Source organism: Agrobacterium sp. FDAARGOS_525 (genome assembly GCF_003938925.1).
GTDB classification, from domain to species: Bacteria; Pseudomonadota; Alphaproteobacteria; order Rhizobiales; family Rhizobiaceae; genus Agrobacterium; species Agrobacterium pusense.
On sequence record NZ_RKIU01000007.1, the window covers coordinates 1 to 53,945 of the forward strand.

Here is a 53,945-nt window from a genome sequence, read left to right on the forward strand (position 1 = left end):
AACTTTCGGGCTTAACCGTATGTTGACCATAGGCATGGAATTTGCCGCTCCGAAAGTTGCGGAGCGAGCCCATGATTCTGAATGCTATTGCCGAGAAGCTGAAGCGCCAATCAAAGGATGACTTCAAAGGCAGGCATTTCGAGGCCTGGTTGATTGTACAGGCGGTTGCCTGGTACTTGCGCTACCCGCTCAGCTATCGTGACTTGGAAGAGATGTTTCGCGAGCGGGGCTTTGAGGTCGATCATAGCACGATCAACCGCTGGGTATTGGCCTATGCGCCGATGATCGAAAAACGGCTTCGGCAGTTTAGGCGCCCCCATTGCGGCTCGGTCAGAATCGATGAGACGTACGTCAAGATCCGCGGCAAATGGCGCTATCTGTACCGAGCCATCGACAAGCATGGCAATCCGGTAGATTTCCTGTTGACCGCTAAGCGCGATCTCGCCGCCGCCAAGCGGTTTTTCCGCAAGATGCTCAAAGACGAACCCTTGTTGTCGCCGACCAGGATCGGGACCGACGGGGCCAACACCTTCCCGTCAACGATCAAAATGTCGGTTGATGATGGGCTCCTCCATCCCGATCCCGTCCACTATGTCACCAAGCACCTCCAGCAAGGCATCGAAAGTGACCATTTCCGGGTAAAGAAGAACATGCCAAAGATCGGTGGCTTCCAATCCTTCAACACGGCGCGGCGAACCATCGCGGGTTTCGAGGCAATGCTGTGGTTGAGGAAAGGCTTCAGCTTTTCCGGCGGTTGGACTGTCAACGATCAGAACGATTTTCTTGCGCGCCTCTTCGGACTGCAAAAGATTAACAAAGCATGAAAATGAGGACGCTCAGGGGATAATCGCGCGCTCCGAAAATGTTTGCGACAGGCCCAAGCAGCCAGTGCCTCAAAAGGTGCAGGCCTTTCCATTCTGATGGGCGCGCCCAATATTGTGCGCGGTGGCTCGCATTCCGGCAATATTGCTGCACGCGATCTCGTCGATAATGGCAGCCTCGACATTCTGTCCTCGGATTACATTCCGTTCAGCCTCATTCAGTCGGCTTTCGGCCTTGCTTCGGGGGAGCGTCCGATTGCGCTGCCACAGGCTGTCCGCCTCGTAACCAAGAACCCGGCTGATGCCATGGCGATGGATGATCGCGGCGAAATCGCTATCGGAAAGCGTGCCGATCTGGTTCGCGTGCGGCCGAAAGGTGCAATTCCGGTTGTGCGCACTGTCTGGCGCGAAGGCGAACGGGTGCTTTGATGCAGATGCAATCCGATACGCCGAAAGGCTGTTTCGTTGCCGTTGTCGGCCCCAGCGGGGCCGGCAAAGACACGATTATGGATGCAGCGCGTGTGGCTCTTGCGGGCGACACGCGGTTTCATTTTGTGCGCCGGATCATCACGCGTCCGCAAATGCCGGGCACGGAAGATCACGACAGTCTGGATGAAGCAGCATTTACTAAAGCCGCAGGCGAGGGTGCTTTCGCGCTGCACTGGCAGGCGCATAGCCTGAGCTATGGATTGCCGAAATCGCTTGATGATGAAATCGCCGACGGTATCGTGGTGATTGCGAATGTCTCGCGGCGTGTACTTGGCGATATCCGCAGGCTTTATTCGGAACGGTCCGTGGTCGTCATTTCGGCTAGGCCGGAAGTACTTGCAGAGCGGCTTGCATCGCGTGGACGTGAAAGTCGAGAAGAAATCGCTTTGCGACTTAAGCGCGAAGTGAGCTTCGATGACGGTGCAGACGATGTCGTCATAATAGACAATTCAGGGGAAGTCGCTGCTTCCACAGATGCCTTCCTGCGTCATCTGCAGGAAATTAGCATTAAAACAATTGCCTAAATTAAAATCTTAAAGCGGAATGTAAGTTTACACAAACGTCATGGTCCGTTCATTGCAGTGTCATTGAACGGATCATGAGCGGGCATGACTGAAGACGAACTCATGCTTCAACTAAAAAATTGACCCGCCGCTATAATGATAAGGTGGCGGTTTGGCCTGCCGCCGGTTTCATGGACATCGAGGTAAGATATTCCTCCTGAAACCGGAGAGCATGAATGCAAAGACGAATATTCAGCCGCGAGTATAAGCTTGAGGCTGTGAAGCTTGTCAGGGAACGTGGGGTCACTGTTGAGCAGGCTGCTCGTGATCTTGATGTCCACGAGAATGTGTTGTGCAAATGGGTTCGTGAATACGGCGACGATCCCAGCCAGTCGTTTCCTGGAAAAGGCCAGATGAAGCCGGAGCAGCTTGAGATCGAGAGGCTTCGGAAAGAGGTCGCCAAGCTGAAGGCGGAGCGCGCCCCGAGGGCGTTCTTTTGAAGGGGGGCAATCAAAACTTTCTCACTAACAATTATTGCCCCATACTTGATTACGATTGGCTATTGCCATTTTCGTTGGCATTTTTGCCCCACCAACGATCACAAAATGCGTTGATGTTCTCTGACTGGAAGTCTGGAAGACGTTCGATAATTGTTGCAAAGGGCCAATCCCACCAGGCAATATCGGTAAGCTTCGAAACGATTACAGGTTCAAAGCGTTTCCGTATGAGCTTGGCCGGCACACCGCCGACCACGGTGTAAGGCGCAACATCCTTGCTGACGACCGCGCCAGCCGCCAGAACCGCGCCATTACCTATTTTCACACCGGGCAGTACGATGACCCCGTGCCCGATCCAGACATCATGTCCGATAGTCACACAATCAGCGGCGCGTCTTGTGAAAAAAGTCAGATCGCGGTCAGCGTCATGCGAATAATATTCTGGACAATAGGTAAACCGGTGCATGGAGGGGCGGTTCATCGGGTGATTGGGCGCTCCGATCCTGACCTCGGCAGCGACAGCGCAGAACCTTCCAATCACCGCATTTTCGACGATGCAACGTTGGCCGAGATATGAAAAGTCGCCCAGCTCCACGGTGTGGAGTGAAGTATCGTCCAGTATTTCGCAGCAGGTTCCTATTCTGGCGTCCCTCAGTTGTACCGAGGGATGAATAACCGTCTCGGCAATTTTCGGACGGGGAACTGGATATGTGTCTGTCATTTCTGCTCTCCAAGGGTTGAAAACCCCTTTTGTTAGAGGGGTTTCCCCGTGGCCCGTGATCTCGTAGCCAGCAATCTCACGACTTCGATGATAGATGGAGAGGATTGCTCCAGGCACGTTTGCTGTTCTCATCGCAGATTACCAGTCTTGCCCATCCGCCTCTGAATTTTTCCAGAGGAAGCCTTGCATGACGAATGCCTGCTCCCATTACACTTTGCGAGCGGGCAGCCTCGCCGATGAGCCATACCGTGTTTACCGGGCTCATTTCAAGGGCCTGTCGCAAACATTTTCGGAGCGCGCGATTATCCCCTGAGCGTCCTCATTTTCATGCTTTGTTAATCTTTTGCAGTCCGAAGAGGCGCGCAAGAAAATCGTTCTGATCGTTGACAGTCCAACCGCCGGAAAAGCTGAAGCCTTTCCTCAACCACAGCATTGCCTCGAAACCCGCGATGGTTCGCCGCGCCGTGTTGAAGGATTGGAAGCCACCGATCTTTGGCATGTTCTTCTTTACCCGGAAATGGTCACTTTCGATGCCTTGCTGGAGGTGCTTGGTGACATAGTGGACGGGATCGGGATGGAGGAGCCCATCATCAACCGACATTTTGATCGTTGACGGGAAGGTGTTGGCCCCGTCGGTCCCGATCCTGGTCGGCGACAACAAGGGTTCGTCTTTGAGCATCTTGCGGAAAAACCGCTTGGCGGCGGCGAGATCGCGCTTAGCGGTCAACAGGAAATCTACCGGATTGCCATGCTTGTCGATGGCTCGGTACAGATAGCGCCATTTGCCGCGGATCTTGACGTACGTCTCATCGATTCTGACCGAGCCGCAATGGGGGCGCCTAAACTGCCGAAGCCGTTTTTCGATCATCGGCGCATAGGCCAATACCCAGCGGTTGATCGTGCTATGATCGACCTCAAAGCCCCGCTCGCGAAACATCTCTTCCAAGTCACGATAGCTGAGCGGGTAGCGCAAGTACCAGGCAACCGCCTGTACAATCAACCAGGCCTCGAAATGCCTGCCTTTGAAGTCATCCTTTGATTGGCGCTTCAGCTTCTCGGCAATAGCATTCAGAATCATGGGCTCGCTCCGCAACTTTCGGAGCGGCAAATTCCATGCCTATGGTCAACATACGGTTAAGCCCGAAAGTTTGCGACAAGCCCCTTGCGCGCCGTCAGGTGCCCCTCGTTCTGCAACTGCTGCAGGGCCTGGCGCAGCGTGATGCGGGTGACGCCGAGGCTTGCTGCGAGATGCGTTTCTCCGGGCAACTGGCTGCCTGGCCTCAAGGTTCCGCCTTCGATCAGGCCAAGGATATGGTCGCGGATCTGCTGCCAGATCGGCATGTCGCTACGCGGGCCGAAGACCAGTCCGTCGAAGGCGGCGAGAGGGATTTCAGGCGTGTCGAGCATGATGGTTTCCGGTTCAGGCGGCAGCCGAGGCTATCGCGCGTTCGGTCTCTATCAGAGTCTGTGCCGAATAGACGAGCCGACCGCCGACGAAGGTTGCCATTACCTTCGGGTGGCGCATGTCCTTGGCATCCACGAGGATGAGGTCGGCGCGTTTTCCCTCTTCAAGCCGTCCCCGGTCTGACAGGCCGGCGGCGGCGGCGGCATTGGCCGACACGAGGTGCCAGACCTTGGCGAAGCCAGCATCGTCAGGGGATGCCAGCCGGAAGGCTGCATGCAGTGGGGACGGATAGTGGTAGTCGGAGGCGAGCACGCTGCAGAGCCCGTCGCGAACCGCTGTCGTTGCGTCGAGTGCGCCATTGTGGCTGCCACCGCGCACGACGTTGGGGGCGCCAAGAATGACATGTTCGCCGGCGGCGCGGGCTTCGGCAGCCGTCTCCAGCGTTAGCGGAAACTCCGAAGACACGGCCCCCAGTGCCCGGAAATGTCGGCGCTCTTCGGGAGACGCCTCGTCATGGGCGAGGAGTACGTTGCCGTTGTCGCGTGCTGCTGCCGCGAGCTTTTCGATGGCACCGGCCACATCTTTGCGCCGTGCCCAGACGTCGTCGAGTAGCGCCATGTAATCATTACGCGACAAGCCGGAGCGCTCGGCCATCTGGCCGATCTTGCGGGCGATCGCCCCCTTCAGCACCGAACCCGTCGTATGGTCGTTCAGGGCCACGAGCGGCTTCGGATCGAGCAACAGCCATTCGATCACCTGCGACAGCGCATCGAGCGCGAAGGTCTCCCAGCGCAGGTGCAGGCGGGTATCGCAGGCCAGATGCGGGCGTGCAGCGGCAAGTGCGGTGACGAAGTCGCCAGCGGCCTGCAGCGAACGAAGGCCGGGCTCCCAGGACACCGTTACGCCGTGAAAGGCTGTGGTGATGCCGTTGGTCACCAGTTGTCGGTCAGTGTCGCGCAGTGCCAAGCCGACGTCGAAGCGCACGCCCGGTCGCGGCATGATCTGCCGCTCGAAGCCGTCACCATGGATATCGACAATCCCCGGCAGGACGAGCAGGCCTGCGGCGTCGATCTCGCGCCCACCATTGCCCCTGTCCGACAGCATGCCGCCCTCGACGAAGAGGTCAGTGTGTTTGAGTCTCTCGGTGCCCAGAACGGTGCCGTTGCGGATGGTCCAGTTCATCGCGTCTCTCCGTTTTGTTTTTCGCCCTGGGGCCGGAAAACTGTCACGTGCCCGTCACGTCTGGTCGCTAGGGATAGTCGCAGAAGATGCTCCTGTCTATACAGCAAAGGAAGATATCATGATCCGCTCCCTTCTCGCAGCCTGTGCAATCTCTCTGGTCTCCCTCGCGCCGGCCGCGGCCGAGAGTGTCAAATTCGCCGTCACCGACATCGAGGGCATGGAAGCCCTGCAGCAGAAATTCGGCGGCTTTCAAAAAGCGCTTGAGCAGGCCTCCGGTCTGGAAATCGAGCTCTTTCCGGTCAGTTCGCGCACCTCTGCCGTCGAAGCTCTGAATTCCGGACAGGTCGACCTCGTCCTCACCGGCCCGGCCGAATACGTCGTCATGAAGGAACTTGCACAGCCGCAGATCGTCGTCGCCTGGCAGCGTCCGGACTACTTCGCCCAGATCGCCGTCTTGGCCAATGGTCCAATCCGCTCGATCGAGGATCTCAAGGGCAAGAAGGTATCCTTCGGCTCGGTCGGATCCACCTCCACGCATCTCGGTCCGGCCCAGGCACTGTCTGATTTCGGCCTCAAATACAATGAAGACTACGAGCCTGTGATCCTCGCCCGCAACGTTGCCGCCGAAGCGCTGATCCGTGGCGACATCGCCGCCATCAGCCTAAATTTCGGCCACCTTGCCTCCGTCCGCGAAGCCTTCCCGGATGTCGCTTTTGCCGTGGTTGCCCGTGGCCGTGACCTGCCGAACGACATCCTAGTTGCCCGTAAGGACCTGGCCGAGGAAACCGTCGCAAAGATCCGTACGGCCTTCGTCGAAAAGGGCACAGACATCATGGCCGCCGTTCTCCAGGGCGAAGACAACCAGAAATTCAAGGGTGGCTTCTTCCTGACCGACGTCAAGGACAGCGACTACGACTACGTCCGCTCGATGTATCGGACGATTGGCGTCGATACGTTCAACGACTTCGTCAACTGAGCGGGCCCAACCCGATCCTGCCATCGGGCCGGCGCCACCAGCGCCGGCTCCACGCCATATCCGCAGAAAGAATACCACGATGGACGTTATCAGCACGCAGGGCCTGAAGAAGGGTTATGCCAACGGAAAGCCGGTGTTTTCCGGTGTCGACATCCGCATCCGAAGCGGGGAGCGCGTGGCGCTGGTCGGCGCCAACGGTGTGGGCAAGTCGACACTGCTCAAGTGCCTGATCGGCCACACGCCGTTCTGCGATGGTGAGATCTCGACACTCGGCGAAGCCTTCCGCAGTGCGCCGAGCGGTCCGCAGCTCAAGCGCATGCGCCAGCAGATCGGCTTCGTCTTCCAGCACCACGGCCTCGTGCGTCGGCAGTCGGTGCTGACCAATGTCGTTCACGGCAAGCTTGGCCTTCCCGGCACCTGGCGCGCCTGGCACCAGGCGATCGCCGAACGCGAATGCCGGGAAGAGGCGATGGACGCGCTTGATCAGGTGAAGCTCTCCCACAAGGCGACCGCACGCGCCGACGAACTCTCCGGCGGTCAGGCGCAGCGCGTCGCGATCGCCCGCGCCTTGGTGCGCAAGCCCAGGCTGATGATCGCCGACGAGCCGGCTGCCAGCCTCGATCCGACGGCGGGTCGCGACGTGATGGCGCTGTTTTCTGATCTCGTCCGGGAACGGGGCATAACGCTGGTCCATACGACCCACGACATGGAGCATGCGCTGAGCTTTGCCGACCGGATCGTGGCGTTGAAGGCCGGCCACGTGCATTTCGACCTTCCGGTGGCCGAAGTCGACCGCAAACGCCTGGAGGGCGTGTTTCATGCGTGAGGTCGCACCCGCCCGTTTTTTCCGCGCCTCGCCGTTTGTTTTTGCCATCCTCGTCGCTCTTGGTGCGCTGCTCGTCGTCTCGGCCACGCAGGTGGCGCCAACGCCGAGCCAGCTTCTGAACGGTGCGCCACGGATGGCGAACCTGATTGAGCGCATGCTGCGGCCGAGCTTTGAACCCGGTTTTCTGATGCGCGTCACCTGGCGCACGATTGAGACGCTGCAGATCGCCTTCGTCGGCACCGTCATCGGCGTGCTGCTCAGTCTGCCGATCGCCTGGCTCGCTTCGCGCACGCTGTCGCCGATCGGGCCCTTCCGACACGTCTTCAAGGTAATGATCTCGCTCTTCCGCACCGTGCCGGACATGGTCTGGGCGCTGCTCTTCGTCGCCTCCATCGGGCTTGGCGCGGTGGCCGGCACCATGACCATCATCATCGACACGATCGGCTTCTGCGGTCGCTTCTTCGCCGAAGCGATCGAGGATGCTGACAAGGAGCCGCAGGAGGCTCTGTTCTCCGCCGGTGCGGGACGTTTTTCTGTGCTCTCCGGCGCCGTCGTGCCCGATATCATGCCGTCCTTGATCAACACTTCGCAGTTCGCGCTTGAAAAGGCGGTCCGCTCGTCGGTGGTGCTCGGCCTCGTAGGTGCCGGCGGCATCGGCCAGGAACTGAAAGTCGCCTTCGACCTTTTCCAGTACCGCAACGCCTCGACCATCATCCTCGTGATCTTCGTGATCGTTCTGGTGATGGAGCTTGCGACCGACCGGCTGCGGCAGAAGGCGCAATGAGGCGGCCGGCATGCACCTCATAAAGTGCCTTCAGATAATCTCACCAGTCCTTGAAGCATAACGCGAACGCTTTCGTTGGCAGAGTCGATGGGAGCGGACAGTCTTGTGTCGGCCCCGATCCGGTCACCACTAGGCTTGGAGCCAATGTCCGCTTGGTGCACAGGCGACGTGACGCCGCCACTGAGCATATGGTTCCGCTGCCTGAGGCGGCGAAGTCAGAAAAGCCGGCGAATGAGCTGGACGGAATTCGAGCCCTTGACCGCACGCTTCGAACTGCCAGTCCCACGTATAGCTCGAACTTGGGAGAAGGCCAGGAGGTGACGCGGTTTACTCTCGGGAAGAGCCGGGTGCGGGAAATCCGCCCGCTCGGATCTGTGAGGGAGAAGCTGAATGGCATAGCTACTCGACCATGAACAAGGCCTCGGCTTCCGTGGTTTGGGTCGATATGGTTGGCGCGAATGTGTCCCGGCGATATCTGTCGATGAAGGCATTGATCGAGAGTGTGCGGATGTCAGGAAGGCGGCCGCGCAGCGTGTCGTGGTGCCAGTCCCACCAAGCGATATCGAGCAGTGCTGCGGCCTGCTCCTCGTTGAAGCGTCGCTTGATTGCCCTTGCGGGAACACCACCGACGATTGTGTAAGGTTCGACATCCTTCGAGACGACCGCACCGGCGCCGATCACCGCGCCGGTGCCGATCGTCACGCCGGCAAGTACCGTGACGCCGTGGCCGATCCACACGTCGTGGCCGATGGTCACCCAGTGATCCTTGCGCCATTGGAAGAACTCGGTGTCGTCTTCGCCCAGCCCGTATTGTGCTGCACGGTAGGTGAAATGGTGCTGGCTCGCGCGCCAGGTGGCGTGGTTGCCCGGGTTAATGCGCGCACCTTCGGCAATCGAGCAGAACTTGCCGATGGTCGACCATACGACGTTGCCGCCCTTGACGATGTAGGAATAGTCACCGAACTGACTTTCCCGCATGCTGACATGGGCCTGGATCTCGGTCCATTTGCCGAGTTCGCAGCCGACGACCGTCGCCGTTTCATGGATGGTCGGAGCTTCCGACAGCATTTTCATTTCGCGTGTTCCCATTTGCCGATGAACCGCTCGCGGATTGCGCCGGAGAGGGCGTCGATGACATAGACCATGGCGATGATCAGGAAGATGATCGACCAAGCCTCGTCCCATCGATAGGCGCCGATGCGGTCGGAGAGGATGAAGCCGATGCCGCCGGCGCCGACAATGCCGAGAATGGTACCTGAGCGGACATTGGATTCGAAGTTGTAGAGGGTGATTGAAAGAAGCACCGGCCAGACCTGCGGCAGCATCCCGAAGCGGATGGCCTGGGAGCGAGACCCTCCGGAGGCAACAACGCCCTCGACGGGCTTCTTGGAGATGTTCTCGATCGCCTCGGCGTAGAGCTTGGCAAGAACACCGATTTCGCCCACCGCGATCGCGAGCACTCCGGGAAGCGGGCCGAGGCCGAAGGCGCGGATGAAGACGAGCGCCAGGATCAGCGTCTCGAAGGCGCGTATGATGTCAAAGCCTCGCCGAACGCCGAAGCGGAAGAAGGCGAACCGGTTGATGTTTTTGGCGCCGAGAAAGGAGAGCGGAAAGGCAACCACGGCGCCAAGCAGCGTCCCGAGAAAGGCCATGGCGAGCGTTTCGCCGAGGCCCGTCAGGATATCGCTTACCTGATCCCATTCCGTCCAGATATGGGGTGGGAACATGAAGGAGAGAACGCGCCCGAGGCGGCTAAGACCGTTGATGATGCGTTCTGGCGTGAAGCCGAAATCATAGAGGCACCAGGCAAACAGCGCGGTAAAGCCGAGCATCAAACCCCAGCGCTTCAGCCGCATCTCCATGGACGGACGGAAGGCGAGCGGCATGGACTGGCGCAGCGCCAAGATTTCCGCGCGGGTAACGGTTGTCATCAGTGGATCCTTTCCATGCCGATGATCCGGTGGCGCAGCTTTTCCGAGCCCCAGTCGATCACAAAGACTGTGACGAAGACGATGATGAAGAGCGCCGACAAATCGGTGTATTCCTGCAACGATACGGCAGTGCGAAGCTCCTGACCCAGGCCGCCGGCGCCGACATAGCCGATGATCGAGGACGAACGCACATTGATCTCGAAACGCAGCAGCGTGTAGCTGATGATGTTCGGCAGGATCTGCGGCACCGCGCCATAGCGTATCTGGTCAGCCCTGCTGCCGCCCGCCGATTTGACGCCCTCCAGCGGGCGCATGTCGATGTTCTCGTTCACTTCCGAATAGAGCTTGCCGAGCGCCCCGCAGGTATGGAGCGCGATCGCCAACACGCCCGCCATCGGGCCGACCCCGAAACAGAAGACGAAGATCAGCGCGAATACCAGTTCCGGCACCGTACGGGCAATTTCGAGATAGCGGCGCGACAGCCAGAGCATCCACCTGCTGGGTGAGAGGTTGCGCGCCGCCGGGAAGGACATGACGAAGCCGCCGGCCACCCCAAGGGCGGTCGCCATAAAGGCAATGAGCACGGTTTCGAGGAGGAGCCAGCCCCAGACCTTCCACCGCCAGAACCACGCGGCGAGGTCTGCACCAAGCGTTTCCGACGACAGCTGAGGAACGGTCTTGGCAAGGTATTCGCCGAGCCGTGGCAAGCCTGCGAGCAGGATCCAGCGTTCGGCTCTGCTGCCGTCAGACAGCGTGATCTGGCTGACTTTGAGGAGATTGGAGAAATCGGCTGTCACAACAAAGGCGATCAGCAGAGCCGCCGTCACGACGAGGAAGGTCAGCCGCCCGCGGGCGCGGTGGCGGGCATAGGCGCGTTCGAAATCCAGCACCGCCTGGGAAGGGGCTGCGGCAGGGGCGAAGGTCATGACGTTTCCCTGTAAAAAAGGGGCGATCCCTGTCGAGATCGCCCCGTCTGCGTTTCGCTCGGGATCAGCTCTTGCGCTGGGCCTTCAGCCAGGCGCGCATGTCGACGATCCACTGGTAGCGGTCATGGTCAACTTCGACGTAGCCCTTGGCCGTCGAGTTTTCGGCGCCGGTCATTTCCTTGAAGGCTGCCGGATCGGCTGTCGGCACGTTCTTCACGGCATCCTTCATGGCGCTGACCATTTCTGCCGGCAGGTTCCTGCGGGCGGTGAAGGGGCCGGACGTGATCTCGGGCGACTCCCAGATCCAGCAGACTTCGCCGGCCTTGATCATGCCCTTGGAGACCATGCGCTGGGGAATGCCGCTCTTCTCGTTGTTGATATAGGTGGCGGCTGCATCAAACTGGCCGTTGACGACGCCTTGAACGCCGGCCTCGTGGCTGCCGGAGAATGGCGTTGCCGAGAAATAGGTCGAGGGCTCGAAGCCCTGCTGCACGAGGTTGTAGTTCGGAACGGCATAGCCGCTGGTGGAATCCGGATCGGCAAAGGCCAACACCTTGCCCTTAAGGTCCTCGATCTTCTTATAGGGGCTGTCGCAGCGCACCGTAATGACCGAGAAATAGCCGGTAGAATCGTCTTCCTGAACCGCGGTCAGCAGTGGAACGACGCCGCCGTCGGTCTCGGTATAGGCGGCTGCATAGGCCGAGGAGCCGAGGAAGGCGAATTCGATCTGGTCAGCGGCGAGTGCCTGGACGACGCCGTCGTAGTTGCCAGCGGTGAAGAGCTCGACGTCGATGCCGAGGGTCTTTTCAAGATAGGCCTCAAAAGGCTTGTAACGAGCAACACGATCCTTCTCGTTCTCGCCGGACAAAACGCCGAAGCGAACGACCTTGTAGTCGGACTTCCAGTCGGCAGCGATGGTCGGCAGGGCAAAAAGCGTGAGGAGGGCTGTGGCGGCGATGAGACGCATTGGTATTCTCCCAGAGGTTGATCAGGCCGGAACCGCCGACCGGATGGAGGTCGAGGTGATGGATTCGTTGAACTCGGTGAGGCCGGAACTGCCGTAGATGTCGCGAACGACCTCGTCGGTGAGGTTGCGGGCGCTGCCGTCAAACATGACGAGGCCGGAGCGCATGGCGACGATGCGGTCACAATAGGCGCGCGCCGTGTCGAGCGTGTGCAGGTTGACGATAACGGTGATGCCGTCCTCGATGTTGATGGTGCGCAGCGCCTCCATGACGCGCATGGCGTTGCCGGGGTCGAGGCTGGCGATCGGTTCGTCGGCAAGCAGGATACGCGGCTCCTGCAGGAGTGCGCGGGCGATGGCAACGCGCTGTTGCTGACCGCCTGAAAGCGTGCCGGCGCGCTGCAGGGCCTGCGGGGCGAGATCGAGCCGGTCGAGCGCACGGATCGCCAATGCACGTTCGGCGTCGGAAAAGCGCATCGCCATGGAGCTCGCGAAACCATGCGAGGAGATGCGGCCGACCAGCACGTTGGTCAGCACGTCGAGCCGCTCGATCAGATTGAATTGCTGAAATATCATCGCGCATTCGCGACGCCACTGGCGCAGCGCTCGTCCGTTGAGCGACGTGATCTGGCGCTCGCCGAAATGGACGCTGCCGTCCGTCGGGTCGATCAGCCGGTTGATTAGGCGCAGAAGCGTGGACTTGCCGGCACCCGAGCGGCCAATGACGCCTACAAACTCTCCGGCGGCGATGTCGAGACTGACACCGTCGACGGCTCTGGTCGGGCCGAAGCTGCGGCCGAGATTGCGAAGGGAGAGCGTGTTCTTTTCCATGAAGCGATCATGGAGCGCCTCTGTGAGGGGTCTGAGTAGCAACGGAACAGAAAACCTACATAAGGATTTCACGGCTCGTCATCGGGGTCGGCGGTTTTCGGATCGCGTAGAGGCCTGAGTTCGCCTCGGGCCACGAAATCGGGGAGCGTGAAGGCGTATCGACCAAGCATGTTGACGTGACGGAAGCCGAGCGGCGAGAGACGCGTGACATCCTCCGGCTTGACGTCGTAGCCTTCAGTCAAGAGCTGGTTGACGGCTGCATCCGTGTAGATCGTGTTCCAGAGCACGACGAGATTGACGACCAGGCCGAGTGCTCCGAGCTGATCTTCCTGTCCCTCATGATAGCGCTGCCGCAGTTCACCACGTTTTCCATGAAAAATGACGCGGGCGAGCTGGTGGCGACCCTCACCTCGATTGAGCTGGACGAGAATACGGCGCCTGTAGCTTTCATCATCAATGAAGCGCAGGAGGTAGAGCGTCTTGATAAGGCGGCCGAGTTCCTGCAGGGCGCGAGCGAGACGGGTTGGCCGGTCATTGGTCTGGAGGGTTCGGGTGAGGCCAGCGGCCTGGACGACGCCGAGTTTGAGGGAGCCGGCAAGCCGCAACAGATCGTCCCAATGCTCGATGATCAGCTTCATGTTGATCCTGTTCGCCGCGAGATCGTCGAGGATGCCGTAGTTGGCTTTTGCATCGGCGCGCCAGAATCTTGCCCCGCCGACATCTGCGATGCGAGGGCTGAACTGGTATCCGAGCAGATAAAAGATGCCGAAGACGGTGTCGGTATATCCGGCCGTGTCGGTCATGATCTCGGTGGGCTGAAGCTCGGTCTCCTGTTCCAGCACGACGGCGAGGAGGTTGAGGCTGTCGCGCAGGGTGCCTGGAACGGTCATGGCGTTGAGGCCGGTAAACTGATCTGAAGCGAGATTGTACCAGGTGATACCGCGCTCCTGCCCAAAATATCGCGGATTGGGGCCGGAATGAATGGTGCGGACCGGCACGACGAACCGCAATCCATCGGCGGACGCCACTTCACCGCCGCCCCATTTTCTCGCCAGGGGGATGGCGTTTTGCGCCGCGACCAGAGCGGCGTTTGCGGCGGTCAGCGTCTCGGCGCGCAGGAAGTTCTGCTTGACCCAGCTGAGCCGGGAGCGTCGAAGTGCCGGGGTATCGATGCGAACCAGCGGCTCGAATCCGGTATTGGTCGCTTCGGCGACAAGAACGGCGCAGATGCTGGTTGCGATGTTTTCCGCGCGTGAGCCGCCCTCGCTGGCGTGGGTGAAGAGATCGGCAAAGCCGGTTTTCGCATGCATTTCCATGATCAGTTCGGGCAGATCGAGCCGAGGCAGACGCGCATCGATCGCGGCGCGCAGCGCGATGAGGCTAGGCGGTTCCTCGATCTTTTCCAGGCGATCGAGGGACAGGTCCGAGCCTTCCGAGGTATTGATGATGGTGACGGCCGGGTTCAGCGGGACACGATCGGCGGTTTCCCTATAGGCTCGGTCTAGCCGGCTCGACAAACGCCCGAGTTCTTCGTCAGCAACGGTGGACACTCCGACGGTGCGGCAGACCGTCGGACGTGCAGCTTCCCATGCTGGACCTGATAGCAGCCCCTTGCGCGGATCGGCATACCGCAGTGAGTGAACCGGAAAGATGTCGCGCCGGCGAATGGCGCGGCGCAGTTCGTCCAGGATGCAGAGCCGATATCCTGTCAGATCGACAGCGCCATCGGCAGTCTTGAGTTGGGTCTGCCATGCCTTTGGCGCAAAGGCTGTTGGTGGTGGGCCGGCGCGCTTGCGGCCGGAATGAACCACACGGAGATAATCAATGGCCTCCAGCAAGGGCCGGCCGGCGGGAGCCGCGCCGAGATCGAGGCCGGCGAGCAGTCCCGGCGTATAGGCAATCTTGCGATTGTGCTTCCTGAGTTCGGTAAAGTAGGTGTCGTCGTGAGGTTCCGCGAGGGTGCCGACACGCTCGACGGCCGCGTCAAGCGCCTGCCTGTCGATCAGGTCGAAGATTGCGGTGCGGACTGCATCGTCGGGCGTTTCGGGATCGAGAATGACGATCGCCGCGTCGCGTAACTTCAGTGCCGCTGCATCCAGGTCTCGCAGCGACCGCAATCTTGCCAGCTTGGCGGCCGACGACGCCTCCGACACCATCGATGTCGTAACCGCGTCGAACAGATCGATGACATCATCCCCGGCCGATGCTTCGAGTGTTCGAATAAAGGCCAGCAGGGTTGCAGCGCGCCGGTCGGCCGGCAGACGCGAAACGGCCTGAGCCTTTGCAGCGCTGGCAAACCGCGCCAGCGCCGTGACTTTACCCGGTGGCAGCCGATCGAGCGACGGCAGGCCGCTTGCGAGGGTGCGAATCTCTTCCAGACGGCCGAGTGCACGGCTGATCTCCCGCCCGCTCTGAATGTACGGTCCATCGCGCAGCCGGTCGAGCGGGCTTTGCCGACTGCCTTCGGAAACAGCGACCAGGCTATCCAGTCGCGCACGCTGCTCGGGCGTCATCGACTCGATCAGCAATCTATGCAGCCGGCTGTTCGCCCGTGTGCGAACCCTTGCCACGGCCCTTTCCAGCACAGACAGGCCCGGCAGCAGGACCTTGGCTTCCAGCAACCATGCGACGGCCCGGTCGAAGAGAGCCGACGGTCGGTCCGATCCCGTCCAGCACAGGGCGTAAAGAAAGCGGTTGAGACGGAACGCGACACCGAAATCGGTATAGGTTCGGTAGCCGTAGTGCTGACGAATGCGAGGCGCATGGCGCCAGCGCCCTTCGCTGCGGGCATATTCGGCAATCAACTCTTCGGGCTCGGTGAGCGAAAGCTGGCGGGCGGTGAAGCGCAGGGCCGGAACAGGTGCCTCTGTGGGGTCTTCCGGAAAGGTGCCGAGTATGCGCAACGATCCGAGCTGGACGGCGACGCCCAGACGATTGTGATCGCCGCGATGCAAGGCGACGAACGCACGATCGGCGTCATCGAGGTGGAAATAGCGAGCCAGTTGATCCGGGGTAAGCTCGTCGGGAAAACAGCCATATTCCCGCGCCTGGCTCTCGCTCAGATATCCTACCGGCACGGTCTTTTACGCCTGCATGCTATTGTCGCGTTTCGCTCGACGCTTGCTTGCCAGCAGATCACTTGCCCGCTCGCGAGGCTTTCCCTTGGCATCGACGTAGGCATAGAGCGTCGACAACGACACACCGAGTTCAGCCGCGACATCACGCGCAGCGTTGTCGCGATCTGCCATCATGGCCATGGCCGCCTTCAGCTTCTTCAGTGTCATGACGCGCGGGCGCCCACCAGCCCGGCCTCGGGCACGCGCCGCTGCCAGCCCCGCCATGGTGCGTTCGTGGATGAGATCGCGCTCGAACTCCGCCAGGGTGGCAAAGATGCCGAAGACGAGGCGCCCGGTTGTCGTCGTGGTGTCTACGTCGCCGGTCAGGACCTTCAGGCCGATCCCTTGCTTCTGAAGGTCGCTGACCAGGCCGACCACATGGGCAAGCGAGCGGCCGATGCGATCGAGCTTCCACACTACCAGAGCGTCACCAGCCCGCGCGATCTCAAGCGCTTTAGCCAAACCCGGCCGTTCTGTTGCACGGCCCGAGCATACGTCGTCGAAAATCTTCTCACATCCGGCGCGTTCAAGACCGTCGCGTTGGAGATCGAGATTCTGCTCGATGGTCGAAACCCGCATATAACCAATCAGCATCGGCGCTCCCCGTTTCACATTAACTTAGACGGCAGAGAGTTTATCGGCTATAGGTTTCTGCACGGGTATTTATAGAATTTGACCGCTCTGCGGAAATTGTTGCGATCTGCTTTGCGGCGTCACATCAAACCGGGGTTTGTTGCGACGTTCGGGCAGGGCTTTTGTGGATGCCACCGGCGGGGCAAAATCTCTTGCGAGCGAAACGTGATGACTGACAACGACGACCACCAGGATGTCGCGGACCTGCAGCCAGAAGATAAGATGGGCTTTGCTGTTCCGAAGACACCGACCCACTCGCTCATGCTTTTGAACAGCTACATGCGCACCGACATGCTGCAACACATCCATTTGCGCCTTCATAAGATGAGGGCTGAGGACGGACCTGGTTCGCCGTTGCATCATATGGCGAAAAGCCTCGAACAGGTTATCGACACCTGGGGCGACATCAATCTGTTCGAGTGTTTTACCCGCAACCAATTCCACATCGATCCGGATTACGAGTTTCGGCCGGAGCAGGATTACCCCCACGACATCAGGCTGATGAAGCATCACCTCAAATGCCACAGGAAAACGATCAAGGAGCTGGGCCGCTGGCGCTGACCGCTGAGCTGTGAAATCCCTTATGTAGGTTTTCTGTTCCGTTGCTACTCAGACCCCTGTGACAGCGACATATCATCCGAATGAATTTAAATTGGAGGATTTGCGACAGTTCTGTAGCAGCCTCAGCGGCGCTCCAAGCCCTGTAGACAAGGGCAAAAGAGAAACGGGCCGCGCAATGCACGGCCCGTCTCACAGTGATAGGCTCCCTCGCGATCTTACGCTGCGCGGGCTAAAGTGAGCGAACCGTCGGAATAGATTTTGCGGCCGCCCCGGAAGACGCAGCGGACATGGCCGATGCCGTTGTCGTCGGCGACAAGGAGGTCGGCTTTTTTTCCGACTGCGATCTCGCCGCGATCGGAAAGCCCGAGCGCCTGGGCTGGATTGGACGTCGCCAGCCGGCAGGCACCGGAAAGTCCGTGCTTGTCGGTTTTTGACAGTTCCAGCACCGCCGGCAGGATGGCCGAGGGATGATAATCGGCGGCCAGGATATCCAGCAGTCCGGCGGCATGAGCGTCGCGCGCCGAAAGATTGCCTGAATAGGACTGTCCGCGCAGCGCGTTTGGCGCGCCCATGGCGTTCATCAGGCCGAGCCTCTTCGCCTCGGCGGCGGCCTCGAGGGTGACCGGGAACTCGCTGATCAGGACGCCAAGCGAGTGCATCAACTGCACCTTGGCCACGGTGTCGTCGTCGTGGCTGGCGATCACCACACCATGGGCATGGCAGGCTTTGGAGATCGCATCCAGCGTATGCGTCATTACGTCGGCAGGCTGGGTGCGTTCCTCGATGCGCCGCGCGATCGACTGTGCGGCCTCTTCGAGGCTCGTGCCCTTGTCGCGGGCGAGCCTTTCGACGTGGCGCTCCACATTGCGATACTGACCCTGTCCCGGCGTACGATCGTTGAGCGAGATCAGATCTACGGAACCCTCGGCGATCAGCTCCTCGATCACGGCAAGCGCCTTGGGGAAGGTGATTTCGAAGCGGGCATGGACTTTGTGATCGACCAATAGCTGGTCGCGCATGGTCTTGATAGCGCGAATGACGCTGCTGGTGTGCTCGTAGCTGCGCAGGTGCCCGTAGGTCGAAGCCGGGCTAAAGGATAGCGCGGCATAGGCGGTCGTGACGCCGGAAACAGCAAGACGGCGGTCGAGATCGCGCAGACCGAGCTCAAGCGGCATGCGCACATTCGGCCGTGGTTCCACCTCGCGTTCCACCATGTCGCCGTGCATGTCGATGAAGCCCGGCATAAGGATCAGGCCTTGCGCCGACATATCGGCATTGGCGACGGGTTTTTCCGAGATTTCGGCGATCATTCCGTCCTCGATGCGCACCGCAGCGTTCGGCAGCATGCGGTCTAGCAGCACCACCCGGCAATCAGAGATCCACATTGGCAAGTTCCTCAAAAGCATGAAGTTCGATTTCCCGGTCGATGAGACCCGCTACATCGCCCGGGTGGTGAAAGACGCCGATCATGGCGACACCCTGCGCCTTGAGGTCGGCGAGACGGTCGACCAGCGCCTTTCGGGCGCCGGCATCGAGGGAGGCCGTGGGCTCATCGAGCAGCAACAGCCGCTGCGGCAGGATGAGCGCTCGTGCGAGGTTCACCTTCTGCTGTTCGCCGCCGGAAAAGGTGGTGGGATAGGCTTTCCAGAGATTGCGCTTGACGCCGAAGGCCTCCAGCCAGCGCCGCGCCTCGACGAGCGCTTCTTCGTGCTGCATGCCCGCTTGGCGCAAGGGTTCGGCAACGATATCCTCGGCAGGAACCCGCGGACGGGCGATCAGGAATTGCGTGACGAAACCGATCTCACGCCGGCGCAGAAACGCGATATCGACATCGGCTGCCCTGGCAAGGTCGATGCGGCCTTCAGCCGTGTGATACCAGATCTGGCCCGCGCGTGGAAGGTAGCTGCGATAGAGGGTGCGCAGAAGCGTCGATTTTCCGACGCCGTTCGGGCCCCTCAAAAGCAGGAATTCGCCTGGTTTCAGTGTGAAACCAATATCGGAATATGCGTGAAGGTTCTGGTCGAGATGGTGCATGTGGAAGGTTTTCGAGAGGCCTTCCACCTCCAGGACGGGCTGCATGGCGGCCTCACAATTTGGCGTGAACGAGTTGCTGGGTGTATGCGTGCTGGGGATCCTGGAAGATCTGGTCGACCAGGCCTTCCTCGACCACGCGACCGCGCCGCATGACCATGACCCGGTCGGCCATGGTACGGATCACGCCGAGATCGTGGCTGACGATGACCATTGTGATCGCTCGGTCCCGCTGCAGCCGCTTCAAGGTGTCAAGCACCAGTGCCTGTACCGAGACGTCGAGGCCTGTGGTCGGCTCGTCGAGCAGGAGCAGTGCCGGTTCGAGGGCGATCGCCTTGGCGAGCTGCACCCGCTGCTGCATGCCGCCGGACAGTTCGATCGGACGCGCATCCATGCGCTCCAAAGGGAATTCCGAAGCGTCGAGCGCCTCTCGCGCCTTTGAGCGCAGTTCGGCGAAACTCCGCTCGCCGGCGATGAGCAGACGCTCGGCCACGTTGCCGGAGCTGGTATGCCCCATCAGGAGCCCGAGATGCGGGTTCTGATAGACAATACCGATCTGGCGCGCGCAAAGCATACGGCGAGCGAAGCGGTCGAGATCGAACAGGTTGCCATCGAGCTCCGGCAGGGCCAGGCGATAGTCACCGCTGTCGGGCGTGTCCTCAAGGTTCATCATCCTCAAAAGGGTGGACTTGCCCGAGCCGCTTTCGCCGACGATGCCGAGCACTTCGCCCGGATAGACGGTCGCGGACACGTCCTGAAGAGCGACCACGCTGCCGAAGCGTTTGCTGACGTCGGTCATCGTCAGAAGCGGCGGGGTCGTCATCAGTTGCGGGGCATTCAGCCGCCGCGCAGCCAGATTTTCTCCGATCATGGGCGGAATGCTCCGTGCTCGTACCAGGTTTCGCCCTGCTTGACGTCCAGCCCCTCGGCACGGCGAATAGCCTTGATGCCAAGATTGCTGTCAGACAGCTCGAATTGTGAGCCGCCGTCGTCCTGTGGGATCTCGTTCATGAAATAACCTCTGACGCCTGAGCGGTGGCAGGTGAGGTCGGCATGGTCCTCGACCTTGTAGGGCACGTCGGAGAAGACCAGCGGCTCGACCCGCGTGAAGGGCGGCACGGCATACAGGCGCTTCTCTCGCCCGGCCGAAAGAAAGGTGAGGTGCTTTGCCATGTCGAGCTTTGGCACGTCCCAGCGCGGGATCGGCGACGGTGTCATGACATGGCGACCATTGACGAGGGAAGGGTAGGACGCGCCCTGCATGATGCGGCCCGAACGCACGATCTGCTCATAGAGCGTCAGCCACAGCCGGCCGTAATCGGCGTCGGCATGCATCTGGCGGGCGATCGACATGTTGGGCTCGACCGGGCGCAGCGGTTCGGGATTTGGCACCTGCAGCACGAGGATCTGATCCTCGCGCAGCTTTTCCTCAGGGATACGGTGCCGGCTCTGAATGATCGTTGCCTCCTGCGTGTCCCAGGTCTCACCGGCGCCGGATACGCGCGAAAGGAATCGGCGGATCGAGGCGGCGTTGACGCTGTCGTCGGCGCCCTGGTCGATCACCTTGATCACGGAGGAGGGCTTGATCAGGGTCAGCGTCACTTGCAGGCCGCCGGTGCCCCAGCCGCGCGCAATCGGCACCTCGCGGCTGGCATAGGGCATCTGGCAGCCGGGCACGGCGATCGCCTTCAGCATCTTGCGGCGCAGCTCGCGCTTGGCCGAGGCATCAAGGAAGCCGTAGCTGAAGGCTTCCCATGGCTTTGTGAGTGCGGAAAGGCTCATGCCGGCTCCTTCACGGGCTTATGTGTGTTCGTTACGTCGCTGGCAGGGGCCGCCGTCTTCTTCGCGTCGCGCAAGGCGTCGAGCGAAGACTGGAAGGTGACGTAGTGCGGCAGCTTGAAATGGATGCAGAAACCCGAGGCTTCTACGGGTTCGGTGTGGTAGAGGAAGAATTCCTCGTTGACGGGTGAATTCTGATCCGCCGCTGCCGAATTCAGATCCAGCGTCGCGCCAGCGATGGTCTTGATTTCGTTCCAGCCGAGTGTCGCGCAGAAGCCGAGCTGAAGCTGGCCGCCTTTTCCTTTGCTCGTGACTTCCGCCTGCGAGACGCGGACGCGACCAGCCGAGAAAACCGTGCCCGCGGGATGGCGCACACGCACCTCCGCTTCTGCAAGTCGCAGTTCGTTGACGGTCGGATGCGCGTTGCCATAGCCGCGCATCGCCGAATAGCCGAGTGCCAGCACACCGCCAGTGTCGGCGCGAGCCAGGCTTTGCAGCGTATGGGCGCGCTTGGCCGGAAAGAGAAGCGGCTCGCGGGTGAGGTCTGGAATGTCTTCAAGGGCGACTTCGTCGGCGGCGACGTCGGCGACCAGTCCCTGCGCCTTCTGCCAGGCGGCAAGCGACGGCTGGCGTGCCGGAGCAGGTTTTGCCGCGGGTTCAACCGGGGCCGGCATGAAGGGTTGGCCTTCCAGCACGCCGGTCGCCAGCAGACGGTGCGAATAGTCGAGCGTCGGGCCGAGCACCTGACCGCCGGGAATATCCTTGAAGACAGCAGAAATGCGGCGGTGCGTGAACAGGCTTTCCTGCGTCACCGGTTCGGCGATCGCAAGGCGCGGTTGGGTGGTCCGCCAGGCACGCAGAAGGAGCACCGCCTCGTATAGGTCGCCGCCGGCCTGGGCGAGCGCAAGTGCTGCCAGATCACGGTCGTAGAGCGAGGCCTCGCCCATCACGCGATCGATCAGGTAAGGCAGACTGTCGCGGACGTCCGCGACACGCTCCATGTCAATCGTCCCCATTTCTGCGCGGTAGAGCCGCTCAGACTGTTCAATGGCACGTTCACCGCCTCGAGTTGCCACATAGGCCATCAGAGCACCTCCACCGTGGTTGAGCGTGGCAGACCGACAACGCGGTCTCCATCGATGAAGAAGAGTTCGAACCCGGTCGGGTAGAGGCAACGCGTCGCGCGAAGCGTCCAAACATCAGGCCTGAGGCCGCCGAGGCGGATATCCTTATAAGTTTCGATGCCGGGGCCGCGCAGGCGAAGCCCTTGTCCCTCGCCAATCCTCGCCCCTGAAAACACCGTCGCGCCGTCATCGGGATAGAGATGCGAGCCCGCAGGCACGACGGCCAGATCGCGAATGCCCGCCTCCGCTTCGAGATCGAGGAAGGCGTGGTCAGCGTCGCGCGCGCCGCTAATCGCCGCTCCGGTCGAGGCGATCAGCGGCAGGAGCGTCTTGTGGCCCGAAAAGACCCGGCATTCGCGGTCAACCAGCGTTTCGACGATGGCTTCCAGGCCCAGCTGCGGCAGTGATTGCACTGTGCCGGGGCGAGCGAGCGCCCACATCAGGGCATCGTAGGTGGCATTGTGAAGCCGCTCCAGGTCGTTTGGAACGGGGACAGCAATCAGGGCGGAGGCATTCATCAGAAGGTCTCCATGTCTACGCGGGTCGCCTCGACCGCGCGAAGGCGTTCGGTGTCGACTGCCACGATCGTCAAGGCCTCATCTTCCACGAAGTTGCTGACGCGCGCGGCAAGGGTTTCGATCGATCCGGCGGCGTCCACGATCGCCATTGCCATGGCGCGCTCGAGGTCGCGGCCGACGATCATGCCATAGCCTTCAGTGCCGTTGGACTGGAGCCGGATATGCGCCTCTGCCACCAACACCTCGCCGAGATGAAAATCTGTGCCCTTTACTGTGTCGCGCATCGGCAGCATCGCGAGCCCTGTGCGGCTCTGGATGACGTCGATCGCGCCGAGCGGTGGAAGAAGCTCTTCCGCGAAGGCCTTCAGCGCGGCTGCATCGGCGCGCGCAAGGGTTTCGAGCCGGCGGGCGTGGTCTTCGCCTGGCGCACCGGCATGCTGGAACTGTGTTGTCATGGGGTCTTGCCTTCCTCGCCCACGAAGGGGTCATCGAGACTGTCGAAAGAAAACTGGACACGGTCGCCCGCCCAGACCGCCTCGGAGTAACCCAGCGCCGTACCCTTGGCATCGACGTCGATTTTGGTGACGATCATAACGGGATGATCCGGATGTTGCCGCAGCAGCCTGGATTCCTCCGGCTCGGCGCGGCGGGTGAAGATGGTGGTGCTCTTGCGGAAATAGTCCGTGACCCCGTGGTCACGATAGATCTCGGTCACGGAAACGCCGGCCTCGCGGCGCGCGCCTAGATCGGGAAAGAGCGCGACCGGATGAAAGGCGATGCCGAGATTGATCGGCATGTCGTCGGCCAGGCCGCGCCTCATGATCCGGTGGACCTCGGCCCCGCGAGCGATGCGTAGCGCCTCGGCCACACGGTCGGGTGCCGGCACGATCGTGGAGGAAAGATGCTCTCCGTAAGGCTTATAGCCCTGGCCTATCAGGTTCTCGCGGAAACGCGTCCTGCGCCCGATCTGGTAGTTTATCAGCCGGGCCGCCTCGACGAAGGTGCCGCGCCCCTGTTCTACCCTGAGCTTACCCTCGACCGCGAGCGCCGGAACTGCGCGCCGGACCGAGTGGCGACCGACACCGAAGACCTCGCACAGCTCGGGCTCCGTCGGCAACCGGGCGCCGGGAGCAAGTTTGCCGGAGGCAATGTCACCGGCCAGGTGGTCTTTGATGATTTGCCAGGTGTCTCTCTGCATGCGCTATCCATGATTCATTCGAATGAATCATGGATAGCGCATGCGTATGACGTAGCGATGACACGGCCTTGATCCTCAAAACTGCACGGGACCACCACTCCTCGGGCAATGCCAATCTGCAGTTGAGATGTAAGCTGCCTATCGCTGCGGATGCTGTCGTTGCTCATCGTGATGCGCGGTTTGCTTCCGATGGGAACGGCAAAATGGCGCTCTTCTTAACCGTGACAGGACCTTGGCTTGACATGGCGCTGATGGCTTTCGTCGTCGGGACCGTCGGGTCGATCTGAACAGCCCCGGATTTGTCGGAGACTGCTTTGTTTAAGCCATTCAGCCATCGCCAGTTTTCTTGAGCTTTTCAATCCATCAGCCTTGCGGCCCTGCCACTGCGCCTGGTGGCGCTGTTGTAGTATTCAGAAGCTTGCTGGACGGATCTGTGTCGTGATTGCTCCATCGCCTCAGGCAGAGGAATGCCGCGATTGGCCGCTTCCGTGAGATAACCCGACCGCAGGCCGTGGGCTGAGAAGTTGTTCGGATCGAGACCGGCCATTTCGGGGCTCCGTGGGCATTTCTACATTAATACACGCTAAGGGAATTTGAAGTTGTTTGGATTGAAGCGGTTAGCCCGGATTGGCCTGAAGCGTTCGAGGGGTCGGTCAATTTCGTTCCAGAGGTAGTCGCCGGTGAGCGCGATATGCGCCCATGGTAGTGGTGCGACCTGGGAGAGCAGCTCGTCCGGAATGATAATACCCTGACTGCTGATATAATCGACAGCACGGCTGAGATAGACAGTGTTCCACAGGATGATGGCGTTGACGACGAGGTTAAGACCGGACGCGCGGTAAGCCATGGTTTCGGCGACGCGGTTGCGCAATTCGCCGAGCTGGTGGAGGAAGATGGCGCGTGCGAGAGCATGACGGCTTTCACCCTTGTTGAGGATCGCATGCGATCTGCGGCGCAGTTTCGTATCGAGCAGCCAGTCGCAGATGAAGATCGAGCGTTCTATCCGGCCCATTTCGCGCAGGGCCTGGTTCAGCCGGTTTTGTCGCGGCGACGCTGCCAGCTTCTTGAGGATGACGGAAGGCGGCACCAAACCTGCAGCGATCGAAGCCTTCAGCCGCAAGACCTCATCCCAGTGGTGCTCGACGACATCCATGTTGACGGTTCCAGCGATCAGCGCGTCGAGCGGTTCGTAAGCCGGATCGCGATCAATGACAAAGAGCCTGCGATTGCCGAGATTGCGGATACGGGGAATGAGCCTGTAGCCAAAGGCGTGGAACATGGAGAACGTCGTTTCGGTGGCGCCAGCGGTATCGGTTGCGTGCTCATAGATTTCGACGGAGCTTTCGTTGTGAAGGAGGCCGTCGAGAACGTAGGGGGCTTCGCCCTCGGATGCCTGGATCATGCGGGAGAAGAAGGAAGCAAAACGGTTGGACAGGAAGCCATAGATCGACGCCCCCGGTCGCTTGCCGTATTTTGCATTGTAGTCGAGGCTGGCTTCGCCACGCCCGCCAGCCGGAAAGAACTGTCCGTCCGAGGAGGAGATATGGCCGTCACCCCAGATCGCGGCAAAGGGATGGGCCTGCTGCGCATCGACCAGCACGGCGGTCGCCGTGGCGTAGGTTTCCGATCGCATATGCCTGTCCACCATCAGCATCATCTGGTGGATCGTGACGCCGCGTGAGCTTTCCGCCATACGTTCGGCTCCGGCATTGGTGGCGTCGGCAAGGATCGCTGCCATCAGCGCTGCCTCGTCGTTTGCCGTCTCACCGGTACGATAATGCGTGAAGCTGTCGAGGAATTTGGTCCAGCTTTGCACCTCGGCAAGCAGGCTGGTGATCCTGATCCGTGGCACCAGAACATATAGTCGGCGGCTGAGCGCGACGATGCTGTCGCGCTCCTCCTCGCGGATCGGCGAGATCGACAGGCCCTTGTCGGAAATCGCTGCATCCGGAATAGCATTGGCAGCCGCCGCCTTTGCCAGCTCTTTCAGCTTCGCATCGAGCGTGGCGGTCCGTTCTGCTCGCCATTCGGCAAAGCTGTCGGGGAGTGCGAGCCCGAGCCGCCCCTCGGCGCGCATCAGCTCGAAGATCGGCCGAGGCAGAAGATAATCCTCGAAACTGCGCCATGCCCGGCTGCCTTCGACCCAGATGTCACCGGCCCTCAGACGCTCTCGCAGGTGAACGAGGACCGCCACTTCCCAGGCGCGCAGGTCGATATCGGCACTGTTCGGGCGCACGCAGCGTCGCCATTTGCGGGTCAGAAAGGCGAGCGGCACCTGCGCCGGCAATTTCCGGCCGCCATAGAGCGCGCGCAGATGGTCCACTGCTACAAGGATCGGATCATCAGCACGAAACGACCGGAACGAGAACGTGCGGAACATCAGTCTGCCCAGCTTGCGCAACGATTTGTGCCGCTTGATGAGCTCGTCGAATTCGTTACTGCGATCAGGGTGGACGACAGATCTGGCTGCCGCCATGCTGGCGACCAATCCGTCCCAGCCGAGGGAGGCTGCGATCGCCGATGCAAGATCGGTTTTGCTCGCACGAGCGGCCAGAAGCGCCTCGCCGAGCTTGAGATGCTCAAGCGCCACCCCATCAAGAACCTCGGCCTCTTTTAGCCGGCGTTCCGTGCGGCTGATCTCGGCCTTGCGGCGGTTGCTCCCAATCATTTTGCAGAACATGTCGATCGTCAGGTCGGTGATCGACGCCTGTCTCTCGATGACGAAGGCGGCCAGCGTGGCGTAGCGACGTTCGGATGTCAGGCGTCGTATCTCCCGGGCATGCAGAATGCGTGCATCCCTGGCGATGATGCCGTAGCGATTGGCATGGATCGTCTTGCGACGGTCGTCGGGAATGGCGGCTGAGCGCAATACCTCGAGGCGGGCGATCAAGCCTTTGAGGTTCTTCAGTTTCGCCCCTTCAGGTGCTTCCGCAATCCAGCCAAGGTGGCTCCGATCGCCGGCCCGCTCAGCGAGGAGCTGATCAAGCGCCTCGATCGAAGGCTGCTCCAGATCCCGGATCAATTCGCGATAGGCTTGTCGACGCGCCGCCGCCCGGCCGGCCAGTGCCAGACGGATCAGCAGCTCCGGCATAGGAACGAGCAACTTTCGTTCCTTCAAGGCTTCGATCACGGCCTTGGCGATCGGCGCACCTTGTTCAGTGGCCGCCGCCTCGCGTGCCGCCGCCGTTATCAACTCGCGATAGTCACTCGTCCGGACAGGCTGAAGCTCCAGTGCAGAGACGATCTCGCGCGCGTGTTCCCGGCGCGTTTCGTCGCGCTGGGCGTAGAACTCGAACACTGCAGGGTCGATGCCCAGCTGGTCGGCGACAACAGAGACAACCGCCTGAGGTGGAACTTCGCCTATTCGCAGCAGACGGCCCAGATCACGCACCAGTGCGAGTTGGATCGCAAAGCCAAGCCGATTATGCGACCGGCGATGTTCCTTGACGAAGACAATATCCTCGGAAGTCAGTGCATAGCGCGCTTGCGCATCTTCATAAGCTTCGGGTGGTTCGAATAAAACGGCACGCGATTGCTCATCGAGAAACGCCATCAGCCACGGTCACTCGTCAAACTACGGTTTCGGGCGTGCCGGTCTTGCCGGGGCCTGTCCATCCAGTCCGCTTCAACGTGTCGATCAAGGTCGAGCGCGCCACCTTGAACGTCCGGCACACGGACGCCTTGCTGGCGCCAGCTTCCAAAGCAGCTAGAACCTGCTCGACCTTTTCCGCATCGATCGTTGGAGGTCTCCCGCCCTTACGGCCACGTCGGCGAGCCGCCGCCAGGCCGGCATTGACCCGCTCGGTGATCAGCACTCTCTCGTATTCTGCAAGCGAGCCGAACAGGTTGAACAGAAACGCGCCGTGCGAATTCGTGGTGTCGATCGCCTCCGTGAGAGATCGGAAGGCGACACCACGTTCCTTCAAATCCTCGACGATGCGGATCAAGTGGGAGAGTGACCGGCCTAACCGATCTATCTTCCAGACGACCAGGACATCGCCTTCGCGCAATTCGCCGAGGCATGCCTTCAGACCCGGCCGGTCATCACGCGCTCCGGAAGCGCGATCCTGATGGAGATGGCGCTCATCGACCCCGGCCGCGAGCAGGGCATCGCGCTGCAAGGCAACCGACTGGCGCTCGTCACTACTCGATACCCGCATGTAACCGATCAACATGTGCGACAAACCTCAAATCAGGTGTTGCCGCACAGCCTAACATTCCGACAGGGTTTGTCGCGCAAAAAATGGCCCTATTGCGTGGCCAGTTTGCCCCGCGATCACGGTGAGCGGAAATCATGTGTTTCCCGTCACCTGCAAAATGCCCTTAGCGTGTATTAATGTAGAAATGACCACAGAGCCCCGTGAAGGTCGCCGGGCCGATTGTCCGGTCGCCATAACGTTTCGCAAGGCCTTCGACACACAGGATCGTCATTCGAACACTCAAATCATCGACGCGACGAGATCGCGACTTGCTGGATGGGAGGGATCGGTAACCAATCGGTCCGGCGGCGCTTCCTCGACGATCCGCCCCTCGTGCAGAACGATGACGCGGTGCGCGAGGAGTCGTGCTATGCGCAAGTCGTGGGTCACGAGGAGCATCGCCACGCCCGTCCGGCGCTGGAGTTCGGACAAGAGCCTCAGGAGCCGCGCCTGGGCGGACGTGTCGAGGCCCGTCGTCGGTTCGTCCAGGAACAAGATGTCCGGCTCGTGCACGAGCGCGCGAGCGATTTGCAGCCGCTGTTGCATGCCGCCTGAAAACACACCCGGCAGGTCACGCATCCGCGCTTCATCAAGGTCCAGTGCCGCAAACCAGTGCCGTGCTGCCTCCAAGGCTCGGCCGAAGTGGCGTTCGCCATTGTCGAAGAGCGTTTGAGCGATGTTGGCGGCGGCGCTCGCGGCCAGGTCGAGCGTCTCGCGGGCATCCTGAGCGACGAAGCCGAGCCGCCGGCGGCGGAGCGAGACGAGGGCCTGCTCCGGCAGATCATAGAGAGACAGCGGCGTCTCCCCATCGACGGAGAGCAGGACCCGACCCTTCGTCGGAGGCAGGCATCCGGCCGCCGTGCGCAGCAGCGTCGACTTTCCCGCGCCGGACTTTCCAACGAGACAAAGAACCTCGCCTGGATAGAGCGAAAGCGAAGCACCTCGCACGATGCGCCCGCCGAAGGAGATGTGGTCAAGCGTCAGGAGGGGCTGCGGCAGATCAGGCACTGGCGGCTTCCTCCGCACGCTCGGCACAGCATTCCGTGTCGGAGCAGACCCATTCGCTCGTTCCGTCGTCGTTGAGGAGAAGGTGGTCGAGATGGCTCGTGGCGCACCCGCATATCACGCATTGCCGTCCGTCCGAGGGATGACTGGGGTCAAAGGGAACGTCCTCGAAGGCGATGCTTTCCACGCGCGTATAGGGTGGCAGCGCATAGAGCCGGCGTTCGCGCGCCGCGCCGAAGATCTGGATGGCCGGTGAATTGTCGAGGCGGACATTGTCGCGCTTGGGGATAGGAGAAGGTGACATCAGATAACGACCTTCCACCATGACGGGATAGTCATAGCCGGGCTGGGCGACGCTGCCGCTTCCCGTCCTTTCCTCGAAGAGCCGCGTATAGACCCGACCATAGTCAGATGCCGCGTGCATGCGGGCCGCCTCGCCGGCTGAATTGACGAAGGCGCGCAGCGGGTCCGGCCGCGGCACCTGGTAGACGACGACCTGTCCCTCGGCGAGCATCGCCTCGGGCACGCGCTGGCGGACCTGGATCAGCGTTGCCTCACGGGTCAGGGTCGTGGTGGCAACGAAGGCGGTGCGCGTGAAGAAGGCGCGGATACTGACGGCATTCACGGTCTCGTCGGAGCCGTGGTCGGTCACTTTCAGACGGTCGTCTGCACCGATGAGGCTTGCGGTCACGACCATGCCGCCAACACCCCAACCATAGGCGATCGGCATTTCCGGCGCGATGAAGGGCACCTGGTAACCGGGAACGGCCAGTGCCTTCAGAATGGTACGGCGAACGGAGCGTTTGCTGTCTTCATCGAGATAGGCGAAGGTCTCAGTCATCGCAGGCAAGCCTCCGGATCGTTTCAAGATCGGCCTGGAAATCGGAGTAGTGCGGCAGCTTGAGATGCGAGACGTAGCCGCTCGCCTCGACCCCGTCGCCATGCGTCAGCACCAGGTCCGGGTCGAGCCCGGATTTCAGCGCCTGATCGACTGTCGCCATCGCCACGGCCTTGCGCTCGTTGGCGCCGAAGGCAACGCCGAAACCCGGGGACAGATGCGATTGCCGCCCGTCGAGTACCGGGGCCACCATGCGGCAGGCCGTCACCTCGATATCGCCGACAGAGACGGTGAGGCCGATATCCTCCAGCTCGACGAAAACCTCGACTTCCCCCGCGGAAAGCTCCTCGACATAGGGATGGGACGCGCCGGCGGTGCGAAGGCGCGTATAGGCAATGCCCGTCAGGAAGCCTTCCTCGCCTCGCACCAGATGGCCGAGCGTTTCGGATGCACCGTAGGGAGGACGCAGCGGCACCCGCGTGATGTCGACCGGCGCCTCCTCCCGCTCCTGACTCTCCCCGGGAAGGCGATCGCGGCAGCGGGATGAGGGAGGCGCGCATGGAGTGCTCGCAACCTCCTCGGGAAGAGGCAAAGAGGCCGCCTCCTCCATGAGCGAGAAATCGAGCAGTCGGTGGGTGTAGTCGTAGGTTGCACCCAGGATCTGGCCGCACGGCAATTCCTTCACTGTGGCGGAGATATGCCGGTCGTGGCGGATGGTCGAAAAATCGATGGGCGCGCTATGGCCCATGCGCCGTAAGGTCGCACGATGGGCGCGCAGCAGAAACGTCGCCTCCGCCACGTCGCCCTGTGCCTGTTTCAGCGCCAGGGCAGCAAGATCCCGATCATAGAGCGCGCCTTCGGTCATCACCCTGTCGACTGCACCCCGCATCTGCTCACCTATCTGGGCGACCGTGAGTTCCGGCACGGAGGGATCACCCCGACGCCTGCGCGCCAGCGCATCAAGGCTTGCAGCGATAGCGGCCTCGCCGCCCTTAACGGGAACGTACATCGGATATCTCCAGCCTCACGCTACGGGGAAGGCAGGCGCACCAATCTCCCGCCGTCAGAATGAGGTCGACGCCGAGCGGATAGGCAGCGTTGTTGCACGTCCATTGCGCGAGAAACGTCGCCGGCAGGCCAAGGGGGGCGAAGGTGCGGGCCCCGGGTCCGATTCCCGGCCCCGAAAGGTTGAGCGCCGCGCCACCCGAAAGGCCCGTGACCTCCGCAATGACGGTGGCGGAAAGATGCGGGTCGGCCGGGGTCCCCTTCGGAAAGACATCGATCCGATCCAGCATCTCGCCACGACAGAGCGCAAAGGTGCAGGAGGCTCGATCCGCCATCGGCCACCGTGCCGCGACGGCGCGATCCCGGATATCCGCGAAGCTTTCGTCGATCCAGAGCGGTGTCGTGGTGTCGGCCAGCGTTGACAGGACGACCGCGTGCGCCGCCTGGCCTTCAGCAAGGACGACGACTTTGCCGGGGTAGGAAAAGGCTTCCAGAAGCCGGCGGAATGCGCGCTGGTCCTCGTGGATGCGGTCCGCGCCTCGCTGGTCTATCTCGATTTTCACGGTGCACTTCCTTGTCTCGCCGCGGTGAAGAAATGCGCCGTCGTCTTCTGCGCCTCCTCGGCCTTGCGGCATCGCCGCGCCATGATGGCGTCTTCGGCCGGTTGCAGCAGTTCCGATGCGAGCAAGGCGCGGGACTGCGGATCTTGCAGCAGCGCGTCGAAGAAGGCGGCAAGCTCCGCCCGCTCCGGATCGCGGCCAAGCACCACGGCATAACCGCGCCGACCATCGATCTCCACGACACAGCGCGTCATGGTCGCCTCGCCGAGATGGAAGGGCGTTCCCGTTACGGGTGCTTTCGCACGCAACTGGAGAAGGCCGACCTCGGGTCCGACAAGCCGGCGCGCCAAGTGGCGCTGCCGGCTGCCGTCGAAGGCCGATCTCAGGAGATCGATGGGCGCGCGGGCAAGCACACCCATCCATTCACGCCGCCCGCCCTCGGTGGAACAGTGCTCAGGCACGGCTGACCTTGGCGTCATAGACATCCTCGGGCGCAAGCGGCACGAGACGGTCGCGCATTTCGCGCTTCAGCGCGGCAAGGCGGGTTTCTTCCTCGGCTGAGCGACCTTCCTTGCGGGCAAGCTCGATGAACTCGCCGCGCACATGGCCGGGCCGGATCGTCACCTCGACCACGGTGCCACGATAGCTGAAGCGGAAATAATACTTCCCCTTCGGGCTTTCCTCGATGCCCTCCCAGCCCAGCGACCGGTCGACATGGTAGCGGCCATCGGTCAGCGCGCGCGTGACGAATTCGATGGCGTCGCGGCCGCCGGGGCCGGGAAACGCCGTATCGATGCGCACCTCGCGGCGCTCGATCGGCCGGCCCTCGTCGAGCAGCGGAAAGGCGCGTTGCATCACCTTCAGGCCATGCGCCACGCCGCCCGGAAAGGTGGTGCCGTGATAGTTCAGGAGTTCGGCAAAGCTGACGGTGAAGGTTTCGCCGTTTTCGAGATAGGTGATCGTGTCCAAGATTGGCTCCTGTCTTGCGGTTATCATGGAAGGGCCGCCGCCCCGAAGATCGGGGAAACGACATCGGGCCGGCCGGGGCCGGGGGTATGGCGGGCAAACGGCACGCCATAGAGACGGGCGAGTTCCCCGTCCGTCATCATCGCGGAGGCTTGGCCATAACGGACCTCGTCTCCGGCATGCATCATCAGCGCCCGGTCCGCGAGGAACAGGCCGTGCTGCGGATGGTGGGTCGTAAAGACGATCGTATGGCCGCGCGCCTGCCGCAGGCGCATGAGGACGCCGAGCAGAAGGTCCTGATTGGCAAGGTCGAGCGAGGCGGCCGGCTCGTCGAGCACCAGCACTTTCGCTTCCGTCGCCAGCGCCCGGGCAAGCAGCACGACCTGCCGCTCGCCGCCGGAAAGCTGGCCGAAGGGCCGTTCGGCGAAGGGCGTTGTCACGGTAAGTACGGCAGGCTAAGACGGGCGGGGCGTTCCAGAATTTTCAGACGATGCAGGCCGCGATTTTCCATGCGTCGAGCGCTTCGAAGCGATGGTAGCGAATTGTTTGTGCGGCACGGCGGCGGGATGGAACTGAAAAGCAATTGCGGGTAGCGGAGTGCATGGAAACAAACCGTTGCAATGCTCCTGGTGATCGGTGGCCCTGCATGGCTCGTTCCCGTTTTCGAAACGGCAGATGGCTATTCTCAGCCCGATTGTTGAGGCCCTTGTGCGACCAATGGTCGAGGCCAGGTGCCACGTCCGCCTTTGCTGCGCCGTAGGAGCGCAGCTTATCGGTGATGATCCGCTTGGGAACAAAGCCATAGCGTTTCATCAACGCCACCAGCAGGCGCTTGGCTGCCCTTTTGTCGCGTCGCTTCTGCAAAATTTCTTCGAGAACGATGCCGTGCTGATCGACCGCGCGCCAGAGCCAGAACTTTTCTCCAGCGCATTTCACGACGACTTCGTCCAGAAACCAAACGTCGCCGGGGCGGGCCTGCCGTCGCCGCAAGTTGCGAGCGATCTGGGGTCCGAACTTGGCGATCCAGCGGCGGACCGTCTCATAGGAAACGTCGATACCACGCTCGAGCAGCATTTCCTCAACTTCACGCAGGCTCAGATTGAACCGCAGGTAAAGCCAAACTGCGTGAGCAACGACCTGTGGCGGAAAACGATGACGCTTGAAACTGATATCTGGTGTCTGCATCGCCGAAATTTACGCCCAACCCAAAACGCAGGCAACTGCAATACAGGTTTACGTGACAACGCCGACCTGCGCCCATATCGACCATCACTGGCAGTCGACGGCAGAGCACAAGTCCCGCTTCAGGAAAAACCACGCGGAGCGGCTCGCGCCACGGCGCCTCCCGATGATAAAGGAGGCCGGCAAGTTGCTCTCGCTCAACAGTTTCACCCAGTTTGGCTATCGGTTCGAACAAACCGCTCTCGGGGGCACAGATCGTTGCACTGACGGGCAATCGCCGCATGAAGGCGACATCTCCGGGCTCCTCTTGCGAGGTCGAGTTCAGTACACCGATCTTTTCCAGAGTACGTAGAAGGCCTGCCATGCCGACATCGAGCTGATCGCGGGCGACCGAACCGCCGCCGCCAATTTCCAAAGTGATGTTCAAGGTTTCCGTACGGTCGCATGCGCCAATGACGCTGGACGGTGTCTGGTCCTCGTCATCGACGAAGAAAGCGACGGGAAGGCCGAAGGTTCTGACCAGCTCGATCAGCCTCTGACGCCGGGCGCCTTCTACGGCGTTCGAAATCATCACCGATGGAATGTAATCGACCGGCGTGCCACCGGAATGCATATCGATAACGAGATCGGCCCGTGGCAACAGGACCGTCTCGATGAAATGCGCAATGCGCTGGGTCGAAGTACCAGTGGTGCTGCCTGGAAACGCCGTATTGAGGTTGCCGTCATCAAGTGGCGAATAACGTCGCCCCGCAGCAACGGCGTGAGGGTTGGCTGACGGCATGACGATCAGCTGGCCGGTCACGTCTGACAGGTCGAGCTTGCCCAGAAGCGCCCTTGCGATGAGTTGCCCCTCGTATTCGTCGCCGTGGCAACCGCCCATCACGAGAACGCAAGGCCCGGCGCCACTTTTGAACGAGGTGATCGGCACCATCGCCATGCCAAACGGCGAATGTTCGCTGGAAGCCTTCACCCGCAGGTAACCGTCCTGGCGGCCTTCGCCGTCGAGATCGATATCGAGGTTGAATGTGTTTGCCATATCTAGTTCCGACCTTGATCGGGGCGTTCGGCCCGGACCGATTGAATGAGCGCCATCAGCTGCCTGGAAGCCACGTCCAAGTCTCCGGAGTTGTCGATAATGACGACGTCTCCAAGATCGGGGGAGATTGCTTTGCTGCGACCGAGGCGGGATTTCTGCGCATCGCTGTCTTCCCGTCCCCTTTGTGCAAGTCGCTTTGCGAGGATTTCGGGATCGGCGGTGATATTAATGATCATCAGGCCAGGATATCGCTGCCGAGCCGGACCGAGCATGGCGCGCGATGCGTTGGCGACGACGACATCGCCGTCGGCGATCCACCGGTCGATGACGACGGGCAGGCCGTATTGCAGATCATGGGCCGCCCAGTGCAGGGCAAACGCCCCCTGCCCTGCGGCCTCCTCGAAGCTGGCCTCGTCCATCGGGAGATGATCCTCCCCCACGGATGCGGGCCGGGTGATGGTGCGCTGCACGAAGCGGATCCGCTTGTCCTCTGCCAGCTCTCGCTTGGCGATATCGAGCAAGGTGTCCTTGCCGGCGCCGCTCGGGCCGACGATCAGGACGAGACGGCCACCATTGTCAGGTCCATAATTCATAGCGGCGCTCCCGGATTGAGCGGGAAACGGCGGCGCGCTACGAAGTCGGCCTGCGGATGCGGCTGCTCGAATAGGGTCAGGGCGTCGATCGCGAAATCCTCGTCGAGCAGGCCGTCGAAACGGCCTGCCAGGTCCGCCTGCAGCGCGGCGCGGTCGTTCGAACCGACGGGGTTCGTCAATGTCATGTGGAACCGGAACCGGTCGAACACGTAGGGATAGCCCCAGCGCACCAGATGCTCGGCCTCGTCGTCGTCGAGGCGGTCGAGCTTGCGGCGTTTCAGTTCCGCAGTGTCGAACGGTGCCCGAAACCGGTCAAAGGCCTCGACCACACTTGCCGAGAAGGTGCGCACCCGGATGATCGGCTGGATCGGGATGAGCGCGAAGAAGCCCGCCAGAAGGCCGACACGCAGCGGTCCGATCGGGCATGGCCGGGTGCAGCCGGCAAAGCGCGACAGCGCTGCCTCAAGCTCCTCGGTGCCGATGCCGTCGGCCAGCCGGAACGGCGCTTTCAGCGTCGCATGGAAGCCGTAGCGCCTCGGCTCACCGATCAACGCATCCTGATCATCACCGTCGTTCTTGATCCTGACGTCCGGCAGCCGATGGAACGCACTGCGGCCGAGCCACGTCTCCGCTGCCCTGGTCAGGGGATGACTGGCAGGCGTGGTGTAATAGATCGCAAAGCGCGGTTCTCCGGCCGTGGCTGGTGCGAAATTCTTAGCCGCCGCCGTTCCTGTTGCGAGGTGCGATGTCACTTGACCGCTCCGCCTGTGAGGCCTTCGACGAACCAGCGCTGAGCGGAAAGGAAAGCGACGATCAGGGGAGCGACGACGATGGTGGATGCGGCCATCAGTGGGCCGTAATCGTTGCCGGCCTCCTCGTTCTTGAAAGCCATGATGCCGAGCGGCGGCGGCATGAGGTTCTGGTCACGCACGGCGATCAGCGGCCAGAACAGGCTGTTCCAGTGCCCGACGACCGAGAAGATGCCGAAGGCGATGATGGCCGGCAGGGCCATCGGCACCATGATCTTCCAGACGATGGCAAGCTCCGAGAGGCCATCCAGGCGTGCGGCATGCACCACGTCGTCGGGAATGGTCTTGAAGAACTGCCGGAACAGGAAGATGCCAAAGGGCGAGACGACATAGGGGAAGATCAACGCACCGTAGGTGTTGAGAATGCCGATCTGGTAGCCGAGGATGAACAGCGGCAGGGAGAGAACCTCATGCGGCAGGATCAGCGCGATCAGCACCATGGCGAACAACAGGTTCTTTCCGGGGAAGTCAAGCTTGGCCAGTGCATAGGCCGCCGGCGCGCAGACGAGCACCTGCAGGATGACGATCGAGCCGCAGACGATGATGCCGTTCAGCATGTATTGCGGCAGCGGCGCATCGGTCAGCGCCTTGGTATAGTTCTCGATCCCGTAGAACTGATTGGGCCAGAAGGAAAAGGACGCGCGAAAGATCTCGCCCGGCGGCTTGATCGACAGCGACACCATCCACACGAAGGGGATAAGGATCAGCGCGCTGGTGATCAGCAGCACGGCATGTCGGGAGATCGCGGCCGATGCGGCGAGGTCGCGGGCGGAACGGGACATGCTCATTGGTAGTGAACCTTCTTGTCCATCACCCGCGCCTGGATCAGCGTCAGGAGGACGACGATGATAAGGAAGACGACGGCGACGGATGCGCCATAGCCGGTGCGCAGATACTGGAAGCTCTCGCGATAGAGGGTGAAGAGCAGCATCTCGGAGGCATGGCCCGGCCCGCCCTGGGTGAGGATCTGCACGGTGTCGAAGGTCTCGAAGGCTTTGAGCGCCACGACGATGAAGACGAACATGGTAACTGGCCCGAGCATCGGCAGGGTGACGGTGCGAAGCCGGTCGAGCCAAAGGTCGGCGCCGTCGATATCGGCGGCATCGTAGAGGTCCTGCGGGATCGACTTCAAGCCGGCAAGGAACAGAACCATGGCGTAGCCGAGGTTCTGCCAGATGCCGATCATGGCGAGCACCGGCAGCACGGTGCCCTCGTCGCGCAGCCAGTTGGCGGTCGGAATGCCGAGGCCGGCCAGCGTCTGGTTGACGAGGCCGATGGTCGGATGCAGCAGCGCCTCCCAGGCGATCGCCATCGCTGTCAGGGTCGCCATGAAGGGCAGGAAGTGGATGGCGCGGTATAAGGCGCGGGCCGACTTGCCGCTCTCGATCAAGAGCGCAATCACCAGCCCGAGCAGGATCGTGCCGGGCACGACGATCGCCACATAGACGAGCGTGTTGACGAAGGAGGCACGAAAGCCTTCATCCGAGAACACTTCCCTGAAATTCGCAAACCCGACGAAGGACATCGAGCTTGCACCGAACTGCCAGTCGGTGAGCGCAATGGCGAAGACCGCAAATACGGGCAGGAAGAACAGGCAAACGAGGAAGAAAAGCGCCGGGCCGGCCAGCGACCAGGCCGACAGGATCTCGGCCAGACGATGACGCCGCAGCCGCTTCTGTGCCTGTGCGGACAAGGCGGCCTGATCGGCCGGGGCGGAAGCAGCAAGGCTCATCACATCCGCTCCTTGAGCGGCAGGATCTTCGCGTCAGCCGCCGAAGCCGAAACGCCGGATGCCGAGCGGATGCGCCGGCCGTCGGCTGCAAACAGGAGAAGCCGCTCCGGCTTGACGCCGAGATGCAGCGTCTGGCCTTCGTTGATATGCGGAGCACGCTCGGCCAGAAGCCGGGCAATGACCGGAGTGGACTGGCCGGGCACGTCGAGATGGACGAACAGGTCGGAACCCATATGCTCGACCAGCTTGACCGCGCCGGTCAGGACGTTCGGGCCGTGATTGTCGGTCAGGTAGAAGGCTTCCGGGCGAATGCCGAGCGCGATCTTGCTGCCCGACGCGATCTCACCGGGGATGAAGAACACCGTGCCCGCGGTCATCGCCACGCCCGGCTCCTCGACGGTCGCTTCGAGAATGCCGATCTTCGGCGAGCCGATGAACTCGGCCACACGACGATCCTCAGGGTCGGCATAGATCTCCTGCGGTGGCGCGACCTGCAGCAGTTCGCCGTCGAGCATCACCGCGACACGATCCGACATGGTCATCGCTTCCGACTGGTCGTGGGTGACGTAGACGAAGGTGACGCCCAGTCGCTTGTGCAGTTCCTTGATCTCGGCGCGCATCTGAACGCGCAGCTTGGCGTCGAGGTTCGACAGCGGTTCGTCCATCAGGAACACGGCCGGCTGGCGCACCATCGCACGACCGACGGCGACGCGCTGGCGCTGACCGCCCGACAGTTGTCCGGGTTTGCGATCGAGGAGATGGCCGATACCCAGGGCCTCGGCGGTCTGCGCAACATCATCCTCGATCGCAGCAACGGTCGCCCTCGTGCCGGGCAGGAACCGGCCGACCAGCGGCAGACGCTGCCACGCCGACAAGCGCCGCATGCGCAAAGGCAGCGCCATATTAGCCGTAACCGTCATGTGCGGGTAGAGGGCGTAGGACTGAAACACCATCGCCACGTCGCGCGCCTTCGGTCGCACCCCGTCCACCACGCGATCCCCGATCGACAGCGAGCCGCCCGTCTGAACGTCGAGACCGGCCAGGATCCGCAGAAGCGTCGACTTCCCGCATCCCGACGGACCCAGCAACGTCAGAAACTCCCCGTCTGAAATCGAGAGCGAAACGTCCCTGAGAACCGAGGTCGACCCAAACGACTTTTGCACATGGTCGATCGTTATTGCAGCCATATTCAATACTCTGATTAGATATCGTGCCGAGTAGGCGGCGTCAGCCCTGCCCTTTTCACTCTGCGTTTTCGAGGCTAGCTCAATCGCCTCACGGCAACAGATCGACGTCAGTTTGATGACAGATCGGAGACACCTACGGTATGAATTTCGGATTCATACCCTTCGGATTCGCGCGCAAGGCTCTCGAGAGTCTCATGGAATCCTGGAATGCGTGCGGTTTGTCGCGTCGTCAGTCGAAGCGGACGACGAGTTCCATGTGTTGGGGAGCAATGCGCGTAAATGAAACGACGATCGGCAGCCCTTCTTCGTCGATATTGATATTCGTTACGAAGATTGCCGGCTGGCCACGTGACATCGACAGCAACTCGGCATCCAACTTCGAGAGCGCAACCGCCGAAATCCGGGATTCGTGGCGACGATATTCCTGCACGCCAAGGCGCTTCCATGCCTCGCTGAAGCTGCCCGTTTCCTCGATAATGGTTTCGATCTTTTCAAAACGCGGTAACGGAAAATAGCTTGCGGTCAATGAGACGACGATCGTGTCGACCACAGTCATCGTATCCACGCGCCGGACGAAACGGTTGCGCGGCATACGCAGATCGCGCGCTAGCTCATTGGTAACTCTTACCCGTTCTGTTCCGAGATAGCGGCGTTCACTGACACGTTCGATATCCTTCAGCGCAGTCGTTAGGCGGGTCTTGGGTCCGAGCTGGTGGCGGACCATCCGCTCCTTCACGAAAGTTCCTCGCCCCTGCTCGATACGTAGCAGATCGCGCTCGCGCAGCACGACCATGGCACGCCTGATCGTGTTTCGATGGACGCTGAACCGCTCGGCAAGCTCGAACTCGGTCGGCAATTTTTCGCCGGGTCGATAGCGTGACGATTTGATGTCCTGCTCGATCGTGTCGGCGACGACGCGCCACAAGGTCGAGGCGCCGCGCCGATCATGAAGTGTCGCCTTGTTATCTGGCAGAGTGGTCATCAACGCGCGTCTCAACAGCATCCCGGTCGGCAAAAGTCACGACATTTCAGGCGGCCAAACCGGCTTGCTGTCAAGATCGAAGATGTGTCGGCCACTCTGTCGGAAGGAATGTTTCCAGAAGACATACCGTTTTCGTCACTCCCTTGTCATCCAACTGTCGCCCAACCATCATCTGGTGGCCATAGCCCTGAAGTCACTGAAGCAAGATCATCTTAGGACAAATTCGAATTCAGGGAGCGCGTGCCGACAGGCGCTCGCGCAGTGTGGAAACGTGGAAGCAATCATTACCAATGCCCGGATCGTCACCGGCACCGAAGTCATCCTTGGCTCGATGCAGGTCAAGGACGGCAAGATCTCCGACATCGCCCGAAAAGGCACGGCCGACGTCGGTGCCCTCGATTTCGAAGGCGACTATCTCCTCCCCGGCCTTGTCGATGTCCATACGGATCATCTGGAAAAGCAGATCATGCCGCGGGCTGGCGTGTTCTGGAACAAGGTCAATGCCGTTCGCACCCAGGATGCCGTGCTTGCGGCAGGTGGCATCACCACCGTTTTCGATTCGCTGATCGTCGGCGCCGTCGGCAATCCCGATCGTCGCAAACTTCTGCCACTGATGGTCGAAGGGCTTCACGATGCGCGTCAGGCAGGCCTGCTGAAAATCGATCATTTTCTCCACCTTCGTTGCGATACGCGCGAGGCCGATCTCGTCGAGCTTCTGAAGCCCTATCTCGGCGAAGCGAGCTTGCGCTACGTCACGGTGATGGACGATGGCCCGCATCGCGATCCCGATCGTTTCAGGAAACTGCAAAGACGCAAGGGTATTGCCGACGAGGTCATCGAAGAACAGATCGCCGCGGCGCCGCATACGAATGACCATGCGGCAATCAACCGGGCAGCAGTCGTCGCATTGTGCAAGCAGCACGGCATCGAATTCTCAAGCCACGATGATACGACAGCCGCTCATATCGCTGAAGGCCAGGCTTTCGGCATGACCATCTCGGAATTCCCGATTACGCTGGAATCGGCACGGGCGGCACGCGCCGCCGACATGACGACGATTATCGGCGGCCCCAACATCGTTGCTGGACGTTCGCATATCGGCAATGTCTCAGGAAGACTGCTTTCGCAAGAGGGCCTGATCGACGTCATCTGCTCGGATTACATTCCCTCGAGCATTCTCTACGCCATCTGGACCCTTGCCGGCGAAACCAACGGCCCGGACCTGCCTGCGGCAGTGGCTATGGGCAGCAAGCGGCCTGCAGAACTCTTCGGCCTCGACGATCGCGGAGAGCTGGCCGTCGGGCGCCGCGCCGACTTCCTGCGCGTCACCGAGATCGATGCAGCACCGATCGTTCGCAACGTCTGGGTCGAGGGAGTTCAGATCCTGTGACCGATCGACAGACACAGATGACACCGCAGCCAAAGGCGGCAAAGTCGAGCTATTCGCGGGCAGAGTGGATGACGCTGCTCGCGGAGGCGCCGGTCGTGGAACTCGAGGCCCATTGGCGCTCCATACCGCATCCGAAATTCGATTGGGTCCGCCGCCCCGAATACGGTTCGGCCATGATCCGGGGGCGTGCGAGCGGAACAGGCGCCCAGTTCAATCTCGGCGATGTCACAGTGACGCGCTGCACGCTGCAGCTGGAGACCGGAGAGATCGGGGGCTTGTCGCAAACTTTCGGGCTTAACCGTATGTTGACCATAGGCATGGAATTTGCCGCTCCGAAAGTTGCGGAGCGAGCCCATGATTCTGAATGCTATTGCCGAGAAGCTGAAGCGCCAATCAAAGGATGACTTCAAAGGCAGGCATTTCGAGGCCTGGTTGATTGTACAGGCGGTTGCCTGGTACTTGCGCTACCCGCTCAGCTATCGTGACTTGGAAGAGATGTTTCGCGAGCGGGGCTTTGAGGTCGATCATAGCACGATCAACCGCTGGGTATTGGCCTATGCGCCGATGATCGAAAAACGGCTTCGGCAGTTTAGGCGCCCCCATTGCGGCTCGGTCAGAATCGATGAGACGTACGTCAAGATCCGCGGCAAATGGCGCTATCTGTACCGAGCCATCGACAAGCATGGCAATCCGGTAGATTTCCTGTTGACCGCTAAGCGCGATCTCGCCGCCGCCAAGCGGTTTTTCCGCAAGATGCTCAAAGACGAACCCTTGTTGTCGCCGACCAGGATCGGGACCGACGGGGCCAACACCTTCCCGTCAACGATCAAAATGTCGGTTGATGATGGGCTCCTCCATCCCGATCCCGTCCACTATGTCACCAAGCACCTCCAGCAAGGCATCGAAAGTGACCATTTCCGGGTAAAGAAGAACATGCCAAAGATCGGTGGCTTCCAATCCTTCAACACGGCGCGGCGAACCATCGCGGGTTTCGAGGCAATGCTGTGGTTGAGGAAAGGCTTCAGCTTTTCCGGCGGTTGGACTGTCAACGATCAGAACGATTTTCTTGCGCGCCTCTTCGGACTGCAAAAGATTAACAAAGCATGAAAATGAGGACGCTCAGGGGATAATCGCGCGCTCCGAAAATGTTTGCGACAGGCCCCTTTAAAATTATCACTTAAATCGATTTCGCTCTTCAAGACGCCGCTGTTCATCAGCTCGACGCTGCTCTTCCTGTCGCCTTTGTTCCTCACGCCGCATTTCTTCGCGGCGCTGTTCGTCAGCTCGACGCTGCTCCTCGCGCCGCTGGTCTTCTACCCGGCGTTGCTCTTCTCTCCATCGATCATCACTCATCGTATCTTCCTTCAATCAAACTGGCGGCCGATCCACCTGCCGAGACGCGCCACATTGTTAAAAAGAACTAAGCCAGCCGTGAATGTTAGAATGCCGATGACGGACGCCCCCATAGGGCCATATCCGTGCCAAAGAAGTGCATAGAGAACCATGACGACACCAGCAAATGTCGCTCCGATCAGCTCGGCCTTATCATCGTCCATTGTGTTTCCCTTCCTTGCCTCGTCAGAATGGAATCTCGTCTCCAAAATCGCGACCTTCGGAGCCGTAGCTGTCGTCAGGCTCCTGATCCTCAGACTTGTCGCCGCCGGGCAGCGGGCCAAACTGGACGGTGCCGCGATAGAGCTGCAAAACAACTTCGGTCGTATAGCGGTCGCTGCCACTCTGATCTTGCCATTTGCGTGTCTGCAACTGGCCTTCGACGTAAACTTCCCGGCCCTTCTTGCCGTACTTCTCAACATACGAGCACAGATGCTCGTTGAAGATAACGACATCATGCCATTGAGTGGATTCCCTCCGCTCACCTGTCTGCTTGTCACGCCAGAACTCGGATGTAGCCACTCGCAACTTGGCCACCGGCTTTCCATTGTTGGTACGCCGAATTTCAGGGTCCAAGCCCAATCGGCCTTGTAGAATGACCTTGTTGATATTGATCGTCATCGACTTTTCCTTTTCTGCGGCTAGGCCGTTTGAAACTACGGGTCCAAATCGTTGCGTTCAAAATACTCGTATCAATCAGCTACTTCGCGGGGTTCTTGCCCGTCCGCTTCCCAAAATGCCGGTAAAGCGTCCTCTGACCTATACCGGTACGCTTGACGACCTCTTTGATGTGAAGATCTAGGTTGAAGAAAAGCTTGCGTGCTTCATCCAGCCGCTCTTGCGGTAGTGATGGCGCTCCACCTTTCTTATCCTCCGGCCGCTTGGCACGCATGTGCGATGCCAGCTCGTTTCGAAGGCCGTTATAGCCTCTGAAAACAAAAGAAATTGCGGCTCCGGCATCTGGATGCCACCGAACGACCTCGTTGGTCGCAGCATCAAACACCGCTGCGCCCTTTTCGTTGATCGCCCGCAAGGTCTCTTCGATGTCTGTGACGCCCGTACCCAAACGAGAGGCACTGGCAACATAGACCATATCGCCTTCCTTCAGGCCGCTGATCATTTCCGTTCGCTGCGGCGTCGGGTCCACATACTCGGTCCTCCTGCGAGTGGCGATCTGCTCCACGAAAATCCTGCACTCCTCGGGCAGGCCAGAGGCGCGTAAAGCCTCTTCCTGCTCCTCCTTCGTGGGGGCAGCTTTTGCCAACCGGATGTAGCCAATCTTCATACGATAATGCCCTTACTACGCTGCCATTACTTTTGGGATTGACAGCGCGTCAAAACTGCTTTGTAGTGTCAAACACTAAACTAATGACACGCACATTGCAATGGAGTTGGAAATGCAGGCCAGAACCTACCGCCTCGGTTCAAGTGAAATGGTGCATACCCCCGGCGTCATAGCTTGGGCGAAGAACGCATATGCCTTCGAAAAGGACCGAAACCAGCTTCGTAAGATTGTCTCCGAGACATGGGGCGTCCCCGACGAGGTTGCTCACCGCCTATTGAGTGGTGAGACAAACTATACCATCGACGGAAACACCGTCGTATTTTCTGATACTATCGAGAGCGCCTGCTGAGGCGCTTAATGCCATAACTTTGCGGGTTGATATCAATGAACTACACCGCTGAACAGACTCGTGACGGCAGATGGCAGGTTGTTCACATTTCCACACGAGCTGCTTACGGACAACCAGTCGCCTCGCCAGATGCGGCGCAACAACTCATCATTGAGGCAGAGGCGGCGGCGAACATTCGCCGCCTTACAGAATGCCGATCTGGTTCCTGCGCGCTTTGAGTTGCCAAGCGATGCCTGATCAGTTTTGCCGCAAGGTCCACTTGCCGTCCATTTTCACAAGAACTGCATGCATAGCTCTCTCAGGCTGGAGAGCCGGTCCATTCTCGCCTTGGCGCATTGTCAGCTTAAACGTGCAATCGTAAGCCTCACCGTTCTGATTGCAGGTCGTGTTTGTAACGCCATAGTGCACATCCCCTCCACCCGTGGCGGCACCGATAAGCGACTGCGCGAATGGATTGCCTGATATCTGCTGGGATGCCTGCGTAAAGGCGTCTTTGAAAGCCTCACTGACATCCGCATCTGTTGGAGCACTGGCACCGCAGCCAGCAAGTAGTAAAGGTAATGCAGCAAGCCACAGTTTCGGATTCATATGTTCTCCATCCCTCTTGAAATCTGATTTTGACATGCAATCCACACAAACAATTATATGTGAAGAGGCAGGCTGTCCATTGACGTCCGTTCTGAGAGCTTTTCGTCCAAATTTCAGCGCCGCTGCTGTTTTCGCTGCTTTGATGGCTATTCCCTTACCTGCCATGGCGGATGCCTCTGAGTGGCCGATCTGTGGCTCATCGCGGCGTGTTCAATGCGTGGTCGATGGCGACACCTTCTGGCATCACCGCATAAAATATCGGATCGTGGATATCGACGCGCCTGAAAGCGGAGATCGAGCACATTGCCAGATCGAGCGTCAGCTTGCTGATGCAGCAACTCACAAACTTAAAGAACTGCTCGACAGAGGCGGTTTAAATCTGGAGTCCGTTGGTACAGACCGCTACGGCCGTGTACTGGTCAGGGCATTTACCGATGGGCATGACATTTCAAGAGAAATGATCAACGCCGGGCTGGCTGTCCCGTTTGGCAAACCTGATCGATTTCGATGGTGTCGATCAAGCCAGATCGCCAGATGACATCAAGGCGTATCTGATGGCCGATGCTACCGCCCCTTGTGCGTAAGGCTTCGGGATCAACTCTATTGTAACACCGCAATCTCTTACCCGGCCGGATGTCAGGATAACTTTCACGTCCGGCCGGTTGCCCATTACCCACCTTGCCAACCCATCCCCATCCATCTCGCCCGGCATTTGGATATCCGAAAACACGAGATCGACGTGGGTTGATTGAAGCACCTTTATCGCTTCCTTGGCACTGCCAACCTCTGTAACCACATATCCGCAGTCCCTTAGATAGTCGGCGATATCAATCCGCACGAGCGGCTCGTCTTCCACAACGAGCACTGCCATTGCTTTCCTGTCCATATGGCGTCCCCTCGACGTGAGTACGTCAAAGAAACACATTATTTTGCATAAAGTTCCATATGTGTTTTATAAGATAGCGCTAGCCTGCACATGCTAGCATAAGCTAGCAGCGCTCCTCATTTTGGTCTCGGAGCATTCGGTGCTGGTGGTGGAGGGAGACGCTTCGGGGGAGCCTCGCCACAAGGCTCATCCAGACCATCATTCTGAACCTTACAACCTCGCTCAATACCGGCCGATCCGCCGGAGCGATCTTTGGCATTTGCAGGGAAAATGAAAGCTGTCGAGCAGGCAAGTGCAATGCTGGACAGGAACAGAGAGAATTTGAACATGGCAGGGGCCTCCTTTGTTGCCTCGTCGTTCTGACGGGTAAGCCCCGGCCTTTATTCGTAGCGGTGATTGTCACCCAAGCGACGGTCCCCGTGGCGGTGCTGGTGATCGATTGCCATTCAACATCGAGACTTCGACCAACGAGCGGGCATATTCGGCCTCCTTATGCTCAAAGGCAGGTCGATATATGCCAATCTCTGCACCATTCATGCCCGCCTCACGCGCAAGGCTCTCCCAGCTCTGTGAAATTGTGTGGGCCATTTCTCCGATGGTCTTTGCCGCATCGTCGGGATCGATCTCGAAATAGAAGGCATACTCCATAAGCATCGAGATCGAGGCGTCCGGCGCGGCCGGATCGGCAATCGCTGTTTTCAGTTCCTTGAAGCGCTCTGGAGCTGGATTGACATCAAAAACGGGAGACAAACGCCACCTCCCATCGCCCGCGTAAAGAAAGCCATGGTTTTTCAGATGATCATCAACGTTAGAAACGAGGATATTGAAGCTCACTCGCCGAAATAGCTCGCGCAGCTCCTCGTAGGGAGCGGCAGCTTGCTCCCGTATCGTATCTGCGAGATTTAGATATGTGCCACCAGTGGCGGTCGGCAGATCGAGCATGGTCTGCGCCGAAATGTAGGGCACTCGGCCATTGCTTGTCCGGTCAAACCGCTCGATGATCGCCACCGGCAAACCTGCGCTCATTTCGATCCGAGCTTTCGGCGCCTCAATCCCACAAAGCTTCGCCAGCCTCAGAGTAAGAACCTCTGCTCTTTCCACGGGATATGTGTCATGAATCGAGGTAAACTTCGCGATGGAAAGGGTTCCGTCGCTGTCAATCACAGAACACTTTGGACGAGCGCCCCCCAGCGTACTACCCACCTGCCGGAGCCGTCGAAGCGCGGCAGCATCAGGATCATTGCTTTCGGCGCTGGCAATAGCATGGCTGAGCTGATCAAGATGCAGGAGGGGGGGAATAGGATGTCGGCCGTTGGGAGCAGCCGAAAGGAACGGGGAGCCTTCCTCAAGGCTACGTACACGCAGAGCGCCCACTCGGCTGAAATCATCGACCGCAGTTAGGAAGTCTATCTCCGTCAGTGGATTGCTATTATTGCCCCGAGCCGGACATCTTTGCGAATGATATTCCTTCCCCATGAATCCGGCGTCGTGTCCGCAACAGGAGGAGGCAGTGGCGTCCCGTGTTCGTTGGCTGCGCGGAAGAACTTCCTATCCGCATCAAGCGTCAGCGCTGGCGCTATGGCAAAACCTCGTGGGTGCTCCAACCATCCTGAATCATATTGGAAGCTGGAATGCTCGCGACCACCGGCCGCCTCGAACCATAGGGTTCCGACCTCTAGCCCGGAATCGCCAATGCAGATTTTATACGCGCTCTGCACCATCAGAATGCCACCTTATCTTTGCCGTTAGCCGATTCTTGCGTGTCGGCGTCACTCTTCTTTTTCTTGCCATCACGTTTCGGCCGCACACGCTGGGGGAGCGCGTTGACGCCCAGCGCCAGACCAATGTCATCCTTTGAAATGTCCAACAGTCCCGCTAGCCTGCCATGCTCGCCGAGAGTAACTAGAACCATCGCCAAAACCCCAAGCGAAACCCCGCCGTCGCCTTTTTCCAGACGCCTGATGGTGGCAACATTCACGCCAGCGCCATCAGCCATGCGCTGCTGAGTAAAGCGGCGCTTTTTGCGAGCTATCGCGATGTCGTCACCGAGCTTTTTAAGCTCGGCTTGCGCACGAAGGGACGGTACGGGCTTCTCTTTCATAATGGTGCATATATACACCTTTATTGACGCATAAAGCTACATATAAATAGGCTAATGAATTTTATAATGAAGGTGAGATGATCGGTCCTCGACCTCGCCCGTGATCAGCATGGATTTCCCGCGTCGGCTCCGGCCGATTTTCACGAATAGCAGTCGCGCGAGCAACAACATCATCAACGATCACGTCCAGTAGCGGAGTGTCCGCAAGTGTGTGACGCATCTCCTCCCTTACCGAAACGACAGCAGAGCTAATCTTGAGCGCCATTTCGTCAAGGCGTTTCAGCACATGGGTAGCAGGCATACCGACATCCTGCGCGAACTCAGCCCAATGATCACGGCTGATCCTTGTACGCCAGAACTCCCCTTGTTTCGGATTATCCTTGTCACGACCGACTGACATGGCAAGCAGCGGTTTCATGGACGTGTAGTTTGCCGCAAATGCCGCCTGATTATTCAGATCATAAACAGGGGAAAGAGAAAGCCGCCCGCTCGGTGAATACCGTATCGAGTAGTTTTTTCCGTGAGCATCGGGATTCCCTGAAAGATACTGGAACAGCGCCCGATCCAGCATACCAGCCTGATCAACTGCGGGGCGCTCCATCAGTTTCATAAGTTCGGCCATCCTTTTCCAAGAGGGGCCGCCCTTTTCTTCGTATTTGTTCAAGGGATGGATACCAAGAGCCTGACAGAAATCCTCCTGATGGGTGCGATTCAGGAGAGCAGGGCCGTCCTGCCGGGTCTGTAGGGTTCGGTCGTAACGTGCGATCCGCATATAGACCTTATCCTCAGCCTGCTGGATCTGCGATGTGGGAACTCGAAGTCCGCAAGCATGCGCCAGCCGGAGACAAAAGTGCTCCGTCTTAATGGAATCGTTCAATCCAGCGATATCGACCTTGATGATATGAGAGGATGGGAAGCCATTGACCGGCAATGCGACCTTGCCCCCCATCACCAACACGGCCATTTTGTCGTGAACGCCAGCGAGCGAAATTCGCGTTCCTAGCACTGGATCGTCAACTAGCGGACGCGCTGGCAGTTCACGGAGGAGCTGTGCCAACTCCTCCTCACTCAAAACCTTGAAGCCGGGCGGCTCGCGCAGTGCAATATTTCGTTCGGCAGGATCGGCGAAGATAACAGCGCCAGCGCAATCGCGGCCGATCAGCCGGAGAAATTCAAAATCGCTTTCATGGGCCGATTGCATTCCGAAAGCCTGAGCGATCCTGTGCCGATGATGATGGCTTTCAGGCAGCAGTCCAGCAATGAACGGCTCCACGACTTCCGGCCCGTGTTCCACCTTTGTGAGAGGCATCGAGAGCGACAGTGCGTGCCCTCGGCCCTCTCTGGCATCTGAAAGCCACTGACGGTCGTAGACGAAGTGCAGGCCGTCCTTGCTTCGTTCGAGATCGCCAACCTTCCTGTCGTAAAGAACCACATTCAGGCTATTTCCGTTGCTCACCTACCCTGCTCCAAATCGTCTGGCAGACTGTCCCCGATATCGATCTCGGTTTCTTCCTCGGTCGGTTTGTCTGCCACGATGACACCGCTGATTTTGGCCGTATCGACAACATCGAATGTAAGGCCTACGGCCTCTGCGATCCTGATAGCGACTGACAGCGAAACGTCCTTACCGTCCTCGAAATCCTTCACAATGAATCGACTAAAGCCTGTGGCATTGCCCACTTGCTCTCGCGATAGTGACAGTTCTTCCCGCCGCTGCTTTACTGCATCGCAAAGCCGCTCGTGGCCATGCGGGCGTATAACATCGTCAGGTGGGATTGTGTCTTTGCTGCCGAGCCGGGCAAGCCACTCCTGCCTTTGCTCAAGGCTCATCAGTTCCCATGCAATGATCGTTGCCGCAACATAGCGCGGCGGCTCTCCATTCGTTCCAAACTGCCCCCTCAATTGCCTGCTGACGCTGATCTCTGTTTTTCCCGTCATGGCGGCGAGCGTTTTCTGGCTCAAACCGGCCGCTCGGGCACGCTCCTGCCATGGGGAAACTTCGGTACTGTACTTGCGCGGCTCGCGCCCGGAGCGCGCCCGACGTTCTTTTTCTGACATTAATATCACTCACGCATATTGACAAAGAGGGCCGGTTAGGAACATAGATATAACTAACGCATATTGATCGGTTTTGAAAGGCATCTGAAATGCGCCATTGGCTCCGCAATCTGCCCGACATGGACTCCAAGTTCGTGGAAGAGCACATCGAACCGTTGGAAAGCCTCTACCGGGAAAGAGGCGAGCTTACGCGCCGCATTACCAAGACCGAAATCGACGTACATCACGCGGTCCTGAATCGCTGGACGCCCGATCAGGTCAGAGCCTGTTTTGAAACCTCCATTCATCAGGACTCCTCCCAGTAGTCTGCTTCATTGATGCGGCGGACCACCTTCCCCGGCTTCCCTCAGCCGGGGATTTTTTTTGCCTGCTTTTTAGATCGACCAGAAGCGGCATGCGGATTAGCTCGTTCTTCGATCCAATTTGGACATATAGGCACCGGACGAGCTGAATGCAGTTCAGTGTTGCAAGCGTGACAGCCAAAAAAGAAGCGGCCCCTTTCGGGACCGCTCCACTTGCCTATCCCCCTTTCGGAAGATCGCTGCTCAGTTGCTCCCGCCGAGAGCAACGGACTGGACCCAACCGATGAAGATACCCACAATCCCGAGGATACCAGCGATGACCGCAGCCATGGCCGAACGGCCAGCATTGTTGCGGCTCTGCTCGTTGTTGACGGCATCCCACCACTTGTAGACCGAGTAGCCTGCGAAGATCAGGCTCAGCGCGCCGAAGAGGTAGAGGCCGGTGCTCGCAAGGTTCTCAAGCCCTGACTTTGCATCGTCGGGGTTCATTCGAGAATTACGCGCCGCGTCCTGCGCCTGCTTCTGAAACTCAAGCGGGGCTTTCGGGTCGGCCGTCTGGCCGAGTACGGTTTCCAGTGCTGAAAAATAGGTCACGCTCGCCAGAGCGATTGCAGCCAGGTACTTGTCTCGCGCCTTACCGGCGACAGCTAATGCGGTTGCCTTCATTTCCTTCTCTCCTTGCCGCCAACGGCCCGTTGCTCAATATGCTTACACCAAGCTCACACGTTTCACAATGAAGTGTTGCACCTTTTTAATGTGCAATTGTGACACTACACAAGAGGTTTCAGCCCTATTCCGCCGCCACTTTCATCGTGTTCGCCATCTCGTATTGCATAATTTCATCTGCTACCAGCTTAGCAATGGAAGTGCCGGTAGAACGCCTTTGCGTTCTGGCCATTTCTTCCCATCGACCAATGGCAGTTCCTTCGGGGAAGCGTTTCGCCAGAAGATCGAGCGCACGATCCAGTGGAACGCGACTGTAAAGCTCGTCACGTACAGCGCGATCTTCTGACTTCGTTGAAAGCGCCCACAGCAGCCTGATCCCCAACGCATTGTTGAAAATCACCCACCGCTTCTCGTCATTTCGCAGCTTGTACATCGCCAGCACGTTCGCGCCCTTCGAAGGGTCTGATTTGTCAGGGCCGTTCACGTAGCGCTGCAAAGCCTCATCGACCGCTTCGCTGCCCCCCAGCTCATCGAGGATAGCTCTGCGAGCGGCCTGAGAGTCGGAATTGAGGATCATGATCGTGGTGGCCTGCGATGTCAGGCCTTTGAAGTCGGCCAGCTCTTGCGACACAAGTGCGACCTCAAGGTTCCACTTACGGCCGGTTCGGCAGTCATGCCAAACCACGTCATTGATGGTGTCAATACTGGTGCCGGTCAGATGGTATTCGTCCATCACCATACGCTTTGGAGTCTCGGCGATGATTTGGAAGGTCCGCTGCCAATAGCGTTCATATGCCTGCCGTATTTCAGGATCGTCAGGGAACGTCATCGCACGGATATCGTCTTTATCGCCCGCGATCTTGCTCATGAACACCTGACGAGTCATCAGGAACATGAGGGTGTTCTTCCTCGCAGATTCGTCCGTCATGGACGAAACCGTCAGAACATCTTGCAGGTCGATTGCCATGATCCGGGCAGAACCGGTCTCAATCGACGTGTAGTTGGTGAACATCGGATAGGCACTTTCCAGCGATTCAAGATGGCGCTGGACATTCCTGATCATCTCTTCGCCGAAATCGTCTTTGATCTGCGGCTCGGCGATAACCGTCGCGATATCTTTGATGCGCGGAGCGGCATAGCGTTGCGCCCGAACGGCCATCTCATGATTCCCACGCAACATAAACTCATCCACGAGTGTCCAATATCGCGTGCGATCCGTGACCTTGATACCGGCCGCATGAGCCGCCTCATTGAGCTGCGGGTCGATATTTGCCTGCCAGCGGTTGGCATTTGAATCGACGCTGAGATCACTTTTGATCTCGAAAACACGGTCAATGACGCGAGTGATAAGCTGCGGCAGCAGCTCGTGGTCCATCGGGATCGCCGTCAGCAGGAAGTTCTTCATGAACACCCGCTCCCGATCCAACGGATAGCGCGAGCCTAGCGAGATATCGAAGAGATTGACCGCATATTCGGCGGTGTTCTTCGGCCGCATATAAATGACCTCGCGCCGCCGCTCTTCCGGCAGTAAGGCACTTAGAAGGTTCATACAGCCCGACGAGGATACCCCCACGTCTGCAACCATCATGAAAGGTAACTCGCTGCCCGGTCGGTACGCCGCAAGATCGAAATTCATCCGGTTCATCAACACCGACTTACCCGAACCTGTACCGGCTGCAATGAGTGTGAGCCATGCCGGTTGCTCAGGCGCAAAAGCGCGATGCGGAGTAAGTTTTCCTTCTATCGACGTGAAAAGACTGTCGCCGGTCTCGAACACGGGAGCGGTGCGGTGGAACGGCAGGACAACGGAAAGGTCCGAGATCGGGGCGAGCGTGCCGCGCCAGCTCTGTGTGGTGGCGTTCATGCCCGCCACTGTCTCCGCCAGTGTGCGGACCGGGCTTGCCGGGCTGTCAGTGACCGTGCAGTCCCCCCACGACTGCAAGCCGACCAGTAGAGCTGATGCGCGGCTGCGTAGCCTCTCCTCCGGCTCTCCCGGCTCGATCCAAGTCGCGGCCGACAGGTTGGTCTTGACCACTGCCTCAGTATCGGAGCCAAGCGCATCCGTCACCAGTTGGAGGTTCTTGCCGAGCAGCTTGGTCGTACCATCGAATATGCCGAGCAATTGCGCAGCGACCTGCCTGATGCGGATTGAGGACTTGTCTGCGCTGTTCAAGGATTCCAGCGAGATCGCTACGCGGTAGGGCATCTGCGAGCGCCGCAGGCGCTCCACGAGATGATTAAACGGTCGCAGGTTCTTAGGATAGCGCAGCACCTGACAAACGGCGAAACTGCGTGGTCCCCATGAAATCCGGCGCATATCCTGCGAAACCACAGGAGCCGACGAAAGGATCTGCATCGCCAGTGGTGGAGCGAAAAAATCGGACACGTCACTGTCGAACGTGTTTTTCAGCGGCGGATATTTCACAGCACCCGGTTCATGCGGCTTCCAGTCATTGGGTGTCTCATGGAAGAAAATACCCTGACGGATTTTGGCGATATCCGGTCTTGAGCCATCCTCGCCCGGCATGACTATGCTGGCTATCACGCCTATCCGGTCCAGAGCGGTCATGAACGACTGCACGAATGCCATATGCGGCCCTTCCAAAGCTGGAAGCTCAGCATACGGGTCCATGGCCGCCCTCATGGCAGGTAGCTCGCTGCGGGCTTTGTCGTTGGCCTTCTTCTGCGCGACGATCTCACGCTGTTGCCCGGCCTGCGGGCGCGTGATCAACGCCACCACGAGCCGTTCCGAAACGGCCCTGCGCAAAATCACATTGCGCGATTCTTCGAGAATGCCGGCGACGCGCAATTGCTTGAGTTCAGCGTTGTGGCGCTGGCGCTCAAGGTGCTCGTCAACCTCGGTCTCAGCATTGAAGGACGATTCGAATGAGACGACGATGTTATGGCCGGGCGCCTTCATCACCTGCGCCATTTCGGCCGCAAAAATATCGATCATCCTATCGGCGTAATCACGCTCCGAGATGATCGAGCGAGCACCCTTGATCTCGATAAGTGTGA

At 59.9% G+C, this 53,945-nt stretch carries 61 protein-coding genes and 3 pseudogenes (1 of these 64 running past the window's edge); 13 read left to right on the forward strand and 51 right to left on the reverse strand.

The window, feature by feature from the left end:
* Positions 1–71 precede the first annotated feature (71 nt).
* The 4 genes and pseudogenes from EGT36_RS29030 to EGT36_RS29045 all read left to right on the forward strand — a co-directional run.
* Positions 72–824: an IS6 family transposase gene (locus tag EGT36_RS29030; RefSeq protein WP_024899183.1), complete on the forward strand. Its 753-nt coding sequence runs from the start codon at positions 72–74 to the stop codon at positions 822–824.
* 57 nt (positions 825–881) lie between these two features.
* Positions 882–1,250 (forward strand): annotated as a pseudogene (locus EGT36_RS29035) (amidohydrolase family protein); the annotation flags it as partial.
* 5 nt (positions 1,251–1,255) lie between these two features.
* Positions 1,256–1,834 (forward strand): phosphonate metabolism protein/1,5-bisphosphokinase (PRPP-forming) PhnN, encoded by a 579-nt coding sequence (gene phnN, locus EGT36_RS29040; protein ID WP_024897968.1) that lies wholly within the window; start codon positions 1,256–1,258, stop codon positions 1,832–1,834.
* A gap of 215 nt (positions 1,835–2,049) precedes the next feature.
* Positions 2,050–2,292: pseudogene (locus EGT36_RS29045) on the forward strand (transposase); the annotation flags it as partial.
* 70 nt (positions 2,293–2,362) lie between these two features.
* Here the strand turns inward: EGT36_RS29045 and EGT36_RS29050 are convergent.
* The 4 genes from EGT36_RS29050 to EGT36_RS29065 form a co-directional block, all read right to left on the reverse strand.
* On the reverse strand, positions 2,363–3,031 hold the full coding sequence (locus tag EGT36_RS29050) for an LbetaH domain-containing protein (protein ID WP_024897970.1): 669 nt from the start codon (positions 3,029–3,031) through the stop codon (positions 2,363–2,365).
* 325 nt (positions 3,032–3,356) lie between these two features.
* Entirely contained in the window at positions 3,357–4,109 is a 753-nt protein-coding gene (locus EGT36_RS29055) for an IS6 family transposase (protein WP_024899183.1), read from the reverse strand.
* A 56-nt stretch (positions 4,110–4,165) separates the two neighbouring features.
* A complete protein-coding gene (locus tag EGT36_RS29060) occupies positions 4,166–4,438 on the reverse strand; it encodes a GntR family transcriptional regulator (protein WP_024899096.1) in 273 nt (90 codons plus the stop codon).
* Between the two features lie 13 nt (positions 4,439–4,451).
* Positions 4,452–5,618 carry an alpha-D-ribose 1-methylphosphonate 5-triphosphate diphosphatase gene (locus EGT36_RS29065; RefSeq protein WP_024899095.1) on the reverse strand — a complete coding sequence of 389 codons (1,167 nt, stop codon included), beginning with the start codon at positions 5,616–5,618 and terminating at the stop codon, positions 4,452–4,454.
* Between the two features lie 118 nt (positions 5,619–5,736).
* Between EGT36_RS29065 and EGT36_RS29070 the strand changes: the two genes are divergently transcribed.
* The 3 genes from EGT36_RS29070 (at position 5,737) to phnE (EGT36_RS29080) (ending at position 8,204) form a co-directional block, all read left to right on the forward strand.
* On the forward strand, positions 5,737–6,594 hold the full coding sequence (locus EGT36_RS29070; protein WP_125271698.1) for a PhnD/SsuA/transferrin family substrate-binding protein: 858 nt from the start codon (positions 5,737–5,739) through the stop codon (positions 6,592–6,594).
* Between the two features lie 79 nt (positions 6,595–6,673).
* Positions 6,674–7,420 carry a phosphonate ABC transporter ATP-binding protein gene (locus tag EGT36_RS29075; RefSeq protein ID WP_024899093.1) on the forward strand — a complete coding sequence of 249 codons (747 nt, stop codon included), beginning with the start codon at positions 6,674–6,676 and terminating at the stop codon, positions 7,418–7,420.
* Positions 7,413–8,204: a phosphonate ABC transporter, permease protein PhnE gene (phnE, locus tag EGT36_RS29080; RefSeq protein WP_024899092.1), complete on the forward strand. Its 792-nt coding sequence runs from the start codon at positions 7,413–7,415 to the stop codon at positions 8,202–8,204. Before EGT36_RS29075 ends, phnE (EGT36_RS29080) begins: the two co-directional genes overlap by 8 nt.
* Positions 8,205–8,603: 399 nt before the next feature.
* Here the strand turns inward: phnE (EGT36_RS29080) and EGT36_RS29085 are convergent, their stop codons facing one another.
* The 7 genes from EGT36_RS29085 to EGT36_RS29115 form a co-directional block, all read right to left on the reverse strand.
* Positions 8,604–9,278 carry a DapH/DapD/GlmU-related protein gene (locus tag EGT36_RS29085; RefSeq protein WP_107327987.1) on the reverse strand — a complete coding sequence of 225 codons (675 nt, stop codon included), beginning with the start codon at positions 9,276–9,278 and terminating at the stop codon, positions 8,604–8,606.
* Positions 9,275–10,135 carry a phosphonate ABC transporter, permease protein PhnE gene (gene phnE / locus EGT36_RS29090; RefSeq protein WP_024899731.1) on the reverse strand — a complete coding sequence of 287 codons (861 nt, stop codon included), beginning with the start codon at positions 10,133–10,135 and terminating at the stop codon, positions 9,275–9,277. The genes EGT36_RS29085 and phnE (EGT36_RS29090) overlap by 4 nt, the downstream gene beginning before the upstream one ends.
* Positions 10,135–11,061 carry a phosphonate ABC transporter, permease protein PhnE gene (gene phnE, locus EGT36_RS29095; RefSeq protein ID WP_024899730.1) on the reverse strand — a complete coding sequence of 309 codons (927 nt, stop codon included), beginning with the start codon at positions 11,059–11,061 and terminating at the stop codon, positions 10,135–10,137. The genes phnE (EGT36_RS29090) and phnE (EGT36_RS29095) overlap by 1 nt, the downstream gene beginning before the upstream one ends.
* 64 nt (positions 11,062–11,125) lie before the next feature.
* Positions 11,126–12,028 carry a phosphonate ABC transporter substrate-binding protein gene (gene phnD, locus EGT36_RS29100; RefSeq protein WP_024899729.1) on the reverse strand — a complete coding sequence of 301 codons (903 nt, stop codon included), beginning with the start codon at positions 12,026–12,028 and terminating at the stop codon, positions 11,126–11,128.
* 21 nt (positions 12,029–12,049) lie between these two features.
* Positions 12,050–12,856, reverse strand: coding sequence for a phosphonate ABC transporter ATP-binding protein (gene phnC, locus EGT36_RS29105; RefSeq protein WP_024899728.1), 807 nt, complete (start codon positions 12,854–12,856; stop codon positions 12,050–12,052).
* 68 nt (positions 12,857–12,924) lie between these two features.
* Positions 12,925–15,933 carry a Tn3 family transposase gene (locus tag EGT36_RS29110; protein WP_024899727.1) on the reverse strand — a complete coding sequence of 1,003 codons (3,009 nt, stop codon included), beginning with the start codon at positions 15,931–15,933 and terminating at the stop codon, positions 12,925–12,927.
* Between the two features lie 6 nt (positions 15,934–15,939).
* Positions 15,940–16,566 carry a recombinase family protein gene (locus tag EGT36_RS29115; protein WP_024899726.1) on the reverse strand — a complete coding sequence of 209 codons (627 nt, stop codon included), beginning with the start codon at positions 16,564–16,566 and terminating at the stop codon, positions 15,940–15,942.
* Between the two features lie 207 nt (positions 16,567–16,773).
* Here EGT36_RS29115 and EGT36_RS29120 point away from each other — a divergent pair, with 207 nt between their 5' ends.
* Complete coding sequence (locus EGT36_RS29120; RefSeq protein ID WP_024899725.1) at positions 16,774–17,166, forward strand: hypothetical protein; 393 nt, start codon at positions 16,774–16,776, stop codon at positions 17,164–17,166.
* A 215-nt stretch (positions 17,167–17,381) separates the two neighbouring features.
* Here the strand turns inward: EGT36_RS29120 and EGT36_RS29125 are convergent, their stop codons facing one another.
* From EGT36_RS29125 to phnF (EGT36_RS29250), 26 genes and pseudogenes are all read right to left on the reverse strand, one after another.
* On the reverse strand, positions 17,382–18,551 hold the full coding sequence (locus tag EGT36_RS29125) for an alpha-D-ribose 1-methylphosphonate 5-triphosphate diphosphatase (RefSeq protein ID WP_024899724.1): 1,170 nt from the start codon (positions 18,549–18,551) through the stop codon (positions 17,382–17,384).
* Positions 18,538–19,245, reverse strand: coding sequence for a phosphonate C-P lyase system protein PhnL (locus EGT36_RS29130; RefSeq protein ID WP_024899723.1), 708 nt, complete (start codon positions 19,243–19,245; stop codon positions 18,538–18,540). Before EGT36_RS29130 ends, EGT36_RS29125 begins: the two co-directional genes overlap by 14 nt.
* A 7-nt stretch (positions 19,246–19,252) precedes the next feature.
* Positions 19,253–20,068: an ATP-binding cassette domain-containing protein gene (locus tag EGT36_RS29135; protein ID WP_036568190.1), complete on the reverse strand. Its 816-nt coding sequence runs from the start codon at positions 20,066–20,068 to the stop codon at positions 19,253–19,255.
* Entirely contained in the window at positions 20,065–20,979 is a 915-nt protein-coding gene (locus EGT36_RS29140; RefSeq protein WP_024899721.1) for an alpha-D-ribose 1-methylphosphonate 5-phosphate C-P-lyase PhnJ, read from the reverse strand. The genes EGT36_RS29135 and EGT36_RS29140 overlap by 4 nt, the downstream gene beginning before the upstream one ends.
* Complete coding sequence (locus tag EGT36_RS29145; protein ID WP_024899720.1) at positions 20,976–22,061, reverse strand: carbon-phosphorus lyase complex subunit PhnI; 1,086 nt, start codon at positions 22,059–22,061, stop codon at positions 20,976–20,978. Before EGT36_RS29145 ends, EGT36_RS29140 begins: the two co-directional genes overlap by 4 nt.
* The gene (gene phnH / locus EGT36_RS29150) at positions 22,061–22,618 is read right to left on the reverse strand and encodes a phosphonate C-P lyase system protein PhnH (RefSeq protein ID WP_036568189.1); all 558 of its coding nucleotides are present in this window, start codon (positions 22,616–22,618) and stop codon (positions 22,061–22,063) included. Before phnH (EGT36_RS29150) ends, EGT36_RS29145 begins: the two co-directional genes overlap by 1 nt.
* Positions 22,618–23,073: a phosphonate C-P lyase system protein PhnG gene (phnG, locus tag EGT36_RS29155; protein ID WP_107328120.1), complete on the reverse strand. Its 456-nt coding sequence runs from the start codon at positions 23,071–23,073 to the stop codon at positions 22,618–22,620. Before phnG (EGT36_RS29155) ends, phnH (EGT36_RS29150) begins: the two co-directional genes overlap by 1 nt.
* On the reverse strand, positions 23,070–23,816 hold the full coding sequence (phnF, locus tag EGT36_RS29160) for a phosphonate metabolism transcriptional regulator PhnF (protein ID WP_024899717.1): 747 nt from the start codon (positions 23,814–23,816) through the stop codon (positions 23,070–23,072). The genes phnG (EGT36_RS29155) and phnF (EGT36_RS29160) overlap by 4 nt, the downstream gene beginning before the upstream one ends.
* Positions 23,817–24,171: 355 nt before the next feature.
* Positions 24,172–24,366 (reverse strand): annotated as a pseudogene (locus tag EGT36_RS29165) (integrase); the annotation flags it as partial.
* Positions 24,367–24,399: 33 nt separating this feature from the next.
* A complete protein-coding gene (locus tag EGT36_RS29170; RefSeq protein ID WP_003501156.1) occupies positions 24,400–27,369 on the reverse strand; it encodes a Tn3 family transposase in 2,970 nt (989 codons plus the stop codon).
* A 16-nt stretch (positions 27,370–27,385) separates the two neighbouring features.
* Positions 27,386–27,991: a recombinase family protein gene (locus EGT36_RS29175; RefSeq protein ID WP_003501158.1), complete on the reverse strand. Its 606-nt coding sequence runs from the start codon at positions 27,989–27,991 to the stop codon at positions 27,386–27,388.
* A 264-nt stretch (positions 27,992–28,255) separates the two neighbouring features.
* Positions 28,256–29,023 (reverse strand): ATP-binding cassette domain-containing protein, encoded by a 768-nt coding sequence (locus tag EGT36_RS29180; RefSeq protein ID WP_024899714.1) that lies wholly within the window; start codon positions 29,021–29,023, stop codon positions 28,256–28,258.
* Positions 29,016–29,861 (reverse strand): alpha-D-ribose 1-methylphosphonate 5-phosphate C-P-lyase PhnJ, encoded by an 846-nt coding sequence (locus EGT36_RS29185; RefSeq protein ID WP_024899713.1) that lies wholly within the window; start codon positions 29,859–29,861, stop codon positions 29,016–29,018. Before EGT36_RS29185 ends, EGT36_RS29180 begins: the two co-directional genes overlap by 8 nt.
* Entirely contained in the window at positions 29,854–30,867 is a 1,014-nt protein-coding gene (locus tag EGT36_RS29190) for a carbon-phosphorus lyase complex subunit PhnI (RefSeq protein WP_036568186.1), read from the reverse strand. Before EGT36_RS29190 ends, EGT36_RS29185 begins: the two co-directional genes overlap by 8 nt.
* Positions 30,851–31,426 (reverse strand): phosphonate C-P lyase system protein PhnH, encoded by a 576-nt coding sequence (phnH, locus tag EGT36_RS29195; RefSeq protein WP_024899712.1) that lies wholly within the window; start codon positions 31,424–31,426, stop codon positions 30,851–30,853. Before phnH (EGT36_RS29195) ends, EGT36_RS29190 begins: the two co-directional genes overlap by 17 nt.
* On the reverse strand, positions 31,423–31,902 hold the full coding sequence (phnG, locus tag EGT36_RS29200) for a phosphonate C-P lyase system protein PhnG (RefSeq protein ID WP_023513261.1): 480 nt from the start codon (positions 31,900–31,902) through the stop codon (positions 31,423–31,425). Before phnG (EGT36_RS29200) ends, phnH (EGT36_RS29195) begins: the two co-directional genes overlap by 4 nt.
* Positions 31,877–32,392: a hypothetical protein gene (locus EGT36_RS29205; RefSeq protein WP_336509906.1), complete on the reverse strand. Its 516-nt coding sequence runs from the start codon at positions 32,390–32,392 to the stop codon at positions 31,877–31,879. The genes phnG (EGT36_RS29200) and EGT36_RS29205 overlap by 26 nt, the downstream gene beginning before the upstream one ends.
* Before the next feature lie 23 nt (positions 32,393–32,415).
* On the reverse strand, positions 32,416–32,829 hold the full coding sequence (locus tag EGT36_RS29210; RefSeq protein ID WP_125271699.1) for an AAA family ATPase: 414 nt from the start codon (positions 32,827–32,829) through the stop codon (positions 32,416–32,418).
* Positions 32,830–32,872: 43 nt separating this feature from the next.
* Positions 32,873–33,574, reverse strand: coding sequence for an IS6 family transposase (locus EGT36_RS29215; RefSeq protein ID WP_024899768.1), 702 nt, complete (start codon positions 33,572–33,574; stop codon positions 32,873–32,875).
* Positions 33,474–34,607 carry a succinylglutamate desuccinylase/aspartoacylase family protein gene (locus tag EGT36_RS29220; RefSeq protein ID WP_107328032.1) on the reverse strand — a complete coding sequence of 378 codons (1,134 nt, stop codon included), beginning with the start codon at positions 34,605–34,607 and terminating at the stop codon, positions 33,474–33,476. Before EGT36_RS29220 ends, EGT36_RS29215 begins: the two co-directional genes overlap by 101 nt.
* A 2-nt stretch (positions 34,608–34,609) precedes the next feature.
* Positions 34,610–35,200 carry a phosphonate metabolism protein/1,5-bisphosphokinase (PRPP-forming) PhnN gene (phnN, locus tag EGT36_RS29225; RefSeq protein WP_024899177.1) on the reverse strand — a complete coding sequence of 197 codons (591 nt, stop codon included), beginning with the start codon at positions 35,198–35,200 and terminating at the stop codon, positions 34,610–34,612.
* Positions 35,197–35,952 (reverse strand): DUF1045 domain-containing protein, encoded by a 756-nt coding sequence (locus EGT36_RS29230; RefSeq protein ID WP_024899176.1) that lies wholly within the window; start codon positions 35,950–35,952, stop codon positions 35,197–35,199. The genes phnN (EGT36_RS29225) and EGT36_RS29230 overlap by 4 nt, the downstream gene beginning before the upstream one ends.
* Positions 35,949–36,791, reverse strand: coding sequence for a carbohydrate ABC transporter permease (locus tag EGT36_RS29235; protein ID WP_024899175.1), 843 nt, complete (start codon positions 36,789–36,791; stop codon positions 35,949–35,951). Before EGT36_RS29235 ends, EGT36_RS29230 begins: the two co-directional genes overlap by 4 nt.
* A 2-nt stretch (positions 36,792–36,793) precedes the next feature.
* The gene (locus tag EGT36_RS29240; protein ID WP_024899174.1) at positions 36,794–37,741 is read right to left on the reverse strand and encodes a carbohydrate ABC transporter permease; all 948 of its coding nucleotides are present in this window, start codon (positions 37,739–37,741) and stop codon (positions 36,794–36,796) included.
* On the reverse strand, positions 37,741–38,928 hold the full coding sequence (locus tag EGT36_RS29245) for an ABC transporter ATP-binding protein (protein ID WP_024899173.1): 1,188 nt from the start codon (positions 38,926–38,928) through the stop codon (positions 37,741–37,743). The genes EGT36_RS29240 and EGT36_RS29245 overlap by 1 nt, the downstream gene beginning before the upstream one ends.
* 229 nt (positions 38,929–39,157) lie before the next feature.
* On the reverse strand, positions 39,158–39,910 hold the full coding sequence (gene phnF / locus EGT36_RS29250; RefSeq protein ID WP_024899172.1) for a phosphonate metabolism transcriptional regulator PhnF: 753 nt from the start codon (positions 39,908–39,910) through the stop codon (positions 39,158–39,160).
* A gap of 271 nt (positions 39,911–40,181) precedes the next feature.
* On the opposite strand from phnF (EGT36_RS29250), the gene EGT36_RS29255 reads away from it, so the two are divergent.
* The 3 genes from EGT36_RS29255 to EGT36_RS29265 are packed head-to-tail and all read left to right on the forward strand — an operon-like array spanning position 40,182 to position 42,407.
* Positions 40,182–41,300 (forward strand): alpha-D-ribose 1-methylphosphonate 5-triphosphate diphosphatase, encoded by a 1,119-nt coding sequence (locus EGT36_RS29255; protein ID WP_024899171.1) that lies wholly within the window; start codon positions 40,182–40,184, stop codon positions 41,298–41,300.
* Positions 41,301–41,317: 17 nt separating this feature from the next.
* A complete protein-coding gene (locus tag EGT36_RS29260) occupies positions 41,318–41,704 on the forward strand; it encodes a phosphonate C-P lyase system protein PhnG (protein ID WP_286084380.1) in 387 nt (128 codons plus the stop codon).
* On the forward strand, positions 41,655–42,407 hold the full coding sequence (locus tag EGT36_RS29265; RefSeq protein ID WP_024899183.1) for an IS6 family transposase: 753 nt from the start codon (positions 41,655–41,657) through the stop codon (positions 42,405–42,407). Before EGT36_RS29260 ends, EGT36_RS29265 begins: the two co-directional genes overlap by 50 nt.
* Positions 42,408–42,473: 66 nt before the next feature.
* Here EGT36_RS29265 and EGT36_RS29270 read toward each other — a convergent pair whose 3' ends face one another.
* The 4 genes from EGT36_RS29270 to EGT36_RS29285 all read right to left on the reverse strand — a co-directional run bounded on the left by EGT36_RS29270 (position 42,474) and on the right by EGT36_RS29285 (position 43,977).
* Entirely contained in the window at positions 42,474–42,653 is a 180-nt protein-coding gene (locus EGT36_RS29270) for a hypothetical protein (protein ID WP_125271643.1), read from the reverse strand.
* Positions 42,654–42,664: 11 nt separating this feature from the next.
* Positions 42,665–42,856, reverse strand: a complete 192-nt coding sequence (locus EGT36_RS29275; RefSeq protein WP_125271642.1) for a hypothetical protein — start codon at positions 42,854–42,856, stop codon at positions 42,665–42,667.
* A 22-nt stretch (positions 42,857–42,878) separates the two neighbouring features.
* Entirely contained in the window at positions 42,879–43,313 is a 435-nt protein-coding gene (gene ssb / locus EGT36_RS29280) for a single-stranded DNA-binding protein (protein WP_125271641.1), read from the reverse strand.
* Positions 43,314–43,392: 79 nt separating this feature from the next.
* On the reverse strand, positions 43,393–43,977 hold the full coding sequence (locus EGT36_RS29285) for a recombinase family protein (RefSeq protein WP_125271701.1): 585 nt from the start codon (positions 43,975–43,977) through the stop codon (positions 43,393–43,395).
* Between the two features lie 112 nt (positions 43,978–44,089).
* On the opposite strand from EGT36_RS29285, the gene EGT36_RS29290 reads away from it, so the two are divergent.
* Positions 44,090–44,326 carry a hypothetical protein gene (locus tag EGT36_RS29290; protein WP_125271702.1) on the forward strand — a complete coding sequence of 79 codons (237 nt, stop codon included), beginning with the start codon at positions 44,090–44,092 and terminating at the stop codon, positions 44,324–44,326.
* Between the two features lie 237 nt (positions 44,327–44,563).
* On the opposite strand, the gene EGT36_RS29295 is transcribed toward EGT36_RS29290, so the two are convergent.
* On the reverse strand, positions 44,564–45,079 hold the full coding sequence (locus tag EGT36_RS29295) for a hypothetical protein (protein ID WP_172965753.1): 516 nt from the start codon (positions 45,077–45,079) through the stop codon (positions 44,564–44,566).
* A gap of 52 nt (positions 45,080–45,131) precedes the next feature.
* Here EGT36_RS29295 and EGT36_RS30765 point away from each other — a divergent pair, with 52 nt between their 5' ends.
* Positions 45,132–45,452 (forward strand): thermonuclease family protein, encoded by a 321-nt coding sequence (locus EGT36_RS30765; protein ID WP_172965745.1) that lies wholly within the window; start codon positions 45,132–45,134, stop codon positions 45,450–45,452.
* Here EGT36_RS30765 and EGT36_RS29305 read toward each other — a convergent pair.
* The 9 genes from EGT36_RS29305 to EGT36_RS29345 form a co-directional block, all read right to left on the reverse strand.
* A complete protein-coding gene (locus tag EGT36_RS29305) occupies positions 45,432–45,800 on the reverse strand; it encodes a response regulator (RefSeq protein ID WP_125271705.1) in 369 nt (122 codons plus the stop codon). The genes EGT36_RS30765 and EGT36_RS29305 overlap by 21 nt on opposite strands.
* Positions 45,801–46,199: 399 nt before the next feature.
* Entirely contained in the window at positions 46,200–47,276 is a 1,077-nt protein-coding gene (locus tag EGT36_RS29310; protein ID WP_125271706.1) for a type II toxin-antitoxin system HipA family toxin, read from the reverse strand.
* The gene (locus tag EGT36_RS29315) at positions 47,216–47,521 is read right to left on the reverse strand and encodes a HipA N-terminal domain-containing protein (RefSeq protein ID WP_125271707.1); all 306 of its coding nucleotides are present in this window, start codon (positions 47,519–47,521) and stop codon (positions 47,216–47,218) included. The genes EGT36_RS29310 and EGT36_RS29315 overlap by 61 nt, the downstream gene beginning before the upstream one ends.
* Positions 47,521–47,901 carry a helix-turn-helix domain-containing protein gene (locus tag EGT36_RS29320; RefSeq protein ID WP_125271634.1) on the reverse strand — a complete coding sequence of 127 codons (381 nt, stop codon included), beginning with the start codon at positions 47,899–47,901 and terminating at the stop codon, positions 47,521–47,523. The genes EGT36_RS29315 and EGT36_RS29320 overlap by 1 nt, the downstream gene beginning before the upstream one ends.
* Before the next feature lie 61 nt (positions 47,902–47,962).
* A complete protein-coding gene (locus EGT36_RS29325; protein WP_125271633.1) occupies positions 47,963–49,357 on the reverse strand; it encodes a type II toxin-antitoxin system HipA family toxin in 1,395 nt (464 codons plus the stop codon).
* Entirely contained in the window at positions 49,354–49,959 is a 606-nt protein-coding gene (locus EGT36_RS29330) for a helix-turn-helix domain-containing protein (RefSeq protein ID WP_125271632.1), read from the reverse strand. The genes EGT36_RS29325 and EGT36_RS29330 overlap by 4 nt, the downstream gene beginning before the upstream one ends.
* Before the next feature lie 53 nt (positions 49,960–50,012).
* Complete coding sequence (locus EGT36_RS29335; RefSeq protein WP_125271631.1) at positions 50,013–50,246, reverse strand: hypothetical protein; 234 nt, start codon at positions 50,244–50,246, stop codon at positions 50,013–50,015.
* Between the two features lie 258 nt (positions 50,247–50,504).
* A complete protein-coding gene (locus tag EGT36_RS29340; protein ID WP_125271630.1) occupies positions 50,505–50,927 on the reverse strand; it encodes a hypothetical protein in 423 nt (140 codons plus the stop codon).
* Positions 50,928–51,051: 124 nt separating this feature from the next.
* Positions 51,052–53,945 carry the 3' portion of a putative type IV secretion/conjugal transfer ATPase gene (locus tag EGT36_RS29345; protein WP_125271629.1) on the reverse strand. It continues 103 nt past the right edge of the window, so the window shows 2,894 of its 2,997 coding nt (coding positions 104–2,997); the start codon falls outside the window, past its right edge — the gene reads right to left on this strand; its stop codon occupies positions 51,052–51,054.

Coding starts and splice junctions, on each gene's coding strand:
- phnC (WP_024899728.1), bottom strand. CDS start 12,856: ATGGAAAAGAACACGCTCTCCCTTCGCAATCTCGGCCGCAGCTTCGGC.
- phnF (WP_024899717.1), bottom strand. CDS start 23,816: ATGCAGAGAGACACCTGGCAAATCATCAAAGACCACCTGGCCGGTGAC.
- phnF (WP_024899172.1), bottom strand. CDS start 39,910: ATGACCACTCTGCCAGATAACAAGGCGACACTTCATGATCGGCGCGGC.
- EGT36_RS29220 (WP_107328032.1), bottom strand. CDS start 34,607: ATGGCAAACACATTCAACCTCGATATCGATCTCGACGGCGAAGGCCGC.
- phnE (WP_024899092.1), top strand. CDS start 7,413: ATGCGTGAGGTCGCACCCGCCCGTTTTTTCCGCGCCTCGCCGTTTGTT.
- EGT36_RS29270 (WP_125271643.1), bottom strand. CDS start 42,653: ATGAGTGATGATCGATGGAGAGAAGAGCAACGCCGGGTAGAAGACCAG.
- phnN (WP_024899177.1), bottom strand. CDS start 35,200: ATGAATTATGGACCTGACAATGGTGGCCGTCTCGTCCTGATCGTCGGC.
- EGT36_RS29245 (WP_024899173.1), bottom strand. CDS start 38,928: ATGGCTGCAATAACGATCGACCATGTGCAAAAGTCGTTTGGGTCGACC.
- EGT36_RS29060 (WP_024899096.1), bottom strand. CDS start 4,438: ATGCTCGACACGCCTGAAATCCCTCTCGCCGCCTTCGACGGACTGGTC.
- ssb (WP_125271641.1), bottom strand. CDS start 43,313: ATGACGATCAATATCAACAAGGTCATTCTACAAGGCCGATTGGGCTTG.
- EGT36_RS29125 (WP_024899724.1), bottom strand. CDS start 18,551: ATGTGGATCTCTGATTGCCGGGTGGTGCTGCTAGACCGCATGCTGCCG.
- EGT36_RS29235 (WP_024899175.1), bottom strand. CDS start 36,791: ATGTCCCGTTCCGCCCGCGACCTCGCCGCATCGGCCGCGATCTCCCGA.
- EGT36_RS29115 (WP_024899726.1), bottom strand. CDS start 16,566: ATGCTGATTGGTTATATGCGGGTTTCGACCATCGAGCAGAATCTCGAT.
- EGT36_RS29030 (WP_024899183.1), top strand. CDS start 72: ATGATTCTGAATGCTATTGCCGAGAAGCTGAAGCGCCAATCAAAGGAT.
- EGT36_RS29240 (WP_024899174.1), bottom strand. CDS start 37,741: ATGAGCCTTGCTGCTTCCGCCCCGGCCGATCAGGCCGCCTTGTCCGCA.
- EGT36_RS29055 (WP_024899183.1), bottom strand. CDS start 4,109: ATGATTCTGAATGCTATTGCCGAGAAGCTGAAGCGCCAATCAAAGGAT.
- EGT36_RS29310 (WP_125271706.1), bottom strand. CDS start 47,276: ATGGGGAAGGAATATCATTCGCAAAGATGTCCGGCTCGGGGCAATAAT.
- EGT36_RS29050 (WP_024897970.1), bottom strand. CDS start 3,031: ATGACAGACACATATCCAGTTCCCCGTCCGAAAATTGCCGAGACGGTT.
- EGT36_RS29120 (WP_024899725.1), top strand. CDS start 16,774: ATGACTGACAACGACGACCACCAGGATGTCGCGGACCTGCAGCCAGAA.
- EGT36_RS29130 (WP_024899723.1), bottom strand. CDS start 19,245: ATGCAGCCCGTCCTGGAGGTGGAAGGCCTCTCGAAAACCTTCCACATG.
- EGT36_RS29190 (WP_036568186.1), bottom strand. CDS start 30,867: ATGTACGTTCCCGTTAAGGGCGGCGAGGCCGCTATCGCTGCAAGCCTT.
- phnH (WP_036568189.1), bottom strand. CDS start 22,618: ATGAATGCCTCCGCCCTGATTGCTGTCCCCGTTCCAAACGACCTGGAG.
- EGT36_RS29305 (WP_125271705.1), bottom strand. CDS start 45,800: ATGGACAGGAAAGCAATGGCAGTGCTCGTTGTGGAAGACGAGCCGCTC.
- EGT36_RS29135 (WP_036568190.1), bottom strand. CDS start 20,068: ATGATCGGAGAAAATCTGGCTGCGCGGCGGCTGAATGCCCCGCAACTG.
- phnE (WP_024899730.1), bottom strand. CDS start 11,061: ATGACCTTCGCCCCTGCCGCAGCCCCTTCCCAGGCGGTGCTGGATTTC.
- EGT36_RS29315 (WP_125271707.1), bottom strand. CDS start 47,521: ATGGTGCAGAGCGCGTATAAAATCTGCATTGGCGATTCCGGGCTAGAG.
- EGT36_RS29185 (WP_024899713.1), bottom strand. CDS start 29,861: ATGACTGAGACCTTCGCCTATCTCGATGAAGACAGCAAACGCTCCGTT.
- phnG (WP_023513261.1), bottom strand. CDS start 31,902: ATGACGCCAAGGTCAGCCGTGCCTGAGCACTGTTCCACCGAGGGCGGG.
- EGT36_RS29330 (WP_125271632.1), bottom strand. CDS start 49,959: ATGTCAGAAAAAGAACGTCGGGCGCGCTCCGGGCGCGAGCCGCGCAAG.
- EGT36_RS29085 (WP_107327987.1), bottom strand. CDS start 9,278: ATGAAAATGCTGTCGGAAGCTCCGACCATCCATGAAACGGCGACGGTC.
- EGT36_RS29140 (WP_024899721.1), bottom strand. CDS start 20,979: ATGAGCCTTTCCGCACTCACAAAGCCATGGGAAGCCTTCAGCTACGGC.
- EGT36_RS29170 (WP_003501156.1), bottom strand. CDS start 27,369: ATGGCGTTTCTCGATGAGCAATCGCGTGCCGTTTTATTCGAACCACCC.
- EGT36_RS29075 (WP_024899093.1), top strand. CDS start 6,674: ATGGACGTTATCAGCACGCAGGGCCTGAAGAAGGGTTATGCCAACGGA.
- phnE (WP_024899731.1), bottom strand. CDS start 10,135: ATGACAACCGTTACCCGCGCGGAAATCTTGGCGCTGCGCCAGTCCATG.
- EGT36_RS29285 (WP_125271701.1), bottom strand. CDS start 43,977: ATGAAGATTGGCTACATCCGGTTGGCAAAAGCTGCCCCCACGAAGGAG.
- EGT36_RS29265 (WP_024899183.1), top strand. CDS start 41,655: ATGATTCTGAATGCTATTGCCGAGAAGCTGAAGCGCCAATCAAAGGAT.
- EGT36_RS29070 (WP_125271698.1), top strand. CDS start 5,737: ATGATCCGCTCCCTTCTCGCAGCCTGTGCAATCTCTCTGGTCTCCCTC.
- EGT36_RS29275 (WP_125271642.1), bottom strand. CDS start 42,856: ATGGACGATGATAAGGCCGAGCTGATCGGAGCGACATTTGCTGGTGTC.
- phnN (WP_024897968.1), top strand. CDS start 1,256: ATGCAATCCGATACGCCGAAAGGCTGTTTCGTTGCCGTTGTCGGCCCC.
- phnG (WP_107328120.1), bottom strand. CDS start 23,073: ATGACAACACAGTTCCAGCATGCCGGTGCGCCAGGCGAAGACCACGCC.
- EGT36_RS29320 (WP_125271634.1), bottom strand. CDS start 47,901: ATGAAAGAGAAGCCCGTACCGTCCCTTCGTGCGCAAGCCGAGCTTAAA.
- EGT36_RS29290 (WP_125271702.1), top strand. CDS start 44,090: ATGCAGGCCAGAACCTACCGCCTCGGTTCAAGTGAAATGGTGCATACC.
- EGT36_RS29175 (WP_003501158.1), bottom strand. CDS start 27,991: ATGTTGATCGGTTACATGCGGGTATCGAGTAGTGACGAGCGCCAGTCG.
- EGT36_RS29340 (WP_125271630.1), bottom strand. CDS start 50,927: ATGAAGGCAACCGCATTAGCTGTCGCCGGTAAGGCGCGAGACAAGTAC.
- EGT36_RS29335 (WP_125271631.1), bottom strand. CDS start 50,246: ATGAATGGAGGTTTCAAAACAGGCTCTGACCTGATCGGGCGTCCAGCG.
- EGT36_RS29295 (WP_172965753.1), bottom strand. CDS start 45,079: ATGGCAGGTAAGGGAATAGCCATCAAAGCAGCGAAAACAGCAGCGGCG.
- phnD (WP_024899729.1), bottom strand. CDS start 12,028: ATGCGTCTCATCGCCGCCACAGCCCTCCTCACGCTTTTTGCCCTGCCG.
- EGT36_RS29215 (WP_024899768.1), bottom strand. CDS start 33,574: ATGCAGACACCAGATATCAGTTTCAAGCGTCATCGTTTTCCGCCACAG.
- EGT36_RS29065 (WP_024899095.1), bottom strand. CDS start 5,618: ATGAACTGGACCATCCGCAACGGCACCGTTCTGGGCACCGAGAGACTC.
- EGT36_RS29260 (WP_286084380.1), top strand. CDS start 41,318: ATGACACCGCAGCCAAAGGCGGCAAAGTCGAGCTATTCGCGGGCAGAG.
- EGT36_RS29145 (WP_024899720.1), bottom strand. CDS start 22,061: ATGGCCTATGTGGCAACTCGAGGCGGTGAACGTGCCATTGAACAGTCT.